We start from the raw sequence: 57,281 nt of genomic DNA, 5'->3' as shown, positions 1-57,281 counted from the left end.
GCGCCTGAGGCCCGGGGCCCCGGCGCGCGCGGAGCGGCCCCCGTCTCCCGCGAACCGGCCGCTGCCCGGCCGGGGCCCCTCAAGGCTCGCGGGCCACCCGCCGCTCAGCCGCAGAACCACGTCCCGCGGCCCCACGCCCCCCACGCCCCGGGGACGCAGCCACCGCCCGACACCCGCTCAACCGCCGCTCAGCCGCGGACGAAGACGGCTGCCGTGCGGCCCGGCACCGCGAAGGTGCCGGTGCTGCCGTCGTACGACGACGCCTTGGCCACCTCGTCGGCTCCCCCGGCCTGGACCGGGTGCAGCCCGTACGGGGTGCCCGCCAGGGCGCCGATCCGCTGGCTCTGCCGGTCCGGGGTCGCGTTGAACACCACTACCAGGTCGCCGAGGCGCATGGTGATCACGCCGGGCGTCTCGCCCGTCCCCGAGAGGGGGAAGGAGAGCGCCGAGCGCACCTCGTCCGCCGTGCCGAGGCCGAACGCCTCCTCGGTCGTGCGGATTCTGAGCAGGTCGCGGTAGGCGGCCGAGGTGCCGGTGATCTCCGCGCAGCCGGGCTTCAGCGTCGGCGCGGTCAGCAGCGGCCTGGCGAAAGGCCACTTGTCCTTGTTGTCGGCGGCCGGCGGCAGACCGCGGCCGAAGCCGTTGCCGTCGCGGCAGTCCCAGTGGACGGGGTTGAACCAGTCGCCGCTGTCGTAGGAGTTGCGGTCCAGCGACTTGGACCGCAGCAGGTCGGTGCCGGCCTGGGACAGCGCGGGCCCCTGGGAGAGCGCGGCCGTCGCCATCGCCAGTACCTGCATCCGGGCCCGGTCGGCGGCGGAGACGGACGGCGGCAGCTTGAACGCGAGGGCGTCGTAGAGCGTCTCGTTGTCGTGGGCGTCCGCGTAGGCCAGGGCGTCGCCGGGCGCGGCCGCGTAGCCTGCCGGTGAGCCGTTGTAGTCCACCTCCGAGCCCTTGACCGTGCGGCCCCGGGTGTCGGTGAAGGTGTACGACGCCAGGTTCCCCGACAGCCCGACCTTGATCAGGTCCTGGTAGTGCAGCAGCCGGGCGCGCTGCTCGGCGGGGGTGCCGTTGGCCTCGGAGGCGTTGGGCTCGGTGAACAGACCGGAGGCGAAGCCCTGCACGCCCGGGTCCTCGTCGAACGGGCCGCCGCCGCGGACGGCGTCCCGTGCCCGGTCGGAGAAGGTGGCGATGCCGGTACCGGCCATGTTCTCCTGGGTGGCCTGGACGAAGCGGGCGTCGTCGGCGATCTCGCCGAAGTTCCAGCCCTCCCCGTACAGGACGATCCGCTTCCCGTCGACGCCGTCCTTCTCGGCGGTGAGCGCGTCGAGGGCCTCGCGGACGGCGAGCATGTTCGCCTTCGGATGGTGTCCCATCAGGTCGAAGCGGAAGCCGTCGACCTTGTACTGCTTCGCCCAGGTGACGACGGAGTCCACGACGAGCTTGCCCATCATGGCGTTCTCGGGCGCGGTGTTGGCGCAGCAGGTGGACGTGGCCACCGAGCCGTCGCCGAGGAGCCGCTGGTAGTAGCCGGGGACGATCCGGTCCAGTACGGACTTCTCCGACTGGCCGCTCGCGACGGTGTGGTTGTAGACGACGTCCATGACGGTGCGCAGCCCGGCGCCGTTCAGACCCTGCACCATCCGCCGGAACTCGACCGTGCGGGCTGTTCCGTCGGGGTCGGAGGCGTAGGAGCCTTCGGGGACGGTGTGGTGCAGCGGGTCGTAGCCCCAGTTGTAGGCGTCCTCCGCCGCCGCCTCCGCCACGCAGGCCTGCTGCTCCTCGGAGTCCGGCGGGTGCGCCTTCAGGTCGCAGTCCGGTACGGACTGGTCGGAGCTCCGCTCGGGGATGGTGCCGATGTCGAAGGCGGGCAGCAGGTGGACGTGGGAGGTGCCGCTCCTCGCGAGCGAGGCCAGGTGCCTCATCCCGGCCGAGTCGCGGTCGGTGAAGGCGAGGTAGCCGCCCGGGTGCCTCGCGGTGCGGTCGGCGGCCGAGAAGTCCCGGATGTGCAGCTCCTGGATCTGGGCGTCCTTCAGCGGCACGGCGGCCGGCTTGCGCAGGGTGGACCAGCCCTCGGGCGCGAGCTTCGGGTCGGCGAGGTCGACGACGAGGCTGCGGGCCGAGTCGGTGGTGAGGGCGGTGGAGTACGGGTCGGTGACCCTGTTGGTGACGAGCTTGTGCACACTGGGCGCCCAGACGGTCACGGCGTACCGGTAGGGCTTGCCCCGCCAGCTCGCCGGGCCGGTGACCGACCAGACGCCGGAGGCGCCGTCGCGGCGCATCGGGACGGTCCTGCCGCCGATGTCGAGGGCGACCCTGCGTGCGGTGGGTGCCCAGACGGACAGCGTCGGGCGGCCCTTGCGGAACACCGGCCCGAGCGCGGCCTTCTCGGCCCTGCCCGCGTAGAGGTCGTCGAGGACGCCCGGGATCTGCACTCCGGTGGCGGCGAGCAGTGCCCCGTTCGCCGCTCGCTGGGTGGCGATCAGCTGGCCGCGCAGGGCGTCCTCGACCCGGTCGCGGTCGCGCGGGTCGACGGTGAAGGCGGGGAGGTCCTTCAGATGGGGGAACCTCGCCTTCTGGGCTGCGGTGAGCGCGGAGGGGTCGAGCCGCAGCCACCGCCCCTCGTCGCTGAGCGCGCCGTCGACCACCTCGATGCCGCCGCCGGGCGCGTACACCAGCTGCCGGCTGCCGGCGCCGGCGGCCGTCCCCTGCCACACCACGGTGTCGCGGTCGATGAACTGCGCCTCGGCCTTCGACAGGTCGAGCGAGGGCGCACCGCCGCTCGTCGGGAGCAGGTACTCCGGCTGCCCGGCGAGCAGCCACACCTCGCGGCCGTGGGTGGCGAAGGACAGCGACTGGTCGTTCGGCAGGTCCTTCTGGTCGCCCTTGTGGAGGATGTAGCCGAGCGAGTCGGCCCCTTCGGCGAGCGGGACCTCGAAGGTGACGCCGTAGGCGTCCCGGCGGACGGGCATCAGCGGCTTCGACCAGTCGGTGGGCTCGGCGGCGCCGGTCCAGACGTGCAGGCCCCAGCCGTCGTAGTCGCCTTCGCCGGAGCCTGCGTCCGGGGAGGTACCCCCCGGCCGGTGGTAGTGCAGCACGGCCTTCTTCTGGTCCTGCGGCGGGTAGGCGCCGTCGGGTGCGGTGCCGGACTGGCCGTCCCGCCCCCCGGTGATCCAGACCTCGCCGGTACGGCGGAGGTCGATGGTGCGCCGCGGTCCGTCGGCGGCGCCGTCCTTCTCGACGGTGTACGGGAGGGTCGAGGCGCCCTCGGGGACCTCGACCCAGGCGAAGGCGCCCCAGGCGTCGCGGCCGGTGAACGCGGCCGTGGTCCCGGCAGCCTGCAGCCGCGCGCCGTCGTAGTCTCCGTCGGCGCGCTGGTAGTGGACGACCGCGTGGGTGCGTTCCACGGCCGTGGGCTTCCCGGGCGGCGGGGTCTGCCCCGCGGTGGTGGCGGCGCGGGCGCTCGCGGTGCGGCCGAGGGTGTCGACGGCGACCGCCTTGTAGCGCAGGGGTGTCCCGGCGGGGGCCGTGATGTGCTGGGTGACCTTGTACGGGGCGTGGTCGGCGGTGCCGAGGGTGCGCCAGCTTCCGTTGCCCGCCTGTGCGGCGAACACGACCCGGTTGAGCTGTCCGCCGCGGACGTCGGCGGAGATCTCCACGGTGCCGGTCGACCCGGCGGCGGGGGCCTTCAGGGTGAGGGCGGGCCGGGCGGCGGGCGGCGCGAGGGGTCCGGTGGCGCGCAGCACCAGCGACGACAGCGCGGGGACGGTGACGGTGAGTTCGCCGGCTTCGGCGCGGAAGGTGCCGGAGCCGCCGTACAGGGCCCGGAACTCCGCCGAGTCGACGTTCAGGGTCACGGTCCTGTCGGTCGTCGCGTTGTTGGCGGCCACCAGGTACTCGACGGGTCCGCCGCGCCGGGCGGCGTCGGTGCGGGAGAAGGCGTAGACGGAGTCCCCGGCGTGGCGCTCCCGCTGGACGCCGTCGCGCAGCACCGGGTGCTCGCGGGTGAGCTTCGACAGGGCGGCGATCGAGCGGTAGAGGGGGTGGCCGGTGTCGTACGCGTCGTCGGCGTGGGTGCGGTCGGTGCCGAGCAGGTCGTCGTCGAGGTAGTCGGCGGTCTTCGAGGCGAAGAGCGTCTGGCGGGCGTCCTTGTCTCCGCCCGCGCCGGTGAAGCCCTGCTCGTCGCCGTAGTAGACGACCGGGTTGCCGCGGCTGAGGAACATCAGCTCGTTCGCGAGGCGGGCCCGCTTCAGCAGCTCCGCTTCGCCGGCGCCGGGGTTGTCCTGCTTCAGGAAGGTGCCGATGCGGCCCATGTCGTGGTTGCCGAGGAAGGTCACCTGCTCGTAGGCGTTGGCCTTGTCGGTGGTGTACCGGTAGTCGTCGGCGAAGACGTCCCCGAGCCGGCCGGCGTCGGCGCCCTGTGAGGCGTAGGCGCGGGCCGCGGCCTGGAAGGGGAAGTCGAGGGTCGAGTCGAGCCGGCCGCGGGTGACGTAGGGCGAGGTCACGGCCGGGTCGGCGGAGTAGACCTCGCCGAACATGAAGAAGTCCTCACGGCCCCGCTCGGCGGCGTAGGCGTCAAGCGCGGTGGCCCACTGGGTCCAGAAGTCCAGGTCGACGTGTTTGACGGTGTCGATCCGGAAGCCGTCGATCCGGAAGTCGCGGACCCACTTCTCGTAGATCCGCTTCATGCCCTCGACGACTTCGGGCCGCTCGGTCCACAGGTCGTCCAGACCGGCGAAGTCGCCGTACTCGGCACTCTCCCCAACCCAGGTGGAGTCGCCCCGGTTGTGGTACATCGTCGGGTCGTTGAGCCACGCCGGAACCTTGCGGACGGCTCCCTCGCCCCTGACCGGCGTGTAGGGGAAGGAGCCGGCGTCCACCGCACCCCGCGGGACGCCCTCGCGATCGTCGAACGGGCGGCCGTCCTGGTCGAGGTACGGGTAGGCGCCCTTGGGGCGGTAGCCGTAGGCCTGCTCGGCGTAGTCGACGGTATCGGCGGTGTGGTTGGTGATGACGTCGAAGAAGACCTTCATGCCCTTGGCATGGGCCTTGTCGATCAAGGTCTCCAGGTCCCGGTCGCTGCCGAAGTGGGGGTCCACCCGGGTGAAGTCGGTGATCCAGTAGCCGTGGTAGCCCGCCGAGGCGTCCTTCCCGCTGCCCTGGACCGGCCGGTTCTTGAAGATCGGCGCGAGCCAGATGGCGGTCGTGCCGAGGCCCTTGATGTAGTCCAGCCGCTTGGTGAGCCCCTTGAGGTCGCCGCCCTGGTAGAAGCCCTTGTCCGTGGGGTCGTACCCGGTGCTCAGGCGCGAGCCGGTCAGTCCGCCGCGGTCGTTGCGGCGGTCGCCGTTGGCGAAGCGGTCCGGGAGCACGAAGTAGAACTGCTCACGGGTCAGGTCGTGGCGGGCCGGCTCGGCGGACAGCCGGGCGTCGGACGGCGGGGAGGGAGGCTTCGCGGCCGCTGCGGGCACAGCGGGGGCGAGTGCGGCGCAGACGGCGACGGCCAGACCGGCCGCCATCGTTCTGCGCCTGCCGTGCGAGGGGGGTGTCACGAGGGTGCTCCTCACTGGTCGGGGCTCGTCGCACTGGTCGGGGCGGGTGGAACTCGTCGCGGCCCGGGGGGCTCGCGCGGTTCCTGGAACGCGCACTCGGCGATCAGGTGAACGCGGCGGACGGCGGGGAGAGCTTCGCCGAGGGCTGGGGCCAAGACCTGGGGCGCCTTGCACCGGGAGCCGGATGCCAGGCGCCGGATGCCAGGCGCCGGCCCCGGACACCGTGAGGCGTGAACTCGCCCTGCGCCGCTGAGCGGCCGTACCCGCGCCCCGGCCGGACGGGCACGGCCGGCGGGGTGTGCTCCCCCGGGCCGGGAGCGCCCGGCGGGCCGGACTGGGGGCAGGGACGGGGGCAGGACGCAGGACGGGGGAGGCACAGACGGAGGGCCGGACGGAGGGCCGGGGAGGCACGACGCGGGCCCCCGTCCGGCCCCCATCGGCCCCCGTCGGCCGTCGTGGGGGCCGTTCACGCCCGCCCGGCCCTCGCGGTCAGGACCGCCAGGTGTCGTTCAGGCTCACCTTGCCGGTCGACGGGACCGTCGCCGTCCGGTTCGCCCCGGACTCCCAGGTGACGTTGCCCGCACCGTCCTTGCGCACGTACTTGTACTCGAAGGTGGTGCCGGGAGGCAGGTCGACGTCGAGCTTCCACACGGGGTAGCTCGACGGGTCCAGCTTGAGCGCGCTGCCGGTGTTCCAGTTGCCGAGGGCGGCCTGGTTGCCCGTGACGTAGATGTTCTGCCCGAACACGGTCGTGGCGTTGACGGCGAACGAGGCGCCGGATGTGGACGGACCGCCGCCGCCGTCGCAGTTCCTGGCACCCGCGTGCAGCGCGACGGCGGTGTTGGGGCCGAGGGTGCGGGTGAACCGGCCCGAACCGTCCACCGTGACGCCCGTGCCGGACTGGACGTCGCAGTAGTCCCCGGCCGGGAGGGAGGTCTGGAAGGTGCGGGTCAGCGCGGACGTCTCGTGGTTGATGGCCACGTACGCCTTGTCGCCCCGGCCGAAGGCGATCGCGTCGGCGCCGTTGTCCCACCAGTTCGTGACGCCCTGACCGCGGGCCGTGTTGCGGAAGGCGACCATGGAGGAGATCTCGCGCCAGGCGTGCTGGCACTTCCAGCCGTCGCTGTAGCAGGCGTTCACCGTGCCGCCGTTGGGCGGGCCCGCGTCCCTGTCCGACCACTCGTAGCCGGAGTGGACGTCCGGCGCGCCGTACGGCCAGGCCAGCATGAACACGTTCGCCAGGGTGTAGTCGGCGCCGTTCTTGTAGCTGAGGGTGTCGCCGCCGCGCTCGGTGTCGTGGTTGTCGACGAAGACGGCGGACTTCCCGCTCGTCATATAGCCCCAGCCCTCGCCGAAGTTCCGCAGATAGGCCAGGTTCTCGTGGAGGAAGACCCGCTTGAGGTCACGGGCGTAGCGGAACTCCTGCACATCGCCGCTGCCCAGGTATTCGCTGGGCTGGACGGCCTCGCCGTAGCCGAAGATCGCCTCCTGCTTCCAGTAGGCGCCCGGGTTGGTGAGCTTGCCCTTGATCGCAGCCAGGTCACCGGCGGGCATGTGCTTGGCGGCGTCGATACGGAAGCCGTCCACGCCGAGCGAGAGCAGGTCGTTCATATAGCCCGCGATCCTGTTGCGGACGTACTCCTCGCCGGTGTCGAGGTCCGCGAGCCCGACGAGTTCGCAGTGCTGGACGTTGAAGCGGTCCCGGTAGTTGGTGATCTCCGCGGTGCAGTCGTCCATGTCCCAGGAGGAGTACAGGCCGGGGTAGCCGTACTTGGTGTAGGACGAGCCGCCGGTGCCCGTGCCGTTGCCTGCGGCCATGTGGTTGATGACCGTGTCGACGACGACCTTGACACCCGCCGCGTGGCAGGTGTCGACCATGTTCGTGAACGCGGTGCGGTCGCCCAGCCGCCCGGCGATCTTGTAGCTGACGGGCTGGTACGACGTCCACCACTGCGGGCCCTGTATGTGCTCCTGGGGCGGGGAGACCTGGACGTATCCGTACCCGGCCGGGCCCAGGGTGCTGCTGCACGCCCGCGCGACGGAGTCGAAGCGCCATTCGAAGAGGACGGCGGTGACGTCCTTGGTACCGGACGGCGCCGCCTGTGCGGCGTCCGGCGGCACGATCACCGAGGCTGCGGTGCCCGCGACGACGGCGAGCACGGCAGCCAGAGATCTGCTGGCCATGGTGTTCCTCCTGCGGCTCAGGAAGGGGTGGGTGAGGTGGGTGAGGTGGGTGAGGTGGGTGAGGTGGGTGAGGTGGGGGGGAAGTCCGAAGCATGGGCTGCGGACTTCGTGCTGAATATTCTTGCTGCAAAGCCGAAAGGCCCTCTGCGCAGGTGACGGTAGGCCCGAACCATTGCCCGGTCAACAGTTCGGACACATCCCGGACACACCAACGTCTTCTGCCTGCAAGGTTTTTCACCCTCCAACGGGCGCGGTGCGGCCGTGGGCGGCCGGGCGGCACGAGCGGCTGGACGGCATCAGCGCGGGCTGCGCCGGCCCCACGTCCGGGTGCCGCGGCTCACTGTCAGTACCCAGGCATAGGGTGCCGGGCATGACTGCTCGCTCTGACAAGAACTCCGGCACGGACCTGTTCTCGGGGCTTGGCCGCCTGGTCGTCCTCGTCGACGATCCCGACGCGGCGCTGGCCTTCTACCGCGATGTCCTCGGCTTCCGCGTCCTGCACGACCAGACGACGGACGGATACCGCTCCGTGCACGTCGGGGTGCCCGGCCAGGAGGCGGTCGGCCTCTGGCTGATGACCGCCGCCGGCGGTCGGGAGCACGAACTGATCGGCCGGCAGTGCGGCGGTCAGCCGCTGCTGGTGCTGTACACCGCCGACCTGGAAGCGGTGCGCGCGCACCTGCGCGGGCACGGCGTGCGGGTGTGGAACGAACGGGAGGACACCGACAGCCGGTCGCTGCACCTGGCGGACCTGTACGGGAACGTGATCGTCGTGGCGCAGGTGCACCGGGCGGTCACCTGAGGAGGATGCCGGTGGTCCGGCAGCTCGCCGGGTTTCGGCCGCTCGTGGCGCGGGGCCGCTCGCGGGCGAGGGACCGGGGACGCCGGGCGGAGACGCCGAGGCCGGTCGGCGAAGCCTCGTCACCGAGACCAGGTGGCCGAAGCCTCGTCATCGAAGCCAGGTCGCCGAAGCCTCGTCACCGGGACGGGTGCGGTGGGCTCGGCGACCAGGCAACCGGGCGGGTGCGGGCGGGCCGGCCCGCCCGGTGGCGGCCGTGCGCCGAAATCCGCCCGGGCTCACCACGGCGAGGGCCCCCGGGGGCCGGGGCCGCGGGCGCCCTGCGGGAAGCACCGCCTCGCCCTGCCGGCAGACCCGCACCCCGGATGCCGGACGTCGCGCGCTCGCCCCCGCGTACTCAGCGCCGCACCCGCACCCCCGCACCCCCGCACTCGTCCCGCCGCGCCCGTCCCGTCGAGCCGCGTACCACCAGCTCCGGCCGGAAGACGTATTCGGTGCTCGGCACCGGGTTTCCGCGGATCTCCTCCAGCAGCGCGCCGACGGCCGCCGACGCCATCGCCTGGACCGGCTGGCGCACGGTCGTCAGCGGCGGGTCGGTGAAGGGGATCAGCGGCGAGTCGTCGTACCCGACCACCGACACGTCCCCCGGCACGTCCAGCCCGCGCTCCCGCACCGCACGGACGGCTCCCAGCGCCATCATGTCGCTGCCGCAGACGATCCCGGTGCAGCCCGCCTCGATGAGCTCGGCGGCGGCGGCGTGACCGCCCTCGACACTGAACAGGGTGTGCCGGACGTACCGTTCGGCATCAAGGCCGGCGGCCGCGAGGAAGCCCTCCGTCTTCCGCCGCGACGGCACATAGCGCACCGGCCCTACCGCCAGCCCGATCCGCTCGTGGCCGAGTTCGGCGAGATGGCGCACCGCCATGCCCGCGGCCATCTGGTCGTCGGGAGACACGAACGGCGCGGAGACCCGCTCGTTGAAGCCGTTGACGAGGACGAAGGGGACGCGCCGCGCCGCCAGTTCGGCGTACCTGCCCTGGTCCGCCGCCGTGTCGGCGTGGAGTCCCGAGAGGAAGACGATGCCGTCGACCCCGCTCTCCTCCAGCTGCTCCACGAGTTCGTCCTCGCTGGCACCGCCGGGCTGCTGGCAGCACAGCACCGGGGTGTAGCCGTGTCCGGCCAGCACCTGCTCGATGACCTGGGCGAACGCGGGGAAGATCGGGTTGGTGAGTTCGGGCGCGACCAGCCCGACCAGTCCAGCGCTGCGCCGCCGCAGCCGCACCGGGCGCTCATAGCCGAGGACGTCGAGCGCCGCGAGGACCCGGGTGCGGGTCGCCGCCGACACACCGGGCTTGCCGTTGAGGACCCGGCTGACCGTGGCCTCGCTGACGTCGGCCTGCCCGGCGATGTCGGTGAGCCGGGGGGCGGCCGCTCCCGAGGCCCTCGGCCTGGGGTGCGTCACACCGTCCACCACGCGGTGGCGTCCGCGGGCAGGACGGCGAAGCCGCCGTCGGCCCCGACCGGCGCACTGGCCAGCAGCAGTGCGCCGGGGGCCGGGATGCGCACCGGCGCACCCGTGGTGTTGGTCGTGCAGACGAACTTCTCGCGGGCCAGGGCGAGGACACCGTCGGGTGCGTCCAGCCAGGTCACCACGTCACCCGCGCCCAGCCCCGGGTGCTCGCGGCGGGCGGCCAGGGCCGTGCGGTACAGCTCCAGGGTGGAGCCCGGCACCCCGGCCTGGGCCTCCACGCTCAGACCGGCCCACTCCGCGGGCTGCGGGAGCCAGCTGCCGCCGCTGCCGAAGCCGTAGGACGGGCCCGAACGGGTCCAGGGGATCGGCACCCGGCAGCCGTCGCGGAAGCCGTCCTGGCCCTCCGCGCGGAAGAACGACGGGTCCTGGCGCACCTCGTCCGGCAGGTCCGTGACGTCCGGCAGGCCCAGCTCCTCGCCCTGGTAGAGGTACGCCGACCCGGGCAGCGCCAGCATCAGCAGCGTGGCCGCGCGAGCCCGGCGCAGGCCCTGCTCGCGGTCGCCCGGCTCGCGCTGCTGGGTACCGAGGCCGGGCGGGTTGCCGAAACGGGTGGCGTGCCGGGTGACGTCGTGGTTGGACAGCACCCAGGTGGTGGGCGCGCCGACCGGGCGCATCGCGGCGAGCGAGCCGTCGATGACCTCGCGCAGCTCCTTCGCGTCCCAGTCGGCGGCGAGGTACTGGAAGTTGAAGGCCTGGTGCATCTCGTCGGGCCGGACGTACAGCGCGGTGCGCTCGACGGTCGGCGTCCACGCCTCGGCGACGAGGATGCGCTCGCCCTCGTACTCGTCGAGGATGCGCCGCCAGGAGCGGTAGATCTCGTGGACGCCGTCCTGGTCGAAGAACGGCATGATGTCGTCGCCGAGCAGCTTCGCCTGGTCGCCGGAGCCGATGTCGGGCAGTCCGGGGGCCTTGACCAGGCCGTGGGCGACGTCCACCCGGAAGCCGTCGGCGCCCAGGTCGAGCCAGAAGCGGAGGATCGAGCGGAACTCGTCCTGGACCGCCGGGTGCTCCCAGTTGAAGTCCGGCTGCTCGGGGGCGAAGAGGTGCAGGTACCACTCTCCCGGTGAGCCGTCCGGGTTCACCGTGCGGGTCCACGCCGGTCCCCCGAAGATCGACTCCCAGTCGTTGGGCGGCAGTGCGCCGTCCTCGCCCCGGCCGGGCCGGAAGTGGAAGCGCTCGCGCAGCCGGGAGCCGGGGCCTTCGCGCAGTGCCTGGCGGAACCAGTCGTGCCGGTCGGAGCAGTGGTTGGGCACCAGGTCCACGATGATGCGCAGGTCCAGGGCGTGGGCGCTGCGGATCAGCGCGTCGGCGTCGTGGAGCGTGCCGAACATCGGGTCGATGGCCCGGTAGTCGGCGACGTCGTAGCCCGCGTCGGCCTGGGGGGAGGCGTAGAAGGGGCTGAGCCAGACCGCGTCGACGCCGAGCTCCCTGAGGTACGGGAGCCGGCTGCGTATCCCGGCGAGATCGCCCATGCCGTCGCCGTTGCCGTCGGCGAAGCTGCGCGGATAGACCTGGTAGATCACCGCGTCCCGCCACCATGGCGCTGGCTCGGCGCGGGGGCCGGTCGTCGTCGCGGTGTCGGGGGCAGCGAGGTGCTGGGTCATTTCATCCCTGGGATGGTGGTGGTCGGGGGGGTGGTCTGGCGCGGGGTGCGGTCGGGGGGTGGTCGGGGGGTGGGGCGTGTGCGGGGTCAGCCCTTGACGGCGCCCGCCGACACGCCCGTGACCAGATGGCGCTGCGCGAAGAGGAAGACGACCGCGGCCGGGATGGCGATGAGTACGGAGGCCGCGGTCATCGGACCCCACTGGGCGCCGTACTGGTTGACGAACTTCTGCAAACCCCCGGCGAGGGTCAGGTTCTCGTCGCCGACCATGAAGGCGGACGCGTAGGCGACCTCGCCCCAGGCGGTGATGAACGAGTAGAACGCCGTCACCGCGATGCCCGGACGGGCGAGCGGCAGGATCAGCCGCCAGAAGGTGCCGAACGGGGTGAGCCCGTCGACCTGGCCCGACTCGTCGATCTCGCGCGGGATGGTGTCGAAGAAGCCCTTCATCATCCAGGCGCAGAACGGCACCGCGATGGTGAGGTAGGTGATGACGAGTCCGGCCGGCTGGTTGAGCAGGCCCAGGTTCGCCATGATGTTGTAGATCGGCACGATCAGGACGGCGACCGGGAACATCTGGGTGATCAGCAGCGTCCACATCAGGCCCCGCTTGCCGGGGAAGCGGAAGCGGCTGACGGCGTAGCCGGTGGTGGCGGCCACGAAGACGCCGAGGACCGTGGTCAGGCCCGCGACGAGCAGCGAGTTGCCGAACCAGGTGAGGAAGGCGGTGTCCTGGAGCAGCTTGGTGTAGTTCTGGAGCGTCGTCTCCCGCACGAAGTCCGTGGTGGTGGCGTAGCTCGCCGGTTTCAGCGAGGTCAGCAGCACCCAGAGGACCGGGAAGACGGCGATCAGGGAGGCGGCGAGCAGCGTCAGGTGCAGCCCGGCCGAGGCGAGCGGCGAGCGCCTTCCGCGCACCGGGGAGCCGGCCGGGGTGCGCGCGGCGGTGCGGGCCGAGGAGGCCGCAGGGGCCGGGGCGTTGGTCGTGGTCACCAGGTTTCTCCCTGCTTGCGGAGGACGCGCTGGTAGACAGCGGCGAAGACCATCAGGAGGACGAGGATCAGCACACCCCAGGTGGAGGACTGGGCGAAGTCGCGCGGGCTGATCTCGAACGAGAACTTGTACGCCTGGGTGACCAGGATCTGGGTGGCCTCGCCGGGGCCGCCCCGGGTGAGCAGGAAGATCACCGGGAACATGTTGAAGGTCCAGATGGTGCTCAGCAGCACCACGGTGGTGGACACCGACCGCAGCCCGGGCATGGTGATGCTGCGGAACCGCTGCCAGGCGTTGGCGCCGTCCATCTCGGCGGCCTCGTACAGCTCGCCGGGGATGGACTGCAGTCCGCCGAGCAGGGCGACCATCATGAACGGGACGCCGAGCCAGACGTTGACGGCGATCACCGAGAACTTGGCCCACAGCGGGTCGTTGAGCCAGGGCACGGCGTCGATCCCGCCGCCCGCGAGGATCTTGTTGAGCAGGCCGTTGTCCTCGTTGTAGAGGAAGCGCCAGGCGAACACGGAGACGAAGCCGGGCACGGCCCACGGCAGGATCAGCATCATCCGGTAGAACGACCGTCCGGCGATCCTGCGGTGGAGGATGTTGGCGAGGGCGAGGCCCAGTCCGAAGGTGACGGCCACGCAGGAGACCGTCCACACCAGCGTCCAGCCGAGGGTGCCCAGGAACTGGCTGCCGGTGAGCGCGTCGGCGTAGTTGCCGAGCCCGACGAACTCGTAGGTCGCGGGGAGGTGGTTCACCCCGATCGACCGCTCGACATTGCGCTCGTCGGCGTCGGTCAGCGACAGGTAGACGCCGCGGACCAGCGGATAGCCGATGATCACGCCGATCACGATCACCACGGGGGCGACCATGGTCCAGGCGTACCAGTGGGTGGACAGGCCGCGGCGGAACCTGCCGGGCGCGCCTGCGGAGTCGCGGCGACGGCCGCGGGCCCTCCCGGGCTCCGCGGCCTCCGCCGCCGACTGGCCGCTGGTGTGGACAGCCATCGGTCGGTATCCCTCTTCTCTTGCTGTCTCGTGCCGTGCCGTCTTGCGCTGTCTGCGCCGTCTTGTGCTGTCTTGAGCTTTCCCGCCTTGTTCCGCCTGCGGCTACTTCCAGTCCTTCAGCAGCTTGCGGTAGGCCTCGCCGACGGCTTCGGCTCCCTTCTGCGGGGTGGTCTGGCCGGTGAGGACCTTGGTGTACTCGGTGAGCAGCGGCGCGAAGAGGCTGCCGCCCTCGGGGATCCAGGGGCGCTCGACGGCCTTGTCGACGACCGGCTTGAAGAAGGCGACCATCTCGTTTCCGGAGACGCTGGGCTCGTCGTAGACGGAGGAGCGGGTCGGCAGCAGGCTGAGGTCCTCGGCCACCGTGGCCTGGGACTCGGCAGACGTCATGTACTCGACGAAGGCATAGGAGGCGTCGAGGTTCTCGGAGCCCGCGTAGACGGCGAGGTTGTGGCCGCCCTGCGGGGCGCCCTGGCCGCCGGAGCCCGCCGGGACCGGGACGATGCCGAGGTTGGACCTGTCCGCGAACTCCTTGCCGGCGTAGGTGTCCGTGACCGCCCAGGGGCCGTTGATCATCATGGCGACCTTGCCGTCCTTGAAGGCGGTCTGCATGTTGTTCCAGCCGTCGGTGGCGTCGGTCTTCGCCGCACCGGAGTCGACGAGGTCCTCGACAACCTCCATGGCCTTGACGCCGGCCGGGTTGTCGACGGTGATCTGCTTCTTCTCGACGTCGACCAGGTTGCCGCCCTCGCCGTAGAGGAAGGACAGGAACCAGTACGCGTCGTCGCCGCGCAGATAGAGGCCGGTCTTGCCGGTCTTGTCCTTGATCTTCTTGGCGACGCTCTTGAGTTCGGCGATGGACGCCGGGGGCCGGACGCCGGCCTCCTGGAAGACCCTCTTGTTGTAGAAGATGCCCATGGAGTCGATGACCTGCGGGACTGCGTAGGTCTTGCCGTCGTACTCCGTGGAGGCGGCGGCCTGCGGCAGGAAGTCCTCGTCGGACGTGAGGGCGGGGGTGCCGTCCAGCGGGGCGAGGTAGCCGAGGTCGGCGAACTCGGGGGTCCAGGCCACCTCGGAGCGGATCACGTCGGGGGCGCCGGAGCCGGACTGGGCGGCGTTCTTGAACTTGTTCTGCGCCTCACCGAAGGGCACGTTCACGTAGTTGACCTTGACGTCGGGGTGCAGCGCGGTGAAGCCCTCGGCGAGCTTCTTGAAGACCTTGTCCTCGCTGCCGACGGTCGACGTGTCCCACCAGGTGACCGTGCCCGACAGCTTGCCCGAGGCGCTCTTGCCGCCTTCGGCGCCGTCCCCGCCGCAGGCGGTCGCCGTGAGCGCCAGGCTCGCGACCAGAGCGGTGGCCGCTATGCCACGTCGCATATGAACTCCTTCAACCCGGGCCCGCTCCATCACGGCGCCGATTCGTGCAGGAACGTAACAAGGCTGAAAGCAGACCGAAAGACCTTGCGAGAATTTTCTGCAAGGTACCGTGATCGTTACCTGCGCGTGTCCGCAAGGTTGCCGTTGTGCGCCTTGCCAACCACCACGGAAACCGCCCCAGCGCCCCGGATGCGCCCCCGCAATCGCTTCGCAAGAGATTGCAGCGCTGTTACCGTCGGAGACAGGCAGCCGTCGGCCGGAAGACCCGGAACGTCCCGAAACAGGCATCCGAAGGAGCGTCCATGACCCAGGAGCTCGGCACCACCGCCACGCAGCGGATCACCCCGGACGCACCTCATGCCCCGGACACCGCGGACACCATGGCTGCGCCCGTCGCACCGATCGCCCCGGCCGCAGCCGCAGCCCCGGTGCCACCGGCCGCTCGGACCGCCTCGGTACCGCAAGCCGCGCAGACCTCACAGACCTCACAGACCGCTTCGGCTTCACGAACCGCTCCGGTCGCGCAGAGCTCACAAGCCACTGAGCCCCCTCAGACGACTCACCCCGACCAGGTCCCCCAGGTCCCCCAGGTCCCCCAGGCGACTCAGGCCGCTCCCGTCCCAGGGGCGAAGCGATCCGGGCGGCCCGGGGACTGGTGGCGGGACGCCGTGATCTACCAGGTGTACGTACGCTCCTTCGCCGACGCCGACGGCGACGGCGTCGGCGATCTGCGCGGCATCCGCGACCGGCTGCCCCACCTCGCGGGACTCGGCGTGGACGCGGTGTGGCTGACTCCGTTCTACGCCTCGCCCCAGGCGGACGGCGGTTACGACGTCTCCGACTACCGTGCCGTCGACCCGCTCTTCGGCACCCTCGAGGACGCCGGAGACCTGGTCGCCGAGGCACACCGCCTGGGGCTCCGGGTGATCGTCGACATCGTCCCCAACCACACCTCCGACCGGCACGCCTGGTTCCGCTCCGCCCTGGCGGGCGGCCCGGAGCGGGCGCTGTACCACTTCCGGCCCGGCAGGGGCGAGCATGGCGAACTGCCGCCGAACGACTGGGAGTCGGTGTTCGGCGGACCCGCCTGGACCCGGGCCGCGGACTCCGACGGCGCCCCCGGGCAGTGGTATCTGCACCTCTTCGCGCCCGAACAGCCGGACCTGAACTGGGAGCACCCCGCCGTGCGCGAGGAGTTCGACGCGGTCCTGCGCTTCTGGCTGGACCTCGGGGTGGACGGCTTCCGCATCGACGTCGCCCACGGCATGGTCAAGGCCGAGGGACTGCCCGACATCGGCGTACGCGAACAGGCCAGGATGATCGGCGCGCAGGTGCTGCCCTTCTTCGACCAGGACGGCGTCCACGAGATCCACCGCTCCTGGCGGCGGCTGCTCGACGGCTACGGCGGAGAGCGCATCGGCGTGGCCGAGGCCTGGGCGCCCAGCCCGGAGCGGCTCGCGCTGTACGTACGCCCCGACGAACTGCACCAGGCGTTCAACTTCCAGTTCCTGCGCTGCCCCTGGGACCCGGAGCGGATGCGGGAGGTCGTCGAGGCGTCGCTGGCGGCGACCGCGTCCGTCGGCGCGCCCACCACCTGGGTGCTGTCCAACCACGACGTGCCCCGGCACACCACACGCTACGGCGGCGGGCCGGTGGGCCTTCGCCGGGCCCGGGCCGCGGCGCTGCTGATGCTGGCGCTGCCCGGGTCGGTGTACGTCTACCAGGGCGAGGAGCTGGGCCTGCCCGAGGTCCTCGACCTGCCGGACGAGGTGCGCCAGGACCCGTCGTTCTTCCGCGCGGAGGGCCAGGACGGCTTCCGCGACGGCTGCCGGGTGCCGATCCCCTGGACCCGTTCGGGCCCGTCCTACGGCTTCGGCAGCGGCGGCAGCTGGCTCCCGCAGCCCGCGGAGTGGGCCGGCCTGAGCGTGGAGGCGCAGACCGGGGTGCCGGGTTCCACCCTGGAGCTGTACCGGGCCGCGATCGCGCTGCGGCGCGAGCACCCGGCTCTCGGCGCCGGTGCGGGTGTCACCTGGCTCGACGCCCCCGACGGGGTGCTGGCCTTCGCCCGCGGCGGATTCGTCTGCACGACGAACACGCGCGGCACGGACGTCAGGCTCCCCGTGCCCGGGAGCCGCCTGCTGTCCTCCGCGCCGCTCGGGATCAGCGGCGGGACGGTCGCGCTGCCCGCCGACTCGACCGTCTGGTGGGCAATCTGAGGTGCGAACGGTACAGTCCAGTCCCATGACCGCACGCCTCGCCGACATCGCAGCCCAGGCGGGGGTCAGCGAGGCGACGGTCAGCCGGGTGCTGAACGGCAAGCCGGGTGTCGCCTCGACCACCCGCGAATCCGTGCTCGCCGCACTCGACGTCCTCGGCTACGAACGCCCCGTGAAGCTGCGGCGACGCAGCGCCGGGCTCGTCGGACTGATCACGCCCGAGCTGGAGAACCCCATCTTCCCCGCCCTGGCCCAGGTCATCGGGCAGGCACTGACCCGCCAGGGCTACACCCCCGTGCTGGCCACCCAGACGCCCGGCGGCTCCACCGAGGACGAACTCACCGAGATGCTGGTGGACCGGGGCGTCTCGGGCATCATCTTCGTCTCGGGACTCCACGCCGACACCACCGCCGACATGCAGCGCTACGAGAAGCTGCGCGCCCAGGGCGTCCCCTTCGTCCTCGTCGACGGCTTCTCCCCGCAGGTGCGGGCGCCCTTCATCTCCCCCGACGACCGGGCGGCGATGCAGCTGGCCGTGACCCATCTCGTCTCCCTGGGCCACACCCGGATCGGGCTGGCGCTCGGCCCGCGCCGGTTCGTGCCGGTACTGCGGAAGATAGAGGGCTTCGTCAGGGCGGTGGGCGACCAGCTCGGCCTGGACGAGCAGCACATCGAGTCCGAGCTGGTCCAGCACTCCCTCTACACCCTGGAGGGCGGCCAGGCCGCCGCGTCCGCACTGATGGACCGGGGCTGCACGGCCGTGGTGTGCGCCAGCGACATGATGGCGCTGGGCGCGATCCGGGCCGCACGGCAGCGGGGGCTGGAGGTGCCCGACGACGTCTCGGTCGTCGGATTCGACGACTCCCCCCTCATCGCCTTCACCGACCCGCCGCTGACGACCGTCCGCAAGCCCGTTCCCGCGATGGGGCAGGCCGCGGTCCGGACCCTGCTCGAGGAGATCGGCGGAACTCCGGCGCCGCACAGCGAGTTCGTGTTCATGCCGGAGCTGGTCGTCCGGGGCTCGACCGCCGCGGGCCCTCTGCACGCTTCGCCCTGATCCGTCCCGCCGGGCCCGCACACCCCCGCACCGGACTCCCGAATTCCGCACCGTGCCCGGGAGATGCGGGGGCTCCGGCTCGTCCTCAGGAGGGACCGGGCCCCTGGGAACCAGCCTGAGGGATGATCGGACCGCTCGCACCCGTCTGGCAGACTCTCCTCCCATGGGTGAAGCGACCGTGAAGTCCCCGGGAGACCGGACCGCGCCCCCGTCACCCATGGTGACCGCGGACGGCCCGGCCCCGGAGCGGAGCAGACTGCGCGAGTGGCGGTCGGTGCGCCGGCCGCGCATCTGGTTCGAGATCCTCCTCATCGCGGTCAGCTACTGGACGTACTCCCTGGTCCGCAACGCCGTCCCCGAGCAGAAGGCCCAGGCCCTGCGGAACGCCGACTGGATCTGGGAAACCGAGCAGGCCCTCGGCATCGCCGTGGAGCAGACGGTCAACCACGCCGCCAACTCGGTGACGTGGCTGATCGTGACGATGAACTACTACTACGCCACGCTGCACTTCCTGGTGACCATCGGCATACTGGTGTGGCTCTACCGCGGGCACCCCGGCCGCTACGCACCCGCCCGGCTGGTCCTCTTCGCCACCACCGGCGTGGCGCTCGTCGGCTACTACCTCTACCCGCTCGCGCCGCCGCGGCTGATGAACGGCCAGGACTTCATCGACACGGTGCTGGTGCACCACACCTGGGGATCCATGGCCTCGGGCGATCTGAAGCACATGTCCAACCAGTACGCGGCCATGCCGTCGATGCACATCGGCTGGTCGCTGTGGTGCGGACTGACCGTCTTCGCGCTGGCGACGGCCCCCTGGGCCAGGATCCTGGGGCTGCTGTACCCGACGCTCACCCTCGTGGTGATCGTGGCGACCGCCAACCACTTCTGGCTGGACGCCGTCGGCGGACTGCTCTGCCTAGGCTTCGGCTACGGCCTGTCCTCCGTCTGGTACGGAGCCCTGCCGCACCGGCTGCCGCGGCATGTGCCGGACGGGGGCCGCGGCGGCCCGGTGCTCATGGCGTAGACGAACGCCGCGCCGCCCGCGCCGCCCGCGCGGCTCCCGGCTTCCGGCTCCCGGCTGCTTCCGGGCCGATCCCTGCCGTCTCGCGGCGGCGGGCAGGCGCCCGCGCCTTCGGCCCCGTCGAGGCCGCAAGGCACCGCCCGCCACCGCGGGCCGCGTCGGCTACGCCCCGTAGAACAGCCGCTCCACCACCGCGCGGGCGCGCCGCGTCGCCCGGCGGTACCCGTCGACCATCTCGCCCACATGCCCCTGCTCGTAGCCCAGATAGCGGCCCACCGCGGCCAGTTCCTTCGCGTCGGAGGGGAAGGTGTCGCCCGCGCGGCCCCGCACCAGCATGACGCCGTTGCGGACCCGTGTCGCCAGCACCCAGGCGTCGTCCAGGATCTCGGCGTCCTCCGGCGACAGCAGGCCCGCGTCCCGGGCGGCGGCGAGCGCCGTACGGGTGCGCGTGGTGCGCAGCGCCGGCTCGGCCCGGCCGTGGCGCATCTGCAGCAACTGCACCGTCCACTCCACGTCGCTGAGCCCTCCGCGCCCCAGCTTGGCGTGCAGGGTCGGGTCGGCGCCGCGCGGCAACCGCTCCGTCTCCATCCGCGCCTTGAGCCGGCGGATCTCCCGTGCCTCTTCCTCGCCCAGGCCCTCGGCCGGGTAGCGCAGCGGGTCGACGAGTGCGACGAATCGGGCGCCCAGCTCCTCGTCCCCCGCCATCGGCTCGGCGCGCAGCAGGGCCTGGCTCTCCCAGACCAGCGACCAGCGCCGGTAGTAGGCCGCGTAGGAAGCCAGGGTGCGCACCAGCGGCCCGTTGCGGCCCTCGGGGCGCAGATCGGCGTCGATCAGCAGCGGCGGGTCGGAGCTCGGGAGCTGCAGCAGCCGCCGCATCTCCGCCACGACGATGCCGGCCGCCCGGGCGGCCTCGTGCGCGTCGGCGCCCTCGCGGGGCTCGTGGACGAACAGCACATCGGCGTCGGAACCGTACGACAGCTCGTGTCCGCCGAAGCGCCCCATGCCGATGACCGCGAACCGGGTGGGGAGTTCGTCCCCCCAGCGCTCGCGGACGACGGCGCGCAGCGCACCGGCGATCGTGGCCGCGTTGAGGTCGGTGACGGCCTCGCCCACCCGGTCGACGAGCGTGCCCGGGTCGTGCTCTGCCGGGTTCTCCTCGGTGCCGTACGAGCCGATCAGGTCCGCCGCCGCCGTACGGAACAGCTCCCGCCGCCGCACCGCGCGGGCCGAGGCCACCCCCGCCTCCGCGCCGTCCGCGCGCCCCGCCGCCGCGAGCACCTCCTGCTCCAGATGGTCGCGGCCGCGCGGCCTCAGCCCTCCGGGATCGCCGAGCAGCGCCACCGCCTCGGGGGCCCGCAGCAGCAGGTCGGGGGCGAGCCGGCCGGCGGACAGCACCCGGGCGAGGTTCTCCGCGGCCGCGCCCTCGTCCCGCAGCAGCCGCAGGTACCAGGGCGTCTTGCCGAGCGCGTCCGACACCCGGCGGAAGCCCAGCAGGCCCGCGTCCGGGTCGGCGGAGTCCGCGAACCAGCCCAGCAGCACCGGCAGCAGCGTCCGCTGGATCGCCGCCTTGCGCGAGACCCCGGACGACAGCGCCTCCAGATGCCGCAGGGCTGCGGCCGGATCGGCGTAGCCGAGCGCCTCCAGGCGCTGCCGTGCCGCCTGGGTGCTGAGCCTGGTCTCCCCCGGCGCGAGCTGCGCGACCGCGTCCAGCAGGGGCCGGTAGAAGAGCTTCTCGTGCAGCCGGCGTACGACGGATCCGTGCCGCCGCCACTCCTTGTCGAGTTCGGCCACCGGGTCGGCGCGCAGCCCCAGGGAACGCCCGAGGCGCCGCAGGTCCTCCTCGCCCTCCGGGACCAGGTGCGTACGGCGCAGCCGGTACAGCTGGATGCGGTGCTCCATCGAGCGCAGGAAGCGGTACGCCTCGCCGAGCTGCGCCGCGTCCGCCCGGCCCACGTAACCGCCCGCCGCGAGCTGGCCGAGCGCCTCCAGGGTCGAGCCGCTGCGCAGTGCGGGGTCGGTGCGGCCGTGCACCAACTGCAGGAGCTGTACGGCGAACTCGACGTCCCGTAGCCCGCCCGGCCCCAGCTTCAGCTCGCGGTCCAAGTGCGCGGCGGGGATGTTGTCGACGACGCGGCGGCGCATCTTCTGCACGTCCGGCACGAAGTTCTCCCGCTCGGCCGCCTGCCAGACCAGCGGCGACACCGCGTCGATGTAGTCGGCGCCGAGTTCCGGGTCGCCTGCCACCGGCCGCGCCTTGAGCAGCGCCTGGAACTCCCACGTCTTCGCCCAGCGCTGGTAGTAGGCGAGATGGCTGGAGAGGGTCCGCACCAGCGGCCCGTTGCGGCCCTCCGGCCGCAGATTGGCGTCGACGGGCCAGATGGCGCCCTCCACGGTGGTCTCCGAGCAGATCCGCATCAGGTGCGAGGCGAGCCGGGTCGCGGCCTTCAGGGCGGTGGCCTCGTCCACGGCATCGGACGCCGGCTCCCCGACGAATATCACGTCGACATCGGAGACGTAGTTCAGCTCGTGGCCGCCGCACTTGCCCATGGCGATCACCGCGAGGCGGCAGGCGGCGGCGTCCTCGGGTGCATCGGTACGGGCGATCGCGAGGGCCCCGCGCAGCGTCGCCGTCGCCAGGTCGGCCAGCTCGGCCGCGGTCTGCGCCACGTCGGTGGTGCCGCACACGTCGCGGGCGGCGAGCGACAGCAGACAGCGGCGGTAGGCGACGCGCAGCGACACCGGGTCGGTCGCCTCGGCGAGTCCCCGTTCGAAGTCGTCCACCCCGGGGTGCAGATCGGAGGCCTCGTACATCACCAGCGCCTGCCAGTCCTGCGGGTGCCGGGCCAGATGGTCGCCGAGCGCGTCGGACGCGCCGAGCACCCCGAGCAGCCGGTCGCGCAGCGGCTTCGCGGAGATCAGCGTGTCGAGCAGCATCTGCCGTTCGTCCGGCTGCTGCGCCTCGACCAGCCGCACGATCCCGCGCAGGGCCAGGTCGGGGTCGGCGGTGGCGCCGAGGGCGTCGAGGAGGACGGAGTCGGTGCGCACGGGCGCCATCTCCGGCAGGTCCAGGAGCCGCTCGGCCGCGGCGGGGTGGGTGAAACCGTGCCGCAGCAGACGGGTGAAGGTACTGCTTCTGCGCCCCGGCACCGATGCCATCCCGCCGCCTCCGATCAAGGTCCGGATCCGGGTCCGAGCGTAGTCGCAGGGGCAGGGGGGACGCTCCCCGGAGTGCGTCGGCTCGCGGCGGGGCCGTGATGTCCGCGGTGCGCCGCGCAGACAGGGCGGGCAGCGCGGGCCAGGGCGGGCAGCGCGGGCCAGGGCGGTGCAGACCGCGTTCCCGGTTCCTGGGATCTCCGGCGGCTCCCGGCGGCCGCCGTCCGGCTCCGCCCCTCCCGTCAGCCTCCCCGTGCCGTCGCCGGGCTCCCCGCTGCCGTCGTGTCCGGACGGCGTGCGCCCCCGGGCGGCTCGCTCATGCCCGTATGCCCTATGCCCTATGCCCTATGCCCTATGCCGACGAGTCTGCGTGCCTGCGCCCGCCTGCCTGCCCGCGCCTGCGTGTCGCGCCGGCGGAGCCCCCGCGCCGAACGACCCCTACAGCACCGGCAGGTTCTTCCGCAGCTCGAAGGCGGTGACCTCGGATCGGTACTCCTCCCACTCCTGCTTCTTGTTGCGGAGGAAGAAGTCGAAGACATGCTCACCGAGCGTCTCCGCGACCAGTTCGCTGCGCTCCATCAGCATGATCGCCTCGCCGAGGTTCTGCGGGAGGGGCTCGATGCCCATCGCGCGGCGCTCGGCGTCCGACAGCGCCCAGACGTCGTCGTCGGCGCCGGCCGGCAGTTCGTATCCCTCCTCGATGCCCCGCAGACCGGCGGCGAGCAGGACCGCGTAGGCGAGGTAGGGATTGGCGCCGGCGTCGAGGGAGCGGACCTCGATGCGGGAGGAGCCGGTCTTGCCCGGCTTGTACATCGGGACGCGGATCAGGGCCGAGCGGTTGTTGTGGCCCCAGCAGATGTACGAGGGGGCCTCACCGCCGGAGCCGGCGGTGCGGGCCGAGCCGCCCCAGATGCGCTTGTAGGAGTTGACCCACTGGTTGGTGACGGCCGAGATCTCGGCGGCGTGCCGGAGCAGGCCGGCGATGAAGGAACGTCCCACTTTGGACAGCTGGTACTCCGCGCCGGACTCGTAGAACGCGTTCCGGTCCCCCTCGAACAGGGAGAGGTGGGTGTGCATGCCGGAGCCGGGGTGCTCGGAGAAGGGCTTCGGCATGAACGTCGCCTGGACTCCCTGCTCCAGCGCGACCTGCTTCATGACCAGGCGGAACGTCATGATGTTGTCCGCGGTGGACAGCGCGTCCGCGTACCGCAGGTCGATCTCCTGCTGGCCCGGCGCGCCCTCGTGGTGACTGAACTCCACCGAGATGCCCATGGACTCCAGCATCGTGATGGCCTGGCGGCGGAAGTCCATGCCCACGTTCTGCGGGGTGTGGTCGAAGTAGCCCGAGTTGTCCGCGGGCGTCGGGCGGGAGCCGTCCAGCGGCCGGTCCTTCAGCAGGAAGAACTCGATCTCGGGGTGGGTGTAGAACGTGAACCCCAGATCCGAGGTCTTGGCCAGGATCCGCTTGAGGACGAAGCGCGGGTCGGCGTAGGACGGTGAGCCGTCGGGCATGAGGATGTCGCAGAACATCCGCGCCGTGCCCGGAGCCTCCGCACGCCACGGCAGGATCTGGAAGGTGCCCGGGTCCGGCTTCGCGATCATGTCCGACTCGTAGACACGCGCGAAGCCCTCGATCGCGGAACCGTCGAAGCCGATGCCTTCATCGAAGGCCTGTTCGAGTTCGGCGGGCGCCACCGCGACCGATTTCAGGAAGCCGAGCACATCGGTGAACCACAGGCGCACGAACCGGATGTCGCGCTCCTCGAGCGTGCGGAGCACGAATTCCTGCTGCTTGTCCATAGCCACATCCTTGCAGTTCAGACGGCCTGTGCACCACCGCCAGGGCGTAGAGAGGAGCTTCAGTATCACGACCCGGGGTTTCGCCCAGATTACGCACCCCGTATGACATGGAGCACGCACCCGCCGTTACCATCTGCCCCCATGGGGGGCATACGCAGCGCCCGCACCGGGCACATGGCACGTCCCACGGCTCTGCTGAGCGCCGTGGCGACGCTCCTCGCCGCGCTCTTCCTCTGCCTGGGACAGGCCGGCACGGACCCCGGACCGGCCAGCGAGCACGCCGCCCACCGGGCCGGGGCCGGGTTCGCGGCCTCCTCGCCCCACTCCGGCGGACACACCGCCGAAACCACCCGGACGGGGGCGCCGGCCGACTCGGCCACCCTGTACAGCTGTCCGTACGACCGCGGCGGCTGCGGGATCTCTCCGCACCCCGGACCCGCCGTGCTCACCGCCCCCACCCAGGACGCCCCTCCGGCCGGGACCGCGCTCCCGCGCGGCTCGGCCGCGGACCGCGTCACGGACGGCCCGCCGCGCACCGGTGCGCTCCCCCGCGCCCCGGACCTGCACGCCCTTCAGGTGCTGCGGACATAGGGCGTGCTGCGGGAGTTCCGCCCGGCCCGCGACGCGTGCACTCCCCCGGGGCCCTTCGGGCGCGGGAGGTGCCCGGCACCGCGTCGCCTGACTCATCCGGATGCATCCGGGTGCGTCCGGGTGCGTCCGGTACGAGGCTGCTGCTCCGTCTCGCGATCCCCCGCACCGGACGCCGCAGATTCCCGCCCCACCGCAGGTCCCGCCCGGCCGGCGGGCACGGAGCCGCCCTCACGACACGCCCTGGGCGTGCGCCGGGAGTTCCTCCCGGCCCCGCGGGCCACGGGAGCCGCCCGGCTTCTTCCCCGGCCCGCGGAAGAACCGTTCCGGTGCCGTCCGTACCGCCCCGGCACCCGGCGCGGCGAGCACGTGCACACATCGCACCCCCGACGCAGAAGAAGGACGAAGCAGAATGTCGAACAAGGCACACAAGACGAACAAGACCGGCAACACGAACAGCACGAACGACCGCCGCGCCCGTATAGAGGAGATGCGCCGCGCCGAACGGGCCCGCGACCGCCGCAACCGCATCATCACCCTCTCGCTGAGCACGGTCCTGGTGGCGGGGCTCGTCGGCTTCGGCGCCTATGTGCTGAACGAGAAGTCCGAGGACAAGGCGCAGGCCGAGGCCGCAGCCAAGGCCCCGATCAAGAACGAGAAGTCCTGGGACGCCGAGGAGCTCGGGCGCAACCACGTCACCGCGGCGGTCACCTACCCCATGAAGCCGCCGGTCGGCGGGGACCACCACCAGGCGTGGATGAACTGCGACCGCAACGTCTACGACAAGCCGATCCCCGAGGTGAACGCGGTGCACTCGCTGGAGCACGGCGCCGTCTGGGTCACGTACAGCGACAAGGCCCCGGCCACCGAGGTGCAGAAGCTCAAGGACAAGGTCGGCAGGACCTCGTACTCGATGATGAGCCCGGTGGACGACCAGCCCGGGGCCATCATGCTCAGCGCCTGGGGCAAGCAGGTGACGGTCGACAGCGCGGACGACCCGCGGGTGGACCAGTTCTTCGCCAGGTATGTGCAGGGTCCGCAGACGCCCGAGCCGGGTGCCGCGTGCACGGGCGGGCTGAGCGCGTGACGCTCACTCTGACGCGTACGCACTGGTTCTCGATCGCGGCGGTGGTGCTGGCGCTGCTGTTCGCGGGCGCCGCGACGGTCGCGTCCGCCGGGGGCGACGGGCACTCCGCCGGGCAGGGGGGCGGGGCGGGCACGCCGGCCGTCCCCGCGGGGGATTCGGCCGACGCGGGCTTCGCCCGCGACATGGCGGTCCACCACCAGCAGGCAGTGGAGATGTCCTTCATCGTCCGGGACCGCACCGGGGACGAGGAGGTGCGGCGGCTCGCCTACGACATCGCCAACACCCAGGCCAACCAGCGCGGCATGATGCTGGGGTGGCTGGACCTGTGGGGGCTGCCGAAGGTGGACCCCGGGTCGGAGCCGATGGCCTGGATGGAGCGGGCCCACGGGAAGGGCGGTCATACGGCCGGCGACGGTGGAGACGGCGGCCGCAGTGGCGGCAGCGGTCACGGTGGCACCGGCCATAGCGAGGGCTCGCCCGGAAGCGGCGAGGGGAGCCACGCGCCCGGGAACGGCGACGAGGACGCCACCGCCGGCTCGGACGGGCAGCGGCCCGGCACCGGGGCGCTGATGCCGGGCATGGCCACCCAGGCAGAGCTGGACCTGCTGGCCGAAGCGGACGGCGAAGCGGCCGAGGTGCTGTTCCTGCAGCTGATGACCGACCACCACAAGGGCGGCGTCGACATGGCGGAGGGCTGCGCGGAGCTGTGCACCGTGCCTCAGGAGAAGGCTCTGGCGCAGGGCATGGTCGACGCCCAGCAGTCCGAGATCGACCTGATGGCGGACCTCCTGAGGAATCGGGGGGCGGCACCCCGGTCCTGGCCGCCTGCCTGACCGGCCGGTCGGGCAGGCCGCGCGAGCCGGGAAGGACGGGCCGTACGCGCGCCGGGAACGGGACGCGGCCTGGCAGGGCGGGCGCCGGCAGCCCCGGCGCGCAGAGCCGCGAAGATGTCCCCCACAGATGCAATGAAGGACTGGTGAGCCACCCCATGCCGTACCTCACGACACGCAAGCACCCACCACGGCCGGCCCGTCCCGCCCGCATGGCGCTCCTCCTGGCCGCACTCGGTACGACGGCCGCGCTGACCACGGCCTGCTCCGGACCGGGCGGGGTGGACCTGGGCGACGACTGGAAGGGCGCCTCGACCTTCGCCCTCGCCGAAGTCAACGGCCTGGTGACGGTCGTCGGAATCAACCCGGACAAGCCCGGGGCGCAGAGCCTGGCCGTCGTACCCCAGCAGGCCGACGACGACGATGCGGTCAGCCCGCACATCGTCCACCTCGCCGACGGCCGCTGGCTGGTGACCGTCCCCCGCAAGGACGGCAAGCCGGACCGCCGATACGAGATCAACCGCACCGACCACACCCTGGACGGCATGACCGGCGATGAACGGCTGCGCCGGACACTACCCGGCAAGACCCTGGTCGCCGAGGTCGCGGGGCTGCCCGACGGCAAGTCGGCAAACGGTACCGCCGAATCCAGCGTGCTGGTCAAGGACCCGACCGACTGGACCACCACACGCGAACTGAAGGTCCCCGGCACCATCGGCTTCGCGGCCTCTGATCCCGCCTCGGACGCGCTCTGCCTGGGCAGCGGCTCCGACAACGCCACCAAGGTGTCCGTGGCGAACCTGGCCGACGGCAACGTCACCTCTGTACCCGTTCCGGCGGGTCTGGCCGTCAAGGCCCTCGCCTGCCCCGCCGGCCACCCGGTCATCGCCGGTTCCCCGGCCTCCGGCACGTCCGGCGACGTCAAGGTCTCCCTCACCCGTGGCGCCGCCGCGACGGTGGTCTCGGTGAACAGCGGCAGGGTCGACGCCATCGCGGCCACGGACTCGTCGATCGTGATCGCAGCCGCCCAGGGCGGCAACACCGAACTGGTCGAGGTCGACGCCGCCAGCGGCGAGGAACTCCACCGCGCCCGCATCAAGGGCCTTGCCGCGTCGCTGAACGTCACCCGCACCGCGTCGGGCTGGCTCGTCTACGACGAGAACACCGTTACACGGGTGAACCCGGCCACGGGCAAGACGACGCAGTTCAAACTCCCGGGAACCCTGCTGGACTCCTGACAGGGATCACGGCTCCCACGTCGTAGACGGGGTAGCCCAAGCCCAGCACGCCACAGCTGAGCCGCGGTTCGCCGCGGCTCAGCCCGTCCCGCCGCAGACCACCCCGTACTACCGCGCCCAGCCGTGCCTCGGGCGGCAGGGCGAGCCGGGCCCGGCGGGCGAGCTTGGCAGCGCGGTTGCGTTCGTTCTCCTCCCGCCGCTGGGCCTTGAGCGCCTTCTTCGCCGCGGCCTCCTGCTGCTGCCGTCCCCGGACCTGCTGGACGTCGCCGGGCGTGGGCGTCCCCGTCACCAGCCTCTCCCTGCAGACCGACCGACTTGAGCATGTTCAACAGCAGGTCGGTGTTGTCGACCGCGTTCTGAAGCGCCTCGTGGGCCGCCTGGCCAACTCATACCCGGGGGCTATCGACGCCGCTCATCCGGCGTCCGACGAAGCCGACAACCCCGCCCCCACCCTCACTCGGTACGTCTCCGTGCGCCCGCTCCACATGCTCGTCCCGCACGTCGGTGACGGCCTCGTACCAGTCATCGAAAGCACCGCCGGCCTCAGCCTCGTGCTCCACCAGATCCGCGTCCACCAGCGCGTAGCCGATGCGCGTGGGACGGTCTTTCCGCAGGGTCATACCGAGTCCGACGACCAGCCGGCAGAAACGTTCGCCAGGCCCCTCAGCGCTTCAAGATCATCCCGTGGCGGCCTCGGGCTCACCTCGGCTGCACACGAAACCGTGGCGGGCCGGGAGAGGAATGTGCACACGCCCCCACGCGCCGCCTGCCGTCAGTCCGCGACAGATCAGGGGCCGATGCGCGTCCCCCGCGAGGATGCGGGGCCCTCCCGGAAGCCGGTCGCCCCGTCGGGCGCTGCCACGGCGTCGGCGGTAAGGTCGAAGACGGCTTCCTCGGCGCCCGCGGGGACCGCCCGCCGGGACCGCCCCCCGGGCTCGCAGCGGCGCTGCCCGCCCATGGTGCGTCGGAGGAGTCCCCGCGGTCCCGGCCGGGGAGATCCCGGCCCGCGGCGCCGGTCGACCGCCTGCCGATCCTCCCCATCCGCGCGGGACGGCGGGCGTGACATCGGGTGACAACGGACTGAGCCACGCCCAGGAGGTACGAACCCCATGACCACCGCCAAGGACATCATGCATTCCGGGGCCCAGTGGATCCCGGCACACCAAACTCTCGACCGTGCCGCGCAGTTGATGCGCGAGCTGAAAGTGGGCGCGCTGCCCATAGCCGACGCCGACGAACGGCTGTGCGGGATTCTGACCGACCGGGACATCGTGATCGGCTGTGTGGCCATGGGCCACGACCCGTCGAAGGTCACAGCGGGCGACATGGCCCGGGGAACCCCGCGGTGGATCGAATCCGGCGCTGACGTGGGCGCCGTCCTGCACGAGATGCAGGAGCACCAGATCCGCCGGCTTCCGGTCATCGAGGACAAGCGACTCGTGGGCATGATCAGCGAGTCCGATCTGGCACAGCACCTGTCGGAGGACCAGCTCGCCCAGTGGGTCGAGCAGGTGTACGCACGGAGCTGACGAATCGTCAGTTCAGCGGCGCGCACAGGCGGGAACCCCGCAAGCCGCTCTCCGTGTGCGGGCTCACGGCATGTGCCCCTGGGCCACGTGCCGCCACGCGGCATGCGCCAAGCCCCCGTGTGCGCACCCCGTGTGCCGCACTCCCTGCACCCTCACGGCAGGCGCCGCTCCGTCTCGGTCGGAGGTCGCGCTCCCGTCAAAGCCTGAGCACCGCCCGGGCCACCGCGTCCGGGCGGTCCAGCATCATCAGGTGCCCCGAAGAAGCGACGGCCTCGAAGCGCGCGTCACCGAGCTCCTCGGCCAGCGCGCGCTGCCGGTCCAGCCGGCGGCCGCTGGAGCCGCGACGACCTCGCCCCTCGGCAGCGGCGGCCGCACCCGTGGCCGCACCCGCACCCGCACCCGCACCCGTGGCAGTGGCAGTGCCCATGGCGGCCAGCACGGTGACGGGCACACCGTCCGGAAGCGGGAACCGCGCGCGCAGCGCCAGCAGTTCGGCGGCGACCGCGCGGTAGTGGGCGTTCTCCAGCAGCGCGCCGCGGAGCACGCGTGAGGTGCCGTAGCAGCGGCGTACGAGCCGGGCGGGCGCGGGATCGCCGCCGCGCTCGCGGGACAGCCGGACGAGGGCGCGGCGCAGGGGCGGGCCGACCGCGGCTGGCGCTCCGACGGCCGTGAGGGCCGTGCCCACGCCGCGTGCCAGGGCGGTGCGGACTGCGGGCGCTGCGGGCGCCTTTGCGTCCTCCTCGATACTGGTGTCGACGAGGACCAGACCGGCGGTTCGGGCGGGGTGGAGGCGCGCGAAGGCCTCGGCGTGGAAGCCCGCGATGGAGTGCCCGACGACGGTCGCGGGCGGTCCGCCGAGTCCGAGGGCGTCCAGGAGCCGGGCGATGCGGTGCGCCTCTCCTGCTGCGGACGGGGGCACGGCGGCGGGTCCGCTGAGCCCGTGCCCGGGCCGGTCGAAGCGGACGACGGTGCGGTGCGGGGTCAGCAGGGGCACGACCGGATCCCAGTCGAACCAGCTCAACGCGAGGCCCGCGCTGAGAACGCAGACGGGTCCGCTGCCCTCGACGGCCACATGGTGCGGTACTCCGCCGATCCGTACGAACGCCGTGCCGTTGCCTCGTGCGGACATCACTCCATCGTCCCGTACGTATGTCACATCGCCCTCCGCGCGGTGGCCGGCCCGGCGGGGGCAAGCAGCCCTGCGGCGGGCTCCGTGGCCCGGAACAGACCGCCGAAGGGCTGGTGAGCTGCCGGGAGTTCGCCGACGCACGCCTGTACCGGCCCGAGGCCCGTGGCCAGGAGCAGTTCGAGCACCCAGGCGGTGTACCGCAGGGCACCCGGCGCGATGAGCATCGCGACAGTTCTGGATGTACCGGATGTTTCGGTCATCGTGCCCCATGCTAGATCGTGCTGCGTTCAGCCCCGCCCGGGGCCCGTCCCCAGCGGGGGCGGTGCGCATGTTCGACCAACCGGAGGGCCATGTCCAGTCAGGAGCACACCCGTCAGACCTCCCCCACCCGCCGCGCCGTGCTCGGCGCCGGGATCGCCGCCGCCGGGTCGGGGCTGCTCGCCGCCTGCTCCGGCGGAGGGTCGGACGCCCGCGGCCGTGGCGCCGCGGGCGCACCTGCCGAGGTTTCCGCCTCCGCCGACGGCCGGAAGGTCGGCGGCCCGGCGGCGGTGGGCAGTGTGGGACCGCTCCGCGCGCTCGCGTACACGGCCACGCCGGGCACGGTCGACATCGGCCGCGGGCGCACGTTCAGGACCTGGACGTACGACGGCCGGCTACCGGGCAAGGAGGTGCGGATCAACGAGGGGGACACCCTCGAACTCACCCTGTCCAACCATCTGCCGGCGCCCACCACCGTGCACTGGCACGGGATCGCCATCGAGAACAGGATGGACGGCGTACCGGGCGTGACGCAGCCGGCGATCAAGGCCGGCGGGACGTTCGCCTACCGCTTCACCGTGCCGCACGCGGGCACCCACTGGTTCCACCCCCACTACGGCGTGCAGATCGATCGGGGCATGTACGCGCCGCTGATCGTGGAAGACCCGAAGGAACCACTGGTCTACGACCACGAGTGGATCATCGTCCTGGACGACTGGATCGACGGCGTGGACGGGTCCACCCCCGACGACGTGCTGGCGCAGCTCCTCAAGGGCAAGCCCGCCATGGGGCACGGCAACGCGCACGACCGCGGCCACGGCGGCGGGGACGAGGAGCGGGACCGGGACCGCGGGCCGGACCAACGGAACGCCGAGGACGGGCACGGAGAAGAAGACGGGAACGGAAACGGGGACGGCGGAGACGGCGGGCGCGACGCACGGCCGAGTTCCCGTCCCTCCGGCGGGGTCGACGCCGGGCACGGTCCGGCCGGTCCCCAGGAGCCCGACGCGGGCGGCGGATCGCCCGGGCCGGCCGGCGGCAGGGGACCGCGCCGGCTGATGACCGACGCGACGAGCAAACTGCTCGGCGGACACGCGGGCGATGTCGCCTACCCGTACTACCTGGTCAACGGGCGTACGGCGGACCATCCGACGGAGTTCAAGGCGAAGCCGGGCGACCGGATCCGGCTGCGGATCATCAACGCCGGGGCCGAGACGGCGTTCCGGGTGGCGCTCGGCGGCCACGAGATGACCGTCGTCCACTCGGACGGCTTCCCCGTCCACCCCTACAAGACCGACGCACTGCTGCTGGGCATGGCCGAGCGCTACGACGTGCTGGTCACCGCCAAGGACGGGGTGTTCCCGTTCACGGCGCTCGCGGAGGGCAAGAGGGGCTCGGCGATGGCCGTGCTGCGCACGGGCGGCGGACCGACGCCCAAGCCGTCCACCCGGCCGTCGGAACTGGACCGCAGGGTGCTGCAGTCGTCCGCGCATCTGCGGCCGACGGAGTCGGTGGCCCTGGACCGGCGCCGCCCGGACCGTCTGCTCCGGTTCACGCTGACCGGCGGGATGAAGCGCTACGACTGGGCGTTCGACCGCAAGCCGTACGACCCGGAGACGCTCCACCGGATCGAGTACGGCGAGCGGGTGCGGCTGGTGGTCGTCAACGCCACGGACATGTGGCACCCCATGCACCTGCACGGCCACACCTTCGCCCTGGCCGGCATCGACTCCCTAGGCGCCCGCAAGGACACGGCGATCCTGCTGCCGCACCGCAAACTGGTGGCGGACTTCGACGCGGACAATCCGGGCCTGTGGATGTTCCACTGCCATAACATCTACCACTCGGAGACCGGGATGATGACGACACTGGCCTACGAGCGCTGAGCACTCGGAACCGCCCTGGTCGGCGGGCGGGAGCCCCGGGCGGCGGGGCACCGCGGCGATGCGACGGACCGGGCCGCGGGCGGGACGACGGGTCCTTCTCCTCGGCCGGGGCGGGGATCTCGGGCCGAAGGGGCGGAGACCCGCGACCGGCGGGACGACGGGCGGTGCGACCGGCAGGCCGACGGGCAGCGCGGCGGGCAGGCCGACGGGCAGCGCGGCGGGCAGGCCGGCGGGCAGTGCGACAGGCAGCACGACGGGCCGGCCGCCGCGCCGGGGCTGGGGCCTCCGGCGGAGGGGACGGAGATCCGCTGCGGACCGGCGCCGGACGCGCGACGGACCGGACGCGCGACGGACCGGACGCGCGACGGACCGGGCGCCCGCCCCAGCACCCGACCCAGCGCCGGGCCGAGCGCCGGACCCAGCGCCAGGCCGAGCACCGGATGCCGCGGACCCTGGGAGTGCCGCGGAACGCGGAAGTACCGCGGGAGGCACACCGGGACATCGCGTCAGAGAGACGATTACACTGGGCGCGTGCCTCGACTTCGCCTCGCCATGAACCAGATCGACTCGACCGTCGGCGATCTCGCCGGCAACGCCGAGTCGGTTCTGCACTGGACCCGGCACGCCGCCGCGCAGGGCGCGCACCTCGTCGCGTTCCCCGAGATGGCGCTGACCGGCTACCCCGTCGAGGACCTGGCCCTGCGGCCGTCCTTCGTCGAGGCGTCGCGGGCCGCCCTGCGGGCGCTCGCCGCCCGTCTCGCCGACGAGGGCTTCGGGGAGATCCCGGTGGTGGTCGGCTACCTCGACCGCTCCGAGAAGGCCCAGCCCCGGTACGGCCAGCCGGCCGGCGCCCCGCAGAACGCGGCGGCCGTGCTGCACGGCGGCCGGGTGGTGCTGACGTTCGCCAAGCACCACCTGCCCAACTACGGCGTCTTCGACGAGTTCCGGTACTTCGTGCCGGGCGGCACCATGCCCGTGGTCCGCGTGCGCGGCGTCGATGTCGCGCTCGCCATCTGCGAGGACCTCTGGCAGGACGGCGGCCGGGTCCCCGCCGCGCGCTCCGCGGGGGCCGGGCTGCTGCTGTCGGTCAACGCCTCGCCCTACGAGCAGGACAAGGACGACACCCGCCTGGAGCTGGTCCGCAAGCGCGCCCAGGAGGCCGGCTGCACCACCGCGTACCTCGCGATGACCGGCGGCCAGGACGAGCTCGTCTTCGACGGTGACTCGATCGTCGTCGACCGCGACGGCGAGGTCCTGGCGCGTGCGCCGCAGTTCGCCGAGGGCAGCGTGATCCTGGACCTGGACCTCCCGGCCGCGGCCGCCGACGCACCCACGGGCCCGGTGGACGACGGGCTGACCATCGACCGGGTGGTCCTCTCCGAGGAGCCGCCGCCGGTGCACGGGCAGCAGCCCCCCGCGTACGAGCGGGAGTTGACGGGCGGCTATGCGCAACGGCTCGACGACGAAGAGGAGGTGTACTCGGCGCTGGTGGTCGGCCTTCGCGCGTACGTCACCAAGAACGGCTTCCGCTCGGTCGTCATCGGCCTCTCCGGAGGTATCGATTCCGCGCTGGTCGCCGCGATCGCCTGCGACGCGCTGGGGGCGGAGCACGTGTACGGCGTCTCCATGCCGTCCAGGTACTCCTCGGACCACTCCCGAAGGGACGCCGCCGAACTCGCCCGCCGCACCGGGCTGAACTTCCGCACCGTGCCGATCGAGCCCATGTTCAGCGCCTTCATGGGGTCGCTCTCGCTGACCGGCCTGGCGGAGGAGAACCTCCAGTCGCGGCTGCGCGGCACCACCCTGATGGCCGTCTCCAACCAGGAGGGGCATCTCGTGCTCGCCCCGGGCAACAAGAGCGAGCTGGCGGTCGGCTATTCGACGCTGTACGGCGACTCCGTCGGGGCCTACGGCCCGATCAAGGACGTCTACAAGTCCGCGGTCTTCCGGCTGGCGAAGTGGCGCAACCGGGCCGCCGAGGAGCGCGGCGGGACCCCGCCGATTCCGGAGAACTCGATCGCCAAGCCGCCGAGTGCCGAGCTGCGGCCGGGGCAGGTCGACACCGACTCCCTCCCCGACTACGACGTGCTCGACCGGATCCTGGCACGGTACGTCGACCGCGACCAGGGCAAGGACGCGATCGTGGCGGCGGGCCACGACGAGGAGCTGGTGGCGAGGGTGCTGCGGCTGGTCGACGCCGCCGAGTACAAGCGGCGGCAGTACCCGCCGGGCACCAAGATCTCTGCGAAGGGCTTCGGCAAGGACCGCCGGCTGCCGATCACGAATCGCTGGCGCGAGACGACGACCCGCTGACGCCTGGCGGTGGCGCTGCGCAGTGTCCACCCGTCGGCGTCGGTGACGAGTGCGGCGGTGCCGGCCATGACCCGGGGTTCCAGGGCGAGCAGCAGTCCGGGACGCAGTGTGTATCCGCGGCCCGGCCGTCCGGTGTTCGGGATGTGGGGGTCCTGGTGCATGGTCGGGCCGATGCCGTGGCCTCCGAACTCGGTGCTGATCGGGTAGCCCGCCTCGTCGGGGATCGTGCCGATGGCGTGGGAGAGGTCACCGATGCGCGCTCCGGGCCTGGCGGCGGCGATGCCGGCGGCGAGTGCCCGTTCGTCGTCTCGATCATCGCTACGCTCTCCGCCGGCCTGGCTTCGCCCACCGGGAAGCTGATCGCGGCGTCCGAGGCCACCCCGCCCTGACGGGAGGCAGCGCCGGTCAGAGGCGGACGCTTGCCGCTATGGGCAGATGGTCGCTGGCCGTGCGCGGCAGCGTCCACGACGAGACCGGCTCGACCCCCTTCACCATGATCTGGTCGATTCTGGCCATCGGGAACGACGCCGGCCAGCTGAAGCCGAAGCCGTCGCCCGCGGCGCCCTGCGTGGAGCGCATCTGCGAGGTGACCGAGTTCAGGGAGCGGTCGTTCATCGTGCCGTTGAGGTCGCCGAGGAGCACGACCTTCCCCACCGGATCGCGGACGATCGCCTCGCCCAGCGCGTCGGCGCTGGTGTCCCGCTGGCTCGCGGTGAAGCCCGCGTTCCACTTGACCCGCACCGAGGGCAGGTGTGCCACGTACACCGCGACGTCGCCGGACGGCGTGGCGATGGTGGAGCGCAGGGCGCGGACCCAGCCGAGCTGGATGTCGACGGGCCGGGTGTCGCTCATCGGGTACTTGCTCCACAGGCCGACCGTGCCCTGGACGGAGTGGTAGCGGTACTCGGGCGCGAGCGCCTCCTCGTACGCCGGGACCGCGTCGCCGGTCAGCTCCTGCAGGGCGACGATCTCGGCACCCGAGGCAGCGACTTCGCGGGCGGTGCCCTCGACGTCGGTGTTCCCGGCGTTCACGTTGTGCGTGGCGACGGTGAGGTTCCCGCCGCCGGCCGCCTTGTCCGAGAGCAGCCCGCCGAAGAGGTTCAGCCAGACGACCACCGGGACGAGCAGCGCGAGCAGCGCCGTCGCAGAGCGCCGCAGGAGGGCGAGGACCAGCAGCACCGGCACCAGAAGCCCCAGCCAGGGCAGGAACGTCTCGGTGAGGCTGCCCACGTTGCCGATCCGGTTGGGGATCTGCGCGTGCAGGATCATCAGCAGGCCGGTGGCGACCGCGACGGCCGCGACGACGACGCCGCGCCGCCAGATGCCGGGATCACCCCGCCAGGCAGCGAGCAGGGCCCGGATCCGGGAACCGGAGCGGGGGTCCTCCGCGCTGCCGTGCTCCGTCTCCGTCTCCGTCTCGTACGCCTGCCGCATCTGCGTAGTCCTCACTGCCTTGCCGTGCACACCCTGCCCGCCCACGACCCTAGGCGATGCGGGGCGAGCGTTTCCGCCGTTCGAGTGCGAGGACGACCGGACTCCGCGACGAGTTCCGCTCACGACCCATGGTGGCGCGGCTGTGACAGAACGCGCACATCGGCCGCCGGTACGGACAGCGCGCCGCGGGGCCGCGGAGGCGGCAAGGGGACGGCACCGGCGCAGCCGCAGCCGGGAGGCCCGGTGGCGGCCGCCCGGCTGCCACGCGGCGGGCGGCAGGCGGGCAGGCGGGCAGGCAGGCGAGGGCGGCACCGGGACGGCGGTCGGGACGGCGTTGAGGGCGGCTCTCAGGGTGACGGCCAGTCAGGGTGACGGTCAGGACGGCGCTGCGTCCGAGGGCGGCCCGAGGCCCTCCAGCACGGCGGTGACCATGCGCTCCGCGAGATCGCCGGGCAGCGGGGCGTCCGGCCGCATCACCGCGCGTACCAGCATCGGGCCGACGATCAGATCGTTGAGCAGGTCGATGTCCAGGTCGTCGCGGATCTCCCCGCGGGCGACCCCCCGGCGCAGGATCTCCAGCACGGTCGCCCGGCGCGGGTCGATGACGGTGGCGACATACGCGTCCCACAGCCGGGGATGGCTCTTCATCTGCGCGCGGACGTTGTGCAGCAGCGCCGACGAGCGCTGGGCGAGACCGCGGAGGCGGACCGACTCCAGCATCACGACGAGGTCGTCGCGGGCGGAGGTGCCGGGCAGGTCGGGATCCGGCGGCTCGATGTCCCGCAGGACGTCGACGAACAACTCCTCCTTGTCCGCCCACCGCCGGTAGATGGTGGCCTTGCCGACCCCCGCGGTACGGGCGATGCGCTCGATGGAGATGTCGCCCAGCGGCACCCCCTCCTCCAGCAGGACCGCCACCGCCTCGCGGATGGCCGCCTCCGCCGCCTCGCTCCGGGGCCTGCCGCGGCGCGCGGGACCCGCACCGGCACCGGGCTCCCCACCGGCCCCGGGAGCGGTCACGGCACCAGGGCGCCCGCGTGGTCCCGTTCCCGTACGCCCCCTCGCGCTGGTCCCGCTGGTCACAGCAGCCTCCACTCCGTCCCGCTCTCCCCTGCGTCCTGTGTCTTGCGCACATCCGGTGTGCGCGGTGCGTCCCGCATGTGCTGCATGTCCTGCATGTCCTGCATGTGCTGCATGTTTCCCGTGTTCCGTGGTGGTCCGCGGGTCCTGCCCCAGGGCCCCGACCGGCTCCCCCGACCGGCTCCCCCGGCCCGCCCGCGTCGGCCGCACCGCGCGGACCGCGCGGACGCGGTGCCCTCGATTCTCGCGGACCCCTGTCGCCGCCCGATCGCCACCTGGTGATCGCCCGGTGGCCGCCCGGTCACCCCCCGGCCACCCCCGCCGCCGGGCGCTCGTCCGGCACAGGCGGCGATCCGGCACCGGGCTTCCGGCGGCCGGGAAGGTACGTCGCCACCACCACGGCGCCGATGAGCGTCACCGTCGCGGCGCACAGCGCGGCCAGGTGCATGGCGACGAGGAACGCCTCGTGGGCGGGAGCGATCAGGACGCGTCCGGCAGGACCGAGCCGTTCGGCGACGGCAAGCGTCGCCTCCAGCGACTCGCCCGCCGCGTGCCTGGCCTCGTCCGGAACACCGGGGGTACGCGCCAGGGTGCTCTCGATCCCGCCCCGGTAGGCGGCGGACAGCAGCGAGCCGAGCACGGCCACGCCCAGCGCCCCGCCGATCTGCCGGAAGGTGTTGTTGATTGCGGAGGCCACGCCCGCCTTCTCCCTCGGCAGGGCCTGCATCACCGTGACCGTGACGGGCGACATGACGTGGCCCATCCCGGCGCCCTGGACGAAGAACGCGAGCTCCAGCGCCCACAGCGGGGTCGTGGCGTCGAAGAAGGCGAAGCAGGCGAGCCCGGTCGCGATCATCACCATTCCGGCCGTGCAGGTCGCCTTGGCCCCGAACCGGGCGACGGCCAGCCTGGCGCGCGGCGCGAACAGCGACTGGGCGACCGCGAGCGGCAGGACCAGCAGCCCGGCCTGGAGCGGGCTGTGGCCGAGCACGCTCTGGAGGTAGAACACCGAGAAGAACGCCACGCCCATCATCGAGAGGAAGGCCAGCGCGGTCGCGGTGATGGCCGCGGAGAAGGCGGGGTTCCTGAAGTACGAGAAGTCCAGTGCCGGGTGGTCGACGCGGTGCTCGTACACCACGAAGACCGCCAGCACCGCCAGCCCGCCGACCAGGGGCAGCAGCACGGACCGGTCGGAGAGCGAGGCGAGCTCACCGCCGTGGATGATGCCGTAGACCAGGAGGACGAGGCCGACGATGGACAGCAGCACGCCGACGGGGTCGATCCGGCCGGGGTCGGGGTCCCGGGAGTCGGGGATCAGCAGGGCCATCGCGGCAAAGCCCACGATCACCACCGGCACGTTGACCAGGAAGATCGAGCCCCACCAGAAATGCTCGAGCAGCAGCCCGCCGGTGAGTGGGCCGAGGGCGATGGCGATGCCCACCCCGCCCGCCCAGATGCCGATGGCCTTGGGCTGCTCGTCGCGTTCGAAGACGTTCATCAGGACGGCGAGGGTCGCCGGCATCACGAACGCGGCCCCGAGGCCCATCACCGCGCGGTAGGCGATGAGCTCGGTGGACGAGCCGGAGAACGCGGCGAGCGCCGAGCCGGCGCCGAACACCGCCATGCCGAAGAGCAGGGTCTTCCTGCGGCCCGCGCGGTCACCGATCAGCCCGGCGGTGAACAGCAGCGCGGCGAAGACCAGGGTGTAGGAGTTGATGGCCCACTCCAGCTCCCCCTGTGTGGCACCGATGCCCACGGGTGCGGGGGTGGCGATGGTCTTGACCGCCACGTTGAGGACCGAGTGGTCCAGCACCATGATGAGCACGGTGAACATCAGTACGGCCAGAATGAGCCAGCGGCGTCGGTGAACGGCTTCCGGAACCCGGGATGGGGCGGGGGGCGCGCCCGGAGGTGTGGACATGATCGCAGCGTATTTCTATACGGCACCGTCTCGTATAGAAAAGCTGGGCCATCGGTGTCAGGACCGGCCAACCTTGCGGCGGTGTGCACGGGGCCACTTCACGCGGCTGGCACGGGGATGCCACCATGGACGCGGTCCGGGGACGCCGTGAGGGCGCCTCGAGATGACGAAGGAGCCGATCGATCATGACGCTTCAGGCTGCCCAGACACAGCCGGCCGACAGCGGCGGCAAGGCGCTGTACGGCGGCAAGGGCACACGCCGCATCTCCGTCCACGACATCGCCGCCGCCAAGGAGCGCGGCGAGAAGTGGCCCATGCTCACCGCCTACGACGCCATGACGGCGTCCGTCTTCGACGAGGCCGGCATCCCGGTGATGCTGGTCGGGGACTCGATGGGCAACTGCCACCTCGGCTATGACACCACCGTCCCCGTCACCCTGGACGAGATGGCGATCCTGTCCGCGGCCGTCGTACGGGGCACCAGGCGCGCCCTGATCGTCGGCGACCTCCCCTTCGGCACCTACCAGGAGGGGCCCGCCCAGGCGCTGCGGTCGGCGACCCGGCTGGTGAAGGAGGCAGGGGTCGGGGCGATCAAGCTGGAGGGCGGGGAGCGCTCCCTGCCGCAGACCGAGACGCTGGTGCAGGCGGGCATCCCGGTCATGTCCCATCTGGGCCTGACCCCGCAGTCGGTCAACACGATGGGCTACCGGGTGCAGGGCCGCGGCGACGAGGCCGCACACCGGCTGCTGCGCGATGCCAAGGCGGCGCAGGACGCGGGCGCCTTCGCCGTGGTCCTGGAACTCGTACCGGCGGAGCTGGCTGCCGAGGTCACCCGTTCGCTGCACATCCCCACCGTCGGTATCGGCGCCGGTCCCGCCACGGACGCCCAGGTCCTCGTCTGGACCGACATGGCCGGCCTGACGGGCGGTAAGGTCCCGCGCTTCACCAGGCAGTACGCGGATCTGCGGCAGACGCTCGGCGATGCGGCGAAGGCGTTCGCCACGGACGTCGTCGGCGGTGCGTTCCCCGCCGAGGAGCACGCCTTCCACTGATCGCGTGAGGGCAGCCGGTCCCGCACGGTGCGGTACCGGCTCCCCCACCCGCACCACACGCCCCTCGCCCACGCGGTTCACGCGGTTGACCCGCTTCCCAACAGGCATTTCACCCGCGCCTTACCCGCTTCACGCGCCTCTCGAGCCACTGCGGCACCACGGCAGCCCGCCGATCTTCCCCCGTCGGCGGGCTGCCGCCTTTACCGTGTACGAGCCCCTAAGTACTCGCCGACCACGCCCCGGGAGCGCTCTCGATGACCTCGGCCACCCTCCGTACCAGCGACCGGAGGATCTCGCCCGTATTCCTCGGTATCGCCGCGATCACGGCGGTCACGGGCTGGGCGGTCTGGACGGGCTTCGCGAACGGCCAGGGCATCGCGGTGTTCCTGTTCGTGACGGCGGCGTGGATCGTGTCGCTCTGCCTGCACGAGTACGCGCACGCGCGCACCGCTCTGCACGGCGGCGACCTCACGGTGGGCGCGAAGGGCTATCTGACGCTGAACCCGCTGAAATACACGCACGCGGTGCTGAGCATCGTGCTGCCCGTCCTGTTCGTGATCATGGGTGGTCTCGGTCTGCCCGGCGGCGCGGTCTTCATCGAGCGGCACCGGATCAGAGGCCGCTGGAAGCACAGCCTGATCTCCGCGGCGGGCCCGCTGGCAAACGTCCTGTTCGCGGTCGTGTGCACGGCTCCGTTCTGGCTCGACGCGCTCGACGGCGTGCCCCTCGGCTTCCGCTTCGCCCTGGCCTTCCTGGCCCTGCTGCAGGTCACCGCGGCGATCCTGAACTTCCTGCCCGTTCCGGGACTGGACGGGTACGGAGTCATCGAGCCCTGGCTGCCGTACGGCGTCCGCCGCCAGGTGGAGCCCTTCGCGCCGTTCGGTCTGGTGGCGGTCTTCGCCGTCCTCTGGATCCCCGGGGTGAACCACGTGTTCTTCGACGTGGTCTTCGCGCTGATGGACGGGCTCGGGGTGTCACGGGCGGAGGTCGCCTGCGGACAGGACCTGTACCGCTTCTGGACCGAGCAGTACCCGGAGTGCACGGCGCTGCTCGCCCGATAACCGGTGGGCGGTAGGCGGTAGGCGACGGGCGATGAGCGGCGTCCGCAGCCGGTGGTGCGGCAGCCGGAGGTCCGGCAGCCTCAGCCGGAGGTCCGGCAGCCTGCGACCGCCACCCGTGCGCCCGCCGGAACGGACGGGCCCAGTGCTCAGGAGGTCGGCGTCGTCCGCGCCCTGCCGCGGCGGAAGTAGTAGATCGCCATGTTCGACGACACACCGGCCATCAGCACCCAGACGATCCCCAACCAGCTGCCTTCGACGAACGAGACGACCGCCGCGGCGACGGCGAGAACGCAGATGATCACGGCGTAGAGGGCGAGGCGGGGCATGGGGGTCGGCTCCTGTCCGGTCAGGGGTGTCGCGGACCAGTGTCCCCCATGCCGCTGCGGCGACGGATACCCGGCACCCGGCCGGTCCCGGCGCACGGAGGACTCCGATGCCACAGCCCCGCCGCACGAGGGAACTCCGGCGCCATGGCGCCGCGCTGTCGGCTCCGGTCCCACCGCGCCGCACGAACGCCCCCCGGGCACCGACCCCGGGCACCCGACCCCCGGGCACCGGACACCCGCCGCCTGAGGGCGCCACCGCGCCTGAGGGCGGACGGGGGTCACCGGGCGCCGCCGCCGGGCGCCGCTCAGACGTCGGTGACGCGCAGGCCCGCGTGCGCCTTGTAGCGGCGGTTCGTGGAGATCAGGTTGGCGACCAGCGACTCGACCTGGTGGGCGTTGCGCAGCCGGCCGGCGAAGACCCCGCGCATTCCGGGGATACGACCCGCGAGAGCCTGCACCAGATCGGTGTCGGCCCGCGCCTCGCCCAGCACCATCACATCCGTGTCGATCTCCTCGATCGACTCGTCCTGGAGCAGCACAGCGGACAGATGGTGGAACGCGGCGGTGACCCGGGACTCCGGCAGCAGGGCGGCGGCCTGCTCGGCCGCGCTGCCCTCGGCCGGCTTCAGCGCGAAGGCGCCCTTCTTGTCGAAGCCGAGCGGGTTCACGCAGTCGACGACCAGTTTTCCGGCGAGCTCGGACCGCAGCGCCTCCAGGGTTCTGGCGTGCCCGTCCCAGGGCACGGCCACGATCACGACATCGCTGCGCCGTGCGCACTCGGCGTTCTCCGCACCCTCGATGCCGAGGCCCAGTTCGGCTGCGGCGCTCTCGGCGCGCTCGGCGGCCCGGGAACCGATGACCACCTTCTGCCCCGCACGGGCGAGCCGGTAGGCGAGGCCGCGCCCCTGGTCCCCCGTGCCGCCGAGGACGCCGACGACCAGCCCGGAGACGTCGGGGAGGTCCCATGGGTCCCTGGCGGCGGGCTTCGGGGCGGGGTTGTCTTGAGAAGTCATGATCCGACCTTACTCGCTGGTAGGAAGGCTGGTGCTCCCGTACGGGTGAACCGCGGCGGAACCGGCGCCCGCCGGCGCCCACGAGGGGACAGGATGCCCGCCCATGGATGCCATACGCGTGGCACTGCTGCGAGAAGTCCTCGCCGGGACCGAGTGGCCCGCGGCGGTCCGCGGGTTCGCAGGGGCGCTGCGCTCCTCCGTCGTGCCGCACGGCGGCGGACTGCTGCTGCTGGGAACGGCCGAGTACGAGCCGTGGCACCTCGCCGCGCACCTCGTGGACGAGGCGGCCTGGTCCGGGCAGCCCGAGCTGGCTCCCACCCTGGTACGGCACCGGGTGCGCCCCGGGGACCCGGCGCACCTCTCCGTGGGTCTCGGCCGGGTGGCGGCGGCCGGGCGGGGGGAGACGCTGCTGGTGGTGGCGCCGCAGCGGCCGGACGCCGCGGTGCTGGAGCGCGTCCACAAGGCCAGGCGCTCCGGGGCGAAGGTGCTGTCGCTGGACGCCGGCGACCCGGAGGTGCTCGGCCTGGCCCACGAGGCGCTGACGGTGCCGGGGACGGCCGAGGTCGACCTGGACGCGGTGCAGCACCTGGTGAGTGCGGCCGCGGGCGAGAACGTACCGCCGCCGGCCGGCCCCCGCAGCCGCGGGGGCTTCCGCGACCGCCTCGCCCGGCTGGCCGACCGACTGGCGGCGCCGCCGCCGCCGACGCGGTGGTGAAATTCGCTTGCCGCTCCCCGCCCCGCGCGCAGACCATGGCACGTCGTGGCATCACGACTGCGCGGGGCCCTGCTCCCGGACCTCTCGCCCTGGCGCTCCTCTCGGGACTTCCGCCTGCTGTGGGTGCAGGGGCTGATCACGTTCTTCAGCAGCTTCATGGCGATGGTGGCCCTGCCGCTGCAGATCAAGGACCTGACGGGGTCACCGCTCGCGGTCGGGGCCATGGGCGCCGTGGAGCTCGTGCCGCTGGTCGTGTTCGGGCTGTACGGAGGCGCCCTGGCCGACGCGGTGGACCGGCGCAGGATGCTGGTGACCACCGAGAGCGGCATGGCCGCGATGGCCGTGATCCTGCTGGTCAACGCACTGCAGCCGACACCTGCGCTATGGCCGCTGTACGTCGTCGCGGCCGGTGTCTCCGCCCTCGCCGGACTGCAGCGGCCCGCCCTCGACTCGCTGATGGCCCGGATCGTGCCGCACGACCAGCAGACCGCGGCGGCCGCGCTCAACGCGCTGCGCTGGCAGCTCGGCGCCATCGCGGGTCCCGCACTGGCCGGGCTGGTGGTGGCGTACGCGGGACACGCGACGGCGTACACCACGACGGCCCTCGGCTTCCTGGTCTCCATGCTGCTGTGCTCCCGGCTGTCCCCCGCCCCGCCCGCGCACGACGCGGGGAAACCGTCGCTGCGGGGGATCGCGGAGGGCGCCCGGTACGCCTGGAGCCGGCCGGTGCTGCTCGGTACCTACGCCGTGGACCTGGCCGCGATGCTCTTCGCCTTCCCCAACACGATCTTCCCGTTCCTCGCCGACGAGCTCGACGCCGAGTGGTCCCTGGGGCTGATGTACGCGGCGGGCTCGGTCGGCTCGCTGCTGCTCAGCCTGACCAGCGGCTGGACCTCGCGGGTACGCCGCCACGGCCTGTTCGTGGTGTTCGGTGCCGCCGGGTGGGGTCTCGCGATCGCCGCGGCCGGCTGGTTCACCGACGTCTGGCTGGTGCTGCTCTGCCTCGGCTTCGCGGGCGCCGGCGACATGCTCAGCGGACTCGGCCGCGCCACCATCTGGAACCAGACGATCCCGGAGTCGCTGCGCGGCCGCCTCGCGGGCATCGAGGTGCTGTCGTACAGCGTGGGCCCGCAGCTGGGCCAGGTGCGGGCGGGCGCGGCGGCCGGCTGGACCGGCACCCGGGCGGCGTTCTGGAGCGGCGGGCTGCTGTGTGTGGCCTCGGTGGGCCTGCTGACCGCTGCACTGCCGAAGCTCGTCACCTACGACGCGGCGACGGACGAGGACGCCCTGCGCCGCCGCGCCCAGAAGGAGGACGGGACAGTGGCGGACCCGGCGACCTGACCGGGAGGGGCGGCAGGCCCGGCGACCTGTACGGGCGCCACCGGCCCTGCCCGTCAGCATCCTGGCGGGCGGGCGGTGGCGCCCCTTCCGGCGGCGGACCGCCGCGCGGTCAGCCCGCGCCGTCCCCGCCGCGCGGCGCGTCGTGCCACCGCGGATCGTTCTCCCACTCCAGGTTCCGCTCCCGCGCCAGCTCCATCGCGTGTGTGGCCTCCTCGCGGTCGGAGTACGGGCCGAACCGGTCCTTCGCCGGGCACTCCGGCCCCTCCTCGACCTTCCTGTGCTGCAGGCAGTAGTACCACTCGCCCGGTTTGCCCGCCGTGCGCTTCTTGAACAGGGCCATCGTCGGCTCCTTCCTCTGCCCCATGCTGCCCCGGCGCCTTCCCCTCCGCCCGGGGGCGACTCCCATCCGGTCCCTTCTCAGTCCCGTCCAGTCCCGTCCGGTCCCTTCTCAGTCCCGTCCGGTCCCGGCCCGGTCCCGTCCGGGGCCCCGGACGGCTCACGGCGCCCGGGGCGCCTCCAGCCCCCGGTTAGACTCGCTGGCATGTCTGGCCAGTCGCTGCTCGCACCGGGGAAGCTCTCTCCCACCCGTTCCGTACCCGGAAACATCCGGCGTCCCGACTACGTCGGGAGGCCCGCGCCCAAGCCGTACGACGGGCCGGAGATCCAGGACGCCGAGACGATCGAGAGGATGCGCGTCGCGGGCCGTGTCGCCGCGCAGGCGATGGCAGAGGCCGCGAAGCTGATCGCCCCCGGGGTGACCACGGACGAACTCGACCGGGTCGCGCACGAGTTCATGTGCGACCACGGAGCCTACCCCTCGACGCTCGGCTACCGGGGCTTCCCGAAGTCGCTGTGCTCCTCGGTCAACGAGGTGATCTGCCACGGCATCCCCGACTCCACCGTCCTGCGCGACGGCGACATCGTGAACCTCGACGTCACCGCCTACCTCGGCGGCGTGCACGGCGACAACAACGCCACCTATCTGTGCGGTGACGTGGACGAGCAGTCGCGGCTGCTGGTCGAGCGGACGCGGGAGTCGCTCAACCGCGCGATCAAGGCGGTACGGCCCGGCCGCCAGATCAACGTCATCGGGCGGGTCATCGAGTCCTACGCGAAGCGGTTCGGCTACGGCGTCGTGCGCGACTTCACCGGCCACGGCATCAACTCCTCGTTCCACTCCGGGCTGATCATCCCGCACTACGACAGCCCGCACGCGACCACGGTGATGCAGCCCGGCATGACGTTCACCATCGAGCCGATGCTCACGCTGGGAACGCACGAGTACGACATGTGGGACGACGGCTGGACCGTGGTGACGAAGGACCGGAAGCGGACCGCGCAGTTCGAGCACACACTGGTGGTGACGGACACCGGGGCGGACATCCTGACGTTGCCCTGAGCGGGTTTGCGGGTAGCGTTCTTACCGACAGGTCGTCGGAAACCGGTTGACTTAGGTAAGCCTAAGTAGCAGGATTCTCCTGGTTCCCGTCCCCATCGGTCCCCCGGAGGCCCGCCTTGGACACGCTGGACACGTTGGACACGCCTTTCTCGACCCTGATCCGTGTCGCGTCGCACGAACAGCACACCGAGGCGGAGACGTCCACCTTCATGAGCGATCTGCTCGGCGGCCGGCTGACGGTCGAGGCCTACGCGCGCTACACGGAGCAGTTGTGGTTCGTGTACCGGGCGCTGGAGGGCTCGGCGGGCGCACTGCGGGACGACCCGGTGGCCGGGCCCTTCATCCGGCAGGAGCTGTTCCGCACGGCGGAGCTGGCGCGGGACCTGGCGCACCTGCGCGGCCCGGACTGGCGCGACGGCCTGCGCGCGCTGCCCGCCACGGCCGCCTACGCGGCACGGGTCGAGGAGTGCGCACACACCTGGCCCGCGGGCTATGTGGCCCACCACTACACCCGCTACCTCGGGGACCTCTCCGGCGGCCAGATCATCCGCGACAGGGCCGAGCGCACCTGGGGCTTCACGCGCAAGGGCGACGGCGTCCGCTTCTACGTCTTCGAGCAGATCGCCAACCCGGCGGCGTTCAAGCGGGGCTACCGGGAACTGCTGGACGCGGTGAACGCGGACGACCTCGAGAGGCAGCGCATCATCGACGAGTGCCGCCGTGCCTTCGACTTCAACGGTGCGGTGTTCCGCGAGCTGGGCCGGGAGTTCCCGCTCAGCGCGGCCTGAGGCCACACGCCGGCGAAACACCCGCGTCGCCAGGCACACATCGCAAGGCGCACGCCGGAACACGCACGCCGGAACACGCGCGTCGTACGCACCGCGCACGAACCGCAACGGCCGGCGGCGCGGGAAGGCACGGAAGCGGCGACCGGCCGTGCGCTTCAGCGGTCCTCGAGCCGCACCCGGCCGCCGAGTTCGATCAACCCGTCGGGGCCGGGAGCCGTCAGGAGCTGGGAGCCGCGGCCCTGGACGATGTTCAGCGCGCGGCCGAGTCGTTCGGTGAGCAGCAGTGCCGCCGCGCCGGTGGCCTCGTCCTCGTCGATGCCGTCGCCCCTGCCGGGGAAGGCGCGGGCCCGGACCCGGCCGGCGGCCTCCTCCTCCCAGGCCCATGCGTACGTCCACTCGCCGGGCGGCGGCACCTCGAGCGCCTCGACCTCGGCCGCCGAGTCGTACCGGCGCAGGGTGCGCGGCGGTACCCACTCGGCGCGGGCGGTGATCCAGGTGAACTCGCCGTCGGAGCGCGCCCATACCTCTCCCGCCGGCGGGTTCACCGTCTCCAGATCCAGCAGCCAGGCCACCCCGACGAGGGGGTGCCCCGCGAACGGCAGCCGCGCCCCGGGGGTGTGGATGTCGACGACACCGCGCTCGGGATCGTCCACGAACACGGTCTCGCTGTAGCCCAGTCGGGCCGCCAGCTCCCGGCGCGACCGCTGGCCGGGATACGGCCTGCCGTCGCGCACGACTCCGAGGGGGTTGCCATGACGGCCGTCGCCGGAACAGAAGACGCGCAGTACGTCGAGGTCGCGGGGTCGTTCGTGTGTCACCCGGGCATTGAAGCATCTCCGGTACGACGCGGACCGGCAGCACGGCGCCACCTCGGTGCGACGGGGCGGCGCCGCCTCCGCCACCGGTCCCGGCATTCCCGGTGTCCCCAGCCCGGTAGGGTGCAAACGGTCAGTGCGGGGCGTCGATGCGAGGAACAGAAGGCAACCCATGAGCAGGCTGGGTCGGGCGGCGACGGGGCTCGCGACGGTGGCGGTGCTGTCGCTCACGGCGGGCGGGTGCGTGACGGTGCACGGCGAGCTGGAGGTCGTGCCCTCCGCGACGAGGGCGGAGGCCGAACAGGCCCTCCGGGACTTCACCGACGCCTACAACGCGGCCGACAAGGCCTACGATCCGGCCCTCGACGCCGGGCGGGTCACCGGTGCTCTCGGAGCGATCAACCAGGCCGGGCTGAAGTCCCGCAGCATCACCGCGCCCGGCGGCAATCCCCGGCACCGTCCGCTGGAGCTCAGCGACACGACGTACCACATCCCCAAGAAGGCAGGCTGGCCGCGGTTCTTCGTGGTCGACGCCGACAGCAACCGGGACGTCGACTCCGGCGACCGGGACAGCCGGTGGCTGATGGTGTTCGTCAGAAACAGCGGCAAGCAGCTGTGGGAGGCCGCGTATCTGGCGATCCTCTCACCGGCGCAGGTACCGGAGTTCCGTACCGACGAGGACGGTTGGGCGGAGCCGGTGGCCCCGGACTCCGCCAGGACGGCGGTCGCCCCTCAGGACCTCAGCGAGGAGTACGCCTCGTATCTGCGGACCGGCAGCCCGCAGCACTTCGCCGACGGCACGCACACCAGCGAATGGCGGCGGGTGCGCGAGCAGAACGGCAGACGGCCGGGGCTCAGCACGCAGTATGTCGACCAGCCGCTGGACACCGGGGACTTCGCGCCCCTCGGGCTCGCCACGGAGGACGGCGGGGCGCTGGTGTTCTTCGCGCTGCGCTACTTCGACCGGCAGACGGCCGCGCAGGGCTACCGGCCCAAGGTGAGCGAGGACGTCAAGGCGCTGATGACGGGCGAGGTCAAGAACACGCTCACCAAGGAGTGGGTCTCGAGCCAGGCGGTCGCGGTGGCCCCGAAGGGGGCGGCCGGCCCACCGGTGAGGGTCCTGAACCGGCTGCAGGGCGTGACGGGGGCGCGCGGCTCGTAGCACTGCCGCGGGCGCGCGGCACCACACGGCCGGACCGGGAACTCGGCGCCACCGCCGGACCGGGAACTCCGCGGCGCCCGGCGGCCGAAGGGCCGCGGCACGGGGCTCAGGAATGCGCGGCGCGACGCCTGTGCGCCTGCACGCCTTGCCGGTTCACCGGCCCACCGCTTCCCCACCGCTTCCCCACCGTCGAGTTCACCGGCACAGCGGCCCACCGCTGCACCGACTCACCGACTCACCGGTTCACCGACTCACCGACTCACCGGTTCACCGACTCACCGACTCACCGGTTCACCGGCCAGGACACCGCGTGGTGGTCCGAGTCATGCGTGCCGGTCTCCTCGGCGTACCTCGTGCAGGCATCCGCCAGTGCCTCCAACAGCGTCAGCGGATCCGGCAGCGGATGCTCGGGGCCGCGCACCCAGACGACACCGAGCCCACCGGGGAGCCGCGCGGGCGGGACCAGGACGTAGCTGCCGCGGCTGTGCCAGCGCAGGCCCGGATGCTCGTCCATCGTCCCGGGATGGCAGTCGAGTTCACAGGGCCACCACTCGTCCTCGTCCTCGGGAGTGCCTCGGGTGGCGGTGAAGAACAGCATCCGCCCCTCTTCGGACTCCGCCAGCGGGCCGACCTCGGTGCCCTCCGCGAGCAGCCGCTCCAACGCGGCCCGGCCGGCGCCCAGCGGCACGTCGAGAACGTCGTGGACCATCCCGGTGGCGGTGATGAAGTTCGCCTCGGGCTGGTCGTCCGCCCAGCGCTCGACGGCGGCGGGGTCGTGCGTCGACTGGGTCTGCCAGGCGAACGAGACGGGGTGCCGGGCGGGCGTCGGGCAGCCGATGCGCTCACAGGAGCAGCTGAACCCCGAGGGATACGCGGCGGGGGCGAGCGGCAGTCCCGCGGCGGCGGTGGCGACGAGCTGGTCGAGTCGCTCCCTGGCCCGGCCGGACTCGCCACCCTCCTCCCGGGAGCGGCGGCGCAGCCATTGCGGCAGCCGGTTCTCCCAGGAGAGCCTGCTCTCCGTGCCGCGGTCGCGGCCGTTACCGTCGCCCATCTATCCCCTCACATCTCCCTGCTCGCCCCGGCTCACACGGGTGCGGCCGCGCGTCGGCACTCCCGCCATCGTCCCACCATCGGGCGTGCGGGGTGGCCGCACCCCCCGATCGAGTGGCCGAACCGCCGGGCGGAGACGAGAGCGGAAACCGGTCGGGGACACGGGTCGAGGCCGGGCGGAAACGGAAGTCGACCCGGCGGTGCCACCGGTTGAGGCCGGGTGCGCGGCAGGCCCCGGTCCCACCGGGGAGGCGACGAGGCCGCAGGAACGGGCAGGAACTGGTACGCGTCCTCGGCAGCCGAGGAAGGGTGGGCACTCGGGTGCGCGCTCGGCAGCCTGCCCGGCGGCGGTTGCGGCCTCCATGAGGGGAGCGGCTAGCCGCGAGGCGCGAGCCGCGACGACATGCGTCGCCCTGTGTCACGGCAGGCGTACGTCTGATGAATCACCCGAACGGATCACAGCGCGAACGTGCTGGAGACCGCACCATGGCCTCACGCACAACCGTGCGCCCCGTCGTCCGTGAGGAGCCCGCATTGCCTCGTGACGCCAGATCCCGCCGCTACCTCATGTGCCCACCCGCGCACTTCGAGGTGACGTACTCCATCAACCCGTGGATGGACCCGGCGAAGCCCGTCGACCTGTCGCTGGCGATGACCCAGTGGGAGGTCCTGCGCGACCGCTACCGAGCGCTCGGCCACACCGTCGAAGTGCTGGAACCCCGCGAGGATCTGCCGGACATGGTCTTCGCCGCGAACGGCGCCACCGTCGTCGACGGACGGGTACTCGGCGCGCGTTTCGCCTTCGCCGAGCGGGCAGCGGAGGCGCAAGCCCACCTCGAGTGGTTCCGCGCCCAGGGCTTCACCGAGATCCGCGAGCCCGCCCACGTGAACGAGGGCGAGGGCGACTTCGCTGTGACCTCGACATATCTGCTGGCGGGCCGAGGTTTCCGGTCGAGCCCGCTGTCGCACGACGAGGCGCAGGAGTTCTTCGGGCGGCCGGTGATCGGGCTCGATCTGGTGGATCCGCGGTACTACCACCTGGACACCGCTCTGTCGGTCCTCGACGACGAGACGGATGAGATCATGTACTACCCCGGCGCCTTCTCGCCCGGCAGCCGCGCGGTCCTCGCCCGCCTCTTCCCCGACGCGCTCACCGCCCGCGAGGCGGACGCGGCGGCCTTCGGCCTCAACGCGGTCAGCGACGGCCGCCACGTCCTGCTGCCGCAAGCGGCCCTGGGGCTCTTCGAGCCCCTGCGGGCCCGGGGCTTCGAACCGATCGGAATGGACACGGGTGAACTGCTGAAGGGCGGCGGCAGCGTGAAGTGCTGCACACAGGAGCTGCGCACTTAGGCCCGCATCAGGGGTGTGTTGCGAAGGCACGGCACGCGGCACCGGCACCGGGTCCGGCGGTCGGCGGTCGGCGGTCGGCGGTCGGCGGTCGGCGGTCGGCGGTCGGCGGTCGGGACAGCGTCCGGACCCGGACCCGGACCCGGACCCGGGGAGCGTGGCCCGAGCCGGGGACGGGGCGCCGGGCAAGGCCGCCGGTCCGCGTCAGGCGCCGCCACCGCCGCCGCCGTCCGAGGGAGGCCAGGCCACACCCCAGGACGCGTCACGGGCCGCGCGGTAGAGGGGCCCGTGGCGCTTGGTGACCGTTTCCCGGTGGAGGGTGCCGTCGGCGGAACACAGGTCCAGCAGGACCTGGCCCTTGCGGATCTGCGGCTTGCGCGTCACCCGGGAGGTCGCCGGGGACACGGGTGCCCGGGTCGCTGCGACGTAGCTGAACTTCTCGTCCTCGTAGGGCAGCGACCCGCCCTTGACCCGCCGGTGGAGCGACGACCTGCTCACCCGGGCGGAGAAATGGCACCAGTCCGCGCCCGGCACGACGGGGCACGTCCCTCCGTGCGGGCACGGCGCCGCCACCCGCAGCCCCGCGCCCACCAGCAGATCCCGCGCCGCGATGATCCGCTCGTAGCCGTCCGGCGTACCCGGCTCCACGACGAGGACCGTCTGCCCCGCCGCCGCGGCCTGGCCCACCACCGCCGCCCGGGTCCGCTCGTCGAGCTCCTTCAGCACGTACGAGACCGTGACCAGGTCCGCCGCTTCCAGCCCCATCGACTCGCCGATCCGCTCCCGCCGCCACCGCGCGCCCCGCAGCGCCGGCGACTCCGCGGACGCCGCCAGCTCGCGGCCGAGCTCCAGCGCGGGCCCCGCCCAGTCCAGGACCGTGGTCCGGTGCTCGCCCTCCGGCCAGGCATCGGCGACCGCCCAGCTCGCCGCGCCCGTGCCGCCGCCGATGTCGGTGTGCGTGGCGGGCGCCCACCCGGGAGCAGCGGCCCGGAGCGCGCCGAGCGCGGACCGTACCGCCTCGAAGGTCGCGGGCATCCGGTACGCGGCGTACGCGACCACGTCCGCGCGGTCGCGCAGTACCGGCGCGTCGGTCGGAGTGTCCCCCCGGTAGCTGGAGATCAGGCGCTCCACCCCCTGGGCGGCGCGGCCCTGCGGGAGTCCGTCGAGGAGCGCGGCGAGGGCGTCGGGGAGGGTCGTGTTCACCGGCGAATTCTAGGCACGTCCCCGTCCCCGTCCCCGTACCCGCGCCCGGCCCCGTACCCGGGCCGGTCCCCGGGCCGCGCGGGAGCCGGAAGGCCGGAGGCCGCTCGTCCACCGCGCCGACTCGTCCACCGCGCGCCGCGCCCGGCCTGCGACGCGGGCCCTTCCACTCCGGCCGGGCCACCCGTGCCCGGCGGCGCCGGGCCCGGGTACCACTCCCTACGCACGCGTACGCACGCGTACCTCACTCGCCCTACGCCCCGGGCGTACCCGGCCCTCCGTACGCCACGGCCGGCACAGCGCCAGGAAGCAGCCCAGTGCGCCCAGCGCGCACACCAGCTGGACGACGGCCATCGGCACCGCCGTCGTCTCGCCCGCGACGCCGACCAGCGGGGAGGCGATGGCCCCGATCAGGAAGGAGGACGTGCCGAGCAGCGCGGACGCCGATCCGGCGGCGTGCGGGGCGCGGGTCAGGGCCTGGGCGTTGGTGTTCGGCAGGGTGACGCCCATCGCCGACATCAGGACGAAGAGTCCCGCAGCCACCGGGAGGAGCCCCGTCTCGCCGAAGACGCCGGCCGTGACCAGCAGCAGCGCCAGCGCCGCCAGCACGATCACCGCGAGGCCGACGCCCAGGACCTTGTCCAGGCTGACCCGGCCCACCAGCAGCTTTCCGTTGATCTGGCCCACCGCGACCAGGCCGACGGAGTTGGCGGCGAAGAGCAGGCCGAACGTCTGGGGCGAAGCGCCGAAGAGGCTCTGCACCACGAACGGGGAGGCGGCGATGTAGGCGAAGAGCGCGGCGAACGCGAGACCGCCCGTCAGCGTGTACCCGGTGAACACCCGGTCGGCGGCCAGAGCGCGCATGGTGCGCAGTGCGTGGCGGACGCCGCCGCTGTGGCGCCGCTCGGGGGGCAGCGTCTCGTGGAGCCACTTCGCCGCGACGAGGGTGAGGAGCAGTCCGATGGCGGCGAGGACGTGGAAGACCCCGCGCCAGTCGGTGACCCGGAGGACCTGGGTGCCGATGAGTGGCGCCACGATCGGGGCCACCCCGGAGACCAGCATCAGCGTCGAGAAGAAGCGGGCCATCTCCACGCCGTCGTAGAGATCGCGCACCACGGCCCGGGCGATCACGATCCCGGCCGCCCCCGCCAGGCCCTGGAGCAGCCGGAAGGCGATCAGCATCTCGGCTCCGGTCGCGAAGGCGCAGGCCGCGGTCGCCACCACGTACACCGCCATGCCGGCGAGCAGCGGCCGGCGGCGGCCCCATCTGTCGCTCATCGGACCGACGACGAGCTGGCCCAGGGCCATTCCGGCGAGGCAGGCGGTGAGGGTGAGCTGGATGGTCGCGGCCGGCGCGCGGAGGTCGCCGGTGACTTCCGGGAGCGCGGGGAGGTACATGTCCATCGAGAGCGGCGGAAGCGCGGTCAGGCCGCCGAGCACCAGGGTGACGAGCAGGCCGGCCCGGCGCGCGGCCACGGCGGCGGACGGCACGGTCTCCAGCGGGGGGCGGGGCGGGGCCGGGACCGCCGTTGCCGGGACCTGGGCCCGTCCCGATGCGGAGGGGGATATGTGCTCTGGGGTGGTGGGGCCGCTCTCCGGCATCGACAGCTCCTGTCCTGGTCGTCGCCCCACATGGTCTCAGCTCGTCCGGCACGGGCCAGACCCTCCCCGCTCTCCGCACCTCGCTCTCCCTGCTCCCCGCACCCCGCACCCCGCTCTCCGGACTCCCCGCGCCCCGGGTCCGGGGTCCGGGGTCCGGGATCCGGGATCCGGGACCCCGCCCAACGGCCGCCAACCGCCCGGCCGCCCGCGCCACGGCCACGACCCGCCCGGCTCACACCGGCCTGATGCCGGGATCACCCGCCTCGGTGACGAAGGACGCGGCCGTGGTGACCGGTGCGCCGGGAGTGGTCACCGCCGAGACCGTACGGAAGTCCGCCCGGGCCCGCCCGGTGGTGAGCGTCATCGTCAGATAGCCGCGGCGGCCGTTGTAGAACCTCAGGTGCGGGTTGGCCCGGGTGAGGTTGTCCCAGTTGGCGGGCTTGTCGGCACCGTCCTTGCCGCTGCTGACGGACGTCGCGGCGAACTCCGCGCCGACGGTCCGCGAGGACGGGTCGTCGAAGTCCTTCTTCAGGTCGAACGCGTACCCGGCGTGGACGTCGCCGGTGAGGACGACGAGGTTGTCGATCCCGGCGGCCTCGGCGCCGTCGAGCAGCCGCTCGCGGGAGGCCGGATAGCCGTCCCAGGCGTCCATCGACAGCTTGGAGCCGGGCCCGGGGACGTTGCGCCGCCGGGCGAACACGACCTGCTGCGGCAGCACGTTCCAGAGTGCGTCCGAGGCCCGCCAGCCGTCGAGCAGCCACCGCTCCTGCGTCTCGCCCGTCATGGTGCGCGCCGGGTCCTCGGACTCCGGTCCCGGGGTCTGCCAGCCGTCGCCGTACGCCTGGTCCGAGCGGTACTGGCGGGTGTCGAGCATGTCGAACTGGGCGAGCCGGCCGAAGCGCAGCCGGCGGTAGAGCCGCATGTCCGGGCCGGACGGCCGCTGGGGCCCGCGCAGCGGCTGGTTCTCCCAGTACGCGCGGTACGCGGCGGCGCGGCGCAGCAGGAACTCCTCCGGCGGGACGTCGTTCTCCGGTGTGTCCCCCGCGTAGTTGTTCTCGGTCTCGTGGTCGTCCCAGGTGACGGAGAAGGGGTGGGCGGCGTGCGCGGCGGCGAGGTCGGGGTCGCTGCGGTAGAGGGCGTAGCGCAGCCGGTAGTCCTCCAGGGTGATGGTCTCGCGGTCGAAGTGGGCGGGCAGGCGCCGGTCGGTGTGGTTGCGGGCGCCGCCGGCGGCGTTGACGGCGTACTCGTAGAGGTAGTCGCCGAGGTGGAAGACGACGTCCAGGTCCTCGTCCGCCAGGTGCCGGTACGCGGTGTAGTACCCGTCGTGGTAGGCCTGGCAGGAGACGGCGGCGAGCCTCAGCTCGGAGATCCGGGCACCGGGGCGGGGTGCGGTCCGGGTGCGTCCGGCAGGGCTGGTCCAGCGTCCTGCGCGGAACCGGTAGTGGTAGACGCGGTCGGGGTCGAGGCCGGTGACGTCGACGTGGACGGTGTGGTCGAACTCCGGGTGGGCGGTGGCCTGTCCGCGCCGGACGACGCGGGTGAAGCGGGCGTCGTGGGCGATCTCCCAGCGGACCTGGACGCGGGAGGCGGGCAGTCCGCCGCCGGGTTCGTACGGGCGCGGCGCGAGCCTGGTCCACAGCAGTACGGAACCGGGCAGCGGGTCTCCGGACGCCACACCGAGCGTGAACGGGTCCTCGGTGATTCTCACGGCTTCGAGTTCGCCGGCGGCCGCGGTGCCGGCCGCCGGCAGGTTGACGGCGAAGGCGAGCGCGGCGGCGGCTCCGGTGGCGGTCATGAAACGGCGGCGGCCCAGATGCCGGGCGGCGGCGCGGAGTTCGTCCGAGTGCGGGTGTGCGGTCGTCATCGGGCCCTCCCCTTGCGGACGTTGTCTCTCCGCAGGGGAGCGGGCCCCGGCATCCACGGATTGTCCGGTACACGACATCCGCGTGTCGGGAGGATGAGAACCGCGGAATCCGCTCTGCCGTACGCTGCGGCGCCATGAACGTACAACGGAGAAGCGCCGTGGTCACGGGCGCCGGATCGGGCATCGGGCGCAGCGTCGCGCTGGCGTTCGCGGGCGCGGGCTGGTCGGTGGTGCTGGCGGGCCGGCGGGCGGAGGCACTGCAGGAGACCGCCTCGCTGGCCGCCGGAGCGGACGTCCTCTGCGTCCCGGCGGACATCACGTCCCCGGACGCCGTCACGGCGCTCTTCGCCGCGGCACGGGAGAGGTTCGGGCGAGTGGACCTGCTGTTCAACAACGCGGGCACGTTCGGGCCGGGTGGGGTGCACCTGGAGGACCTGCCCTACGAGGCGTGGCGTCATGTCGTCGACGTCAATCTGACGGGTTCGTTCCTTTGTGCCCAGGCCGCGTTCCGGGTGATGAAGGACCAGGACCCGCAGGGCGGACGCATCATCAACAACGGCTCCATCAGCGCACACGCACCGCGTCCGCACTCGGTGGCGTACACGGCGACGAAGCACGCCGTCACCGGACTCACCAAGTCGCTGTCCCTGGACGGGCGCCCCTACCGGATCGCCTGCGGCCAGATCGACATCGGCAACGCGGCCACGCGGATGACGGCCCGTATGGAGACGGGCGTCCTCCAGGCCGACGGCCGCACCGCCCCCGAGCCGGTGATGGACGCGGACGACGTGGCCCGGACGGTGCTGCACATGGCGGAGCTGCCCCTGGAGGCGAACGTGCAGTTCGCGACGGTGATGGCCACGTCGATGCCGTACATCGGCCGGGGCTGACGCGGCCGGGGCTGAGGCGGCCGGGGCTGGGGCGGACGAGGCTGAAGCGGCCGGGGCTGGGGCGGAGACGGGACAG

The 57,281-nt window shown here is 72.6% G+C and carries 45 protein-coding genes and 2 pseudogenes (1 of these 47 only partly in view); 21 read left to right on the top strand and 26 right to left on the bottom strand.

Annotated elements, in window-relative coordinates; genetic code table 11:
• Positions 1–8, top strand: the 3' end of a protein-coding gene (locus SCWH03_RS05670) for a TetR/AcrR family transcriptional regulator (protein WP_173262827.1). The gene continues 721 nt to the left of window position 1, outside the view; the window shows 8 of its 729 coding nt (coding positions 722–729); its start codon lies beyond the left edge, outside the window; its stop codon occupies positions 6–8.
• A 180-nt stretch (positions 9–188) separates the two neighbouring features.
• Here the strand turns inward: SCWH03_RS05670 and pulA are convergent, their stop codons facing one another.
• Positions 189–5,513, bottom strand: coding sequence for a pullulanase-type alpha-1,6-glucosidase (gene pulA, locus SCWH03_RS05665; protein WP_173263350.1), 5,325 nt, complete (start codon positions 5,511–5,513; stop codon positions 189–191).
• A 522-nt stretch (positions 5,514–6,035) separates the two neighbouring features.
• Positions 6,036–7,730: a carbohydrate-binding module family 20 domain-containing protein gene (locus SCWH03_RS05660; protein ID WP_173262824.1), complete on the bottom strand. Its 1,695-nt coding sequence runs from the start codon at positions 7,728–7,730 to the stop codon at positions 6,036–6,038.
• 370 nt (positions 7,731–8,100) lie between these two features.
• Between SCWH03_RS05660 and SCWH03_RS05655 the strand changes: the two genes are divergently transcribed.
• Positions 8,101–8,532, top strand: coding sequence for a VOC family protein (locus SCWH03_RS05655; RefSeq protein ID WP_173262820.1), 432 nt, complete (start codon positions 8,101–8,103; stop codon positions 8,530–8,532).
• 394 nt (positions 8,533–8,926) lie between these two features.
• Here SCWH03_RS05655 and SCWH03_RS05650 read toward each other — a convergent pair whose 3' ends face one another.
• From SCWH03_RS05650 to SCWH03_RS05630, 5 genes are all read right to left on the bottom strand, one after another.
• Positions 8,927–10,003, bottom strand: coding sequence for a LacI family DNA-binding transcriptional regulator (locus SCWH03_RS05650; RefSeq protein ID WP_173262816.1), 1,077 nt, complete (start codon positions 10,001–10,003; stop codon positions 8,927–8,929).
• Positions 9,988–11,664: a glycoside hydrolase family 13 protein gene (locus SCWH03_RS05645; RefSeq protein WP_173262813.1), complete on the bottom strand. Its 1,677-nt coding sequence runs from the start codon at positions 11,662–11,664 to the stop codon at positions 9,988–9,990. Before SCWH03_RS05645 ends, SCWH03_RS05650 begins: the two co-directional genes overlap by 16 nt.
• Positions 11,665–11,750: 86 nt before the next feature.
• The gene (locus SCWH03_RS05640) at positions 11,751–12,653 is read right to left on the bottom strand and encodes a sugar ABC transporter permease (protein WP_371872616.1); all 903 of its coding nucleotides are present in this window, start codon (positions 12,651–12,653) and stop codon (positions 11,751–11,753) included.
• On the bottom strand, positions 12,650–13,663 hold the full coding sequence (locus SCWH03_RS05635; RefSeq protein ID WP_173262810.1) for a carbohydrate ABC transporter permease: 1,014 nt from the start codon (positions 13,661–13,663) through the stop codon (positions 12,650–12,652). The genes SCWH03_RS05640 and SCWH03_RS05635 overlap by 4 nt, the downstream gene beginning before the upstream one ends.
• Positions 13,664–13,765: 102 nt before the next feature.
• On the bottom strand, positions 13,766–15,037 hold the full coding sequence (locus SCWH03_RS05630) for an extracellular solute-binding protein (RefSeq protein WP_173262808.1): 1,272 nt from the start codon (positions 15,035–15,037) through the stop codon (positions 13,766–13,768).
• 302 nt (positions 15,038–15,339) lie between these two features.
• Between SCWH03_RS05630 and SCWH03_RS05625 the strand changes: the two genes are divergently transcribed.
• The 3 genes from SCWH03_RS05625 to SCWH03_RS05615 all read left to right on the top strand — a co-directional run bounded on the left by SCWH03_RS05625 (position 15,340) and on the right by SCWH03_RS05615 (position 19,337).
• Complete coding sequence (locus SCWH03_RS05625) at positions 15,340–17,253, top strand: glycoside hydrolase family 13 protein (protein WP_254076584.1); 1,914 nt, start codon at positions 15,340–15,342, stop codon at positions 17,251–17,253.
• 25 nt (positions 17,254–17,278) lie between these two features.
• Positions 17,279–18,310: a LacI family DNA-binding transcriptional regulator gene (locus SCWH03_RS05620; RefSeq protein WP_173262802.1), complete on the top strand. Its 1,032-nt coding sequence runs from the start codon at positions 17,279–17,281 to the stop codon at positions 18,308–18,310.
• 163 nt (positions 18,311–18,473) lie between these two features.
• Positions 18,474–19,337 (top strand): phosphatase PAP2 family protein, encoded by an 864-nt coding sequence (locus SCWH03_RS05615; protein ID WP_173262799.1) that lies wholly within the window; start codon positions 18,474–18,476, stop codon positions 19,335–19,337.
• A gap of 159 nt (positions 19,338–19,496) precedes the next feature.
• Here SCWH03_RS05615 and SCWH03_RS05610 read toward each other — a convergent pair whose 3' ends face one another.
• Positions 19,497–22,490 (bottom strand): bifunctional [glutamine synthetase] adenylyltransferase/[glutamine synthetase]-adenylyl-L-tyrosine phosphorylase, encoded by a 2,994-nt coding sequence (locus SCWH03_RS05610; RefSeq protein WP_173262796.1) that lies wholly within the window; start codon positions 22,488–22,490, stop codon positions 19,497–19,499.
• Positions 22,491–22,925: 435 nt separating this feature from the next.
• Complete coding sequence (gene glnA2 / locus SCWH03_RS05605; RefSeq protein WP_173262793.1) at positions 22,926–24,287, bottom strand: gamma-glutamylpolyamine synthetase GlnA2; 1,362 nt, start codon at positions 24,285–24,287, stop codon at positions 22,926–22,928.
• A 141-nt stretch (positions 24,288–24,428) separates the two neighbouring features.
• Here glnA2 and SCWH03_RS05600 point away from each other — a divergent pair, with 141 nt between their 5' ends.
• The 4 genes from SCWH03_RS05600 to SCWH03_RS05585 all read left to right on the top strand — a co-directional run bounded on the left by SCWH03_RS05600 (position 24,429) and on the right by SCWH03_RS05585 (position 28,030).
• Entirely contained in the window at positions 24,429–24,878 is a 450-nt protein-coding gene (locus SCWH03_RS05600; RefSeq protein WP_173262790.1) for a hypothetical protein, read from the top strand.
• 409 nt (positions 24,879–25,287) lie between these two features.
• On the top strand, positions 25,288–25,962 hold the full coding sequence (locus SCWH03_RS05595; protein ID WP_173262787.1) for a thioredoxin-like domain-containing protein: 675 nt from the start codon (positions 25,288–25,290) through the stop codon (positions 25,960–25,962).
• On the top strand, positions 25,959–26,795 hold the full coding sequence (locus tag SCWH03_RS05590) for a DUF305 domain-containing protein (protein ID WP_173262784.1): 837 nt from the start codon (positions 25,959–25,961) through the stop codon (positions 26,793–26,795). Before SCWH03_RS05595 ends, SCWH03_RS05590 begins: the two co-directional genes overlap by 4 nt.
• Positions 26,796–26,938: 143 nt before the next feature.
• Entirely contained in the window at positions 26,939–28,030 is a 1,092-nt protein-coding gene (locus SCWH03_RS05585; protein ID WP_173262781.1) for a hypothetical protein, read from the top strand.
• Here the strand turns inward: SCWH03_RS05585 and SCWH03_RS05580 are convergent.
• From SCWH03_RS05580 to SCWH03_RS05575, 3 genes and pseudogenes are all read right to left on the bottom strand, one after another.
• Positions 27,999–28,319: a hypothetical protein gene (locus SCWH03_RS05580; protein ID WP_173262777.1), complete on the bottom strand. Its 321-nt coding sequence runs from the start codon at positions 28,317–28,319 to the stop codon at positions 27,999–28,001. The two genes, SCWH03_RS05585 and SCWH03_RS05580, sit on opposite strands and share 32 nt — an antisense overlap.
• A 25-nt stretch (positions 28,320–28,344) precedes the next feature.
• A pseudogene (locus SCWH03_RS29820) lies at positions 28,345–28,401 on the bottom strand (hypothetical protein); the annotation flags it as partial.
• A gap of 15 nt (positions 28,402–28,416) precedes the next feature.
• Entirely contained in the window at positions 28,417–28,650 is a 234-nt protein-coding gene (locus SCWH03_RS05575) for a hypothetical protein (protein ID WP_173262774.1), read from the bottom strand.
• A 489-nt stretch (positions 28,651–29,139) separates the two neighbouring features.
• On the opposite strand from SCWH03_RS05575, the gene SCWH03_RS05570 reads away from it, so the two are divergent.
• The gene (locus SCWH03_RS05570; protein WP_173262771.1) at positions 29,140–29,559 is read left to right on the top strand and encodes a CBS domain-containing protein; all 420 of its coding nucleotides are present in this window, start codon (positions 29,140–29,142) and stop codon (positions 29,557–29,559) included.
• A 196-nt stretch (positions 29,560–29,755) separates the two neighbouring features.
• On the opposite strand, the gene SCWH03_RS05565 is transcribed toward SCWH03_RS05570, so the two are convergent.
• Both SCWH03_RS05565 and SCWH03_RS05560 read right to left on the bottom strand, forming a co-directional pair.
• Positions 29,756–30,688 (bottom strand): alpha/beta fold hydrolase, encoded by a 933-nt coding sequence (locus tag SCWH03_RS05565; protein WP_173262768.1) that lies wholly within the window; start codon positions 30,686–30,688, stop codon positions 29,756–29,758.
• A gap of 23 nt (positions 30,689–30,711) precedes the next feature.
• A complete protein-coding gene (locus tag SCWH03_RS05560; RefSeq protein ID WP_254076583.1) occupies positions 30,712–30,948 on the bottom strand; it encodes a hypothetical protein in 237 nt (78 codons plus the stop codon).
• 90 nt (positions 30,949–31,038) lie between these two features.
• Here SCWH03_RS05560 and SCWH03_RS05555 point away from each other — a divergent pair, with 90 nt between their 5' ends.
• Both SCWH03_RS05555 and SCWH03_RS05550 read left to right on the top strand, forming a co-directional pair.
• Entirely contained in the window at positions 31,039–32,832 is a 1,794-nt protein-coding gene (locus SCWH03_RS05555) for a multicopper oxidase family protein (protein WP_173262765.1), read from the top strand.
• Positions 32,833–33,363: 531 nt separating this feature from the next.
• On the top strand, positions 33,364–35,145 hold the full coding sequence (locus SCWH03_RS05550) for an NAD+ synthase (protein ID WP_272491043.1): 1,782 nt from the start codon (positions 33,364–33,366) through the stop codon (positions 35,143–35,145).
• On the opposite strand, the pseudogene SCWH03_RS05545 reads toward SCWH03_RS05550, so the two are convergent.
• From SCWH03_RS05545 to SCWH03_RS05530, 4 genes and pseudogenes are all read right to left on the bottom strand, one after another.
• Positions 35,145–35,614 (bottom strand): annotated as a pseudogene (locus SCWH03_RS05545) (M24 family metallopeptidase); the annotation flags it as partial. The gene SCWH03_RS05550 and the pseudogene SCWH03_RS05545 sit on opposite strands and share 1 nt — an antisense overlap.
• Entirely contained in the window at positions 35,551–36,579 is a 1,029-nt protein-coding gene (locus SCWH03_RS05540) for an endonuclease/exonuclease/phosphatase family protein (RefSeq protein WP_173262762.1), read from the bottom strand. The gene SCWH03_RS05540 and the pseudogene SCWH03_RS05545, both read right to left, overlap by 64 nt.
• A 375-nt stretch (positions 36,580–36,954) precedes the next feature.
• Positions 36,955–37,599 (bottom strand): TetR/AcrR family transcriptional regulator, encoded by a 645-nt coding sequence (locus tag SCWH03_RS05535; RefSeq protein WP_173262759.1) that lies wholly within the window; start codon positions 37,597–37,599, stop codon positions 36,955–36,957.
• A gap of 361 nt (positions 37,600–37,960) precedes the next feature.
• Positions 37,961–39,580, bottom strand: a complete 1,620-nt coding sequence (locus SCWH03_RS05530; RefSeq protein ID WP_173262756.1) for an MFS transporter — start codon at positions 39,578–39,580, stop codon at positions 37,961–37,963.
• Between the two features lie 185 nt (positions 39,581–39,765).
• Here SCWH03_RS05530 and panB point away from each other — a divergent pair, with 185 nt between their 5' ends.
• On the top strand, positions 39,766–40,632 hold the full coding sequence (panB, locus tag SCWH03_RS05525; RefSeq protein WP_173262753.1) for a 3-methyl-2-oxobutanoate hydroxymethyltransferase: 867 nt from the start codon (positions 39,766–39,768) through the stop codon (positions 40,630–40,632).
• Between the two features lie 254 nt (positions 40,633–40,886).
• Complete coding sequence (locus SCWH03_RS05520; protein WP_173262750.1) at positions 40,887–41,693, top strand: site-2 protease family protein; 807 nt, start codon at positions 40,887–40,889, stop codon at positions 41,691–41,693.
• Between the two features lie 146 nt (positions 41,694–41,839).
• Here SCWH03_RS05520 and SCWH03_RS05515 read toward each other — a convergent pair whose 3' ends face one another.
• Both SCWH03_RS05515 and npdG read right to left on the bottom strand, forming a co-directional pair.
• On the bottom strand, positions 41,840–42,019 hold the full coding sequence (locus SCWH03_RS05515; protein WP_109293227.1) for a hypothetical protein: 180 nt from the start codon (positions 42,017–42,019) through the stop codon (positions 41,840–41,842).
• A gap of 305 nt (positions 42,020–42,324) precedes the next feature.
• Entirely contained in the window at positions 42,325–43,032 is a 708-nt protein-coding gene (gene npdG, locus SCWH03_RS05510) for an NADPH-dependent F420 reductase (protein ID WP_173262747.1), read from the bottom strand.
• 103 nt (positions 43,033–43,135) lie between these two features.
• On the opposite strand from npdG, the gene SCWH03_RS05505 reads away from it, so the two are divergent.
• Both SCWH03_RS05505 and SCWH03_RS05500 read left to right on the top strand, forming a co-directional pair.
• The gene (locus SCWH03_RS05505; protein WP_173262744.1) at positions 43,136–43,747 is read left to right on the top strand and encodes a hypothetical protein; all 612 of its coding nucleotides are present in this window, start codon (positions 43,136–43,138) and stop codon (positions 43,745–43,747) included.
• A 45-nt stretch (positions 43,748–43,792) separates the two neighbouring features.
• Positions 43,793–45,088, top strand: coding sequence for an MFS transporter (locus SCWH03_RS05500; protein ID WP_173262741.1), 1,296 nt, complete (start codon positions 43,793–43,795; stop codon positions 45,086–45,088).
• Between the two features lie 109 nt (positions 45,089–45,197).
• Here the strand turns inward: SCWH03_RS05500 and SCWH03_RS05495 are convergent, their stop codons facing one another.
• Complete coding sequence (locus tag SCWH03_RS05495) at positions 45,198–45,428, bottom strand: hypothetical protein (protein ID WP_173262739.1); 231 nt, start codon at positions 45,426–45,428, stop codon at positions 45,198–45,200.
• 201 nt (positions 45,429–45,629) lie between these two features.
• Between SCWH03_RS05495 and map the strand changes: the two genes are divergently transcribed.
• Positions 45,630–46,487, top strand: a complete 858-nt coding sequence (gene map, locus SCWH03_RS05490; protein ID WP_173262736.1) for a type I methionyl aminopeptidase — start codon at positions 45,630–45,632, stop codon at positions 46,485–46,487.
• A 134-nt stretch (positions 46,488–46,621) separates the two neighbouring features.
• Positions 46,622–47,275 carry a biliverdin-producing heme oxygenase gene (locus tag SCWH03_RS05485; protein WP_371872615.1) on the top strand — a complete coding sequence of 218 codons (654 nt, stop codon included), beginning with the start codon at positions 46,622–46,624 and terminating at the stop codon, positions 47,273–47,275.
• Positions 47,276–47,430: 155 nt separating this feature from the next.
• On the opposite strand, the gene SCWH03_RS05480 is transcribed toward SCWH03_RS05485, so the two are convergent.
• Positions 47,431–48,093, bottom strand: coding sequence for a PhzF family phenazine biosynthesis protein (locus SCWH03_RS05480; protein WP_173262731.1), 663 nt, complete (start codon positions 48,091–48,093; stop codon positions 47,431–47,433).
• 169 nt (positions 48,094–48,262) lie between these two features.
• Here SCWH03_RS05480 and SCWH03_RS05475 point away from each other — a divergent pair, with 169 nt between their 5' ends.
• A complete protein-coding gene (locus tag SCWH03_RS05475; protein ID WP_173262728.1) occupies positions 48,263–49,252 on the top strand; it encodes an SCO2278 family lipoprotein in 990 nt (329 codons plus the stop codon).
• 283 nt (positions 49,253–49,535) lie between these two features.
• Here the strand turns inward: SCWH03_RS05475 and SCWH03_RS05470 are convergent, their stop codons facing one another.
• Positions 49,536–50,303, bottom strand: a complete 768-nt coding sequence (locus SCWH03_RS05470; protein ID WP_173262725.1) for a bifunctional DNA primase/polymerase — start codon at positions 50,301–50,303, stop codon at positions 49,536–49,538.
• Positions 50,304–50,788: 485 nt separating this feature from the next.
• On the opposite strand from SCWH03_RS05470, the gene ddaH reads away from it, so the two are divergent.
• Positions 50,789–51,652: a dimethylargininase gene (gene ddaH, locus SCWH03_RS05465; protein WP_371872614.1), complete on the top strand. Its 864-nt coding sequence runs from the start codon at positions 50,789–50,791 to the stop codon at positions 51,650–51,652.
• Between the two features lie 201 nt (positions 51,653–51,853).
• Here the strand turns inward: ddaH and SCWH03_RS05460 are convergent, their stop codons facing one another.
• The 3 genes from SCWH03_RS05460 to SCWH03_RS05450 form a co-directional block, all read right to left on the bottom strand.
• Positions 51,854–52,852, bottom strand: a complete 999-nt coding sequence (locus SCWH03_RS05460; protein ID WP_173262723.1) for a small ribosomal subunit Rsm22 family protein — start codon at positions 52,850–52,852, stop codon at positions 51,854–51,856.
• Between the two features lie 216 nt (positions 52,853–53,068).
• Entirely contained in the window at positions 53,069–54,451 is a 1,383-nt protein-coding gene (locus tag SCWH03_RS05455; RefSeq protein WP_173262720.1) for a multidrug effflux MFS transporter, read from the bottom strand.
• A 232-nt stretch (positions 54,452–54,683) separates the two neighbouring features.
• Positions 54,684–56,315: an alkaline phosphatase D family protein gene (locus SCWH03_RS05450; RefSeq protein WP_173262717.1), complete on the bottom strand. Its 1,632-nt coding sequence runs from the start codon at positions 56,313–56,315 to the stop codon at positions 54,684–54,686.
• 134 nt (positions 56,316–56,449) lie between these two features.
• Here SCWH03_RS05450 and SCWH03_RS05445 point away from each other — a divergent pair, with 134 nt between their 5' ends.
• Positions 56,450–57,205, top strand: coding sequence for an SDR family oxidoreductase (locus SCWH03_RS05445; protein WP_173262714.1), 756 nt, complete (start codon positions 56,450–56,452; stop codon positions 57,203–57,205).
• Positions 57,206–57,281 lie beyond the last annotated feature (76 nt).

Origin of the sequence: Streptomyces pacificus (assembly GCF_011766325.1) — a bacterium.
Taxonomy (GTDB): Bacteria; Actinomycetota; Actinomycetes; order Streptomycetales; family Streptomycetaceae; genus Streptomyces; species Streptomyces pacificus.
The sequence above is the reverse complement of the archived record's forward strand: the minus strand, read 5'-3'. Positions and strand labels throughout refer to the sequence as shown.

What these genes read in the sequence shown, in the direction of transcription:
- pulA (WP_173263350.1), bottom strand. Translation starts at nt 5,513, where the DNA reads ATGGCGGCCGGTCTGGCCGTCGCCGTCTGCGCCGCACTCGCCCCCGCT.
- SCWH03_RS05660 (WP_173262824.1), bottom strand. Translation starts at nt 7,730, where the DNA reads ATGGCCAGCAGATCTCTGGCTGCCGTGCTCGCCGTCGTCGCGGGCACC.
- SCWH03_RS05655 (WP_173262820.1), top strand. Translation starts at nt 8,101, where the DNA reads ATGACTGCTCGCTCTGACAAGAACTCCGGCACGGACCTGTTCTCGGGG.
- SCWH03_RS05645 (WP_173262813.1), bottom strand. Translation starts at nt 11,664, where the DNA reads ATGACCCAGCACCTCGCTGCCCCCGACACCGCGACGACGACCGGCCCC.
- SCWH03_RS05635 (WP_173262810.1), bottom strand. Translation starts at nt 13,663, where the DNA reads ATGGCTGTCCACACCAGCGGCCAGTCGGCGGCGGAGGCCGCGGAGCCC.
- SCWH03_RS05630 (WP_173262808.1), bottom strand. Translation starts at nt 15,037, where the DNA reads ATGCGACGTGGCATAGCGGCCACCGCTCTGGTCGCGAGCCTGGCGCTC.
- SCWH03_RS05625 (WP_254076584.1), top strand. Translation starts at nt 15,340, where the DNA reads ATGACCCAGGAGCTCGGCACCACCGCCACGCAGCGGATCACCCCGGAC.
- SCWH03_RS05620 (WP_173262802.1), top strand. Translation starts at nt 17,279, where the DNA reads ATGACCGCACGCCTCGCCGACATCGCAGCCCAGGCGGGGGTCAGCGAG.
- SCWH03_RS05615 (WP_173262799.1), top strand. Translation starts at nt 18,474, where the DNA reads ATGGGTGAAGCGACCGTGAAGTCCCCGGGAGACCGGACCGCGCCCCCG.
- SCWH03_RS05610 (WP_173262796.1), bottom strand. Translation starts at nt 22,490, where the DNA reads ATGGCATCGGTGCCGGGGCGCAGAAGCAGTACCTTCACCCGTCTGCTG.
- glnA2 (WP_173262793.1), bottom strand. Translation starts at nt 24,287, where the DNA reads ATGGACAAGCAGCAGGAATTCGTGCTCCGCACGCTCGAGGAGCGCGAC.
- SCWH03_RS05600 (WP_173262790.1), top strand. Translation starts at nt 24,429, where the DNA reads ATGGGGGGCATACGCAGCGCCCGCACCGGGCACATGGCACGTCCCACG.
- SCWH03_RS05595 (WP_173262787.1), top strand. Translation starts at nt 25,288, where the DNA reads ATGTCGAACAAGGCACACAAGACGAACAAGACCGGCAACACGAACAGC.
- SCWH03_RS05575 (WP_173262774.1), bottom strand. Translation starts at nt 28,650, where the DNA reads ATGACCCTGCGGAAAGACCGTCCCACGCGCATCGGCTACGCGCTGGTG.
- SCWH03_RS05570 (WP_173262771.1), top strand. Translation starts at nt 29,140, where the DNA reads ATGACCACCGCCAAGGACATCATGCATTCCGGGGCCCAGTGGATCCCG.
- SCWH03_RS05565 (WP_173262768.1), bottom strand. Translation starts at nt 30,688, where the DNA reads ATGTCCGCACGAGGCAACGGCACGGCGTTCGTACGGATCGGCGGAGTA.
- SCWH03_RS05560 (WP_254076583.1), bottom strand. Translation starts at nt 30,948, where the DNA reads ATGACCGAAACATCCGGTACATCCAGAACTGTCGCGATGCTCATCGCG.
- SCWH03_RS05555 (WP_173262765.1), top strand. Translation starts at nt 31,039, where the DNA reads ATGTCCAGTCAGGAGCACACCCGTCAGACCTCCCCCACCCGCCGCGCC.
- SCWH03_RS05540 (WP_173262762.1), bottom strand. Translation starts at nt 36,579, where the DNA reads ATGCGGCAGGCGTACGAGACGGAGACGGAGACGGAGCACGGCAGCGCG.
- SCWH03_RS05530 (WP_173262756.1), bottom strand. Translation starts at nt 39,580, where the DNA reads ATGTCCACACCTCCGGGCGCGCCCCCCGCCCCATCCCGGGTTCCGGAA.
- panB (WP_173262753.1), top strand. Translation starts at nt 39,766, where the DNA reads ATGACGCTTCAGGCTGCCCAGACACAGCCGGCCGACAGCGGCGGCAAG.
- SCWH03_RS05520 (WP_173262750.1), top strand. Translation starts at nt 40,887, where the DNA reads ATGACCTCGGCCACCCTCCGTACCAGCGACCGGAGGATCTCGCCCGTA.
- SCWH03_RS05515 (WP_109293227.1), bottom strand. Translation starts at nt 42,019, where the DNA reads ATGCCCCGCCTCGCCCTCTACGCCGTGATCATCTGCGTTCTCGCCGTC.
- npdG (WP_173262747.1), bottom strand. Translation starts at nt 43,032, where the DNA reads ATGACTTCTCAAGACAACCCCGCCCCGAAGCCCGCCGCCAGGGACCCA.
- SCWH03_RS05505 (WP_173262744.1), top strand. Translation starts at nt 43,136, where the DNA reads ATGGATGCCATACGCGTGGCACTGCTGCGAGAAGTCCTCGCCGGGACC.
- SCWH03_RS05495 (WP_173262739.1), bottom strand. Translation starts at nt 45,428, where the DNA reads ATGGCCCTGTTCAAGAAGCGCACGGCGGGCAAACCGGGCGAGTGGTAC.
- map (WP_173262736.1), top strand. Translation starts at nt 45,630, where the DNA reads ATGTCTGGCCAGTCGCTGCTCGCACCGGGGAAGCTCTCTCCCACCCGT.
- SCWH03_RS05475 (WP_173262728.1), top strand. Translation starts at nt 48,263, where the DNA reads ATGAGCAGGCTGGGTCGGGCGGCGACGGGGCTCGCGACGGTGGCGGTG.
- SCWH03_RS05470 (WP_173262725.1), bottom strand. Translation starts at nt 50,303, where the DNA reads ATGGGCGACGGTAACGGCCGCGACCGCGGCACGGAGAGCAGGCTCTCC.
- ddaH (WP_371872614.1), top strand. Translation starts at nt 50,789, where the DNA reads ATGGCCTCACGCACAACCGTGCGCCCCGTCGTCCGTGAGGAGCCCGCA.
- SCWH03_RS05455 (WP_173262720.1), bottom strand. Translation starts at nt 54,451, where the DNA reads ATGCCGGAGAGCGGCCCCACCACCCCAGAGCACATATCCCCCTCCGCA.
- SCWH03_RS05450 (WP_173262717.1), bottom strand. Translation starts at nt 56,315, where the DNA reads ATGACGACCGCACACCCGCACTCGGACGAACTCCGCGCCGCCGCCCGG.
- SCWH03_RS05445 (WP_173262714.1), top strand. Translation starts at nt 56,450, where the DNA reads ATGAACGTACAACGGAGAAGCGCCGTGGTCACGGGCGCCGGATCGGGC.